Consider the following 57671-nt stretch of genomic DNA (forward strand, 5'->3'; position numbering starts at 1 on the left):
CCCGCGCCGTGGAGCTGCTTCAGGGCGCCAAGGGTGTTGCCGAGGCTCAGGCTGCAATCGATCGCCTGCGCGAACTCAAACTTATTGACTGATCTAATCACAGTGTGTGAAAATTAATATTTGTTTAATCACTTTTTATAATTAATTGCAATGAAAAAAATTAACTTTCTTTTCGGAGCACTTGCCGCCTTGGCAATGGGCGGCGCTGTAACAGCATGTTCCGACGATGACCTTGACAAAGGTATCGACAATGGCGTGGCAGAGGTTGACCAAACCCGCTATCTTTCTGTCGCAATCAGCACTCCTTCAGTTGCAGGTAGCCGTGCAGCTGGTGATGCTCCTACAGACAATTTTGATGACGGCTCTAAGAATGAGAGCGAAGTAGATGAAATTATCTTTGTATTCTATGATGGTGCAGGCAATCCCACTGCTACAATGAAAACCATTACAGATGAAAAATTGGCAAATGGATGGACTGACAGCTATACCGATGCAAATGTAACTCGCTTCTGGAGTTCGGTAATCCCCGTTGAGCTTACTCAGGGACAAACAATTCCTTCTTATGTAATGTGCTATGTCAATCCTATTGACAAAACAGGCATTGACCGTATGACTTTAGCTGAAGTTGAAGCCGATACTCGTGTTCGCATAAAAGGAGCCGGAACAAACGGAAAATTTGCAATGAGCAACTCCGTTTATTATGGCAACAATCCTATTTCAGGAGCAAAAAATGTTCGCATGATGGCTACCCCCATCATTGAAAGCCAATTGTTCAAAACTCCGGGTGAGGCTGATGACGCAGTAAAAGCTGCTGATCCTGAAGCAGCCGGCGTACTTCAGATTTATGTTGAACGTTATGCTGCAAAAATTGGATTGAATATGCTTCCTGCAGCTATCAAGCCCTATGCTGTAAACGTTAAAGACGGCGATAACTGGGTTCCAAAGAATATCATTTTCACTCCTAAATGCTGGCGCCCGAATGCCATTGACATGAAAACATTCGTCACTAAGGCATTCTCTACCGGAAAACAGCTCCCTCTCGACCCCACAAATACAGCTTCATTCCAGGATATGACAACTGCATTCGCCAATTCAGGTATGCCTGGTGAGGGTTTGACCGGATGGAACGATCCTGACAACTTCCGTAGCTATTGGGCATGCTCTCCCTCTTATTTTGCAAATGCCTATCCCAAAGTTTCTGATAACATCACCGATGTAACTGATAATGGCGGAGCTTATCCTTATGCTCTTAAATATTTTAATTACACCGAATTTGTGAATGGTATAGAATCTAACGAAAATCCTGCCGAAGCCGGTATTACATGGGACCCAACTAATGGTTTCAATGCTAATCCTGGAAGCTATAATGCCGGAGGAACAACAAATGTTCCATCTTCAGGATACTTCTATTCTCGTGAAACAACAGCCTCTATAGATAACATCAAGAATGCTGCTATGAACAGCAAGGCTGTCGTTGCTTCGGCTGTGATAGTAGGTAATTACAAACTTGAAGGAGAAGCAGCAAATGGTGATTTCTACTTATACGGAGTATTTAATGGCCGCCCCAATTACTATACTACATCAGACATCAAAGATGCTATGATTGAAAATCAGTTAGTAATATTTACTGATAATGCGTGTACAAATCCTGCAACAACAGCTAATCTCTTTGTAGTTGAGCATCCCAAAGCATCAGTTCGCCAAGTCACTATTCCGGCAGAAAATGAAGGTGAAGAGGATGAGGTTGTAAAGGAAAATGTTCCCGGACGTTTGGTTACACTGCAACTTAGCGCCGTACCCGAAGGACAATCTTTATTCTTTAACAATAATGGAACAATAGAACTTATAGATGCAGACAATATCGATGAAGCTAACCGTCTTCTTTGGAAGACCGTTTCAACTGCTCAGATGTTCCACAACGGCCTTGCATTCTTCTCAATTCCTATCCGTCACCTTGGATATGGTAAAAATGTAACTGCAGCCAACGGCCCTCTTACCGATATAGAAGGAGCTGAAGCCGGTAGCGCTAATGTTTACAATTGGGGAAATATGCGTCGTGGTGACTTCGGTGTTGTCCGCAACCATGTTTATACTCTTAATGTAACAGAAATCAAGGGTCTTGGCACCGGTCTTCGCAGCGATGATCAGCCCATCGTACCCCCGATGGACCCCGAGAGCTACTGGATCGCCGCTCGTCTTAACATCCTTTCTTGGCGCGTTGTGCCTGCACAAGGCGTTATCCTCTAATCGGCCTATTTCGCGTGACTTGTCACGCAACAAATAAAATGGTAAAATGATTTGATATTCAGCAGAGGGGAGCCTTCAGGAGGCTTCCTCCCGAAGTCCCTCCGGGGCTCCCCTCCGCTTTTTCTCTCTCAGCGCAAGCAACCTCTCCCCGAAACCCGGAAGCAACTCGCAGCCCTCACCAAGGCCGCAAACGAAGCCGAAGCACAAGCATCGACTCCACCCAACAACGACAACAACGAGGCCCCGCTCAACCGAGGCCCACAACAATATAAAGGCGGAAACGCCCCACAACAACGACAAAACAAAAACAACAACGATATAACATTGACCAACCGTTATGAAACTTACTTGCATCCGACACCTGACGGGCATCATCACCTTGCTATGGGGCGTTATCGCCTTCGGGTCGCTGTCGTCGTGTGACAGCGCCATATATGACGACGAGGGCGACTGCTCGGTACACTACCGAGTCACCTTCACCTACGACATGAACATGAAGTGGGCCAACGCATTTCCCCACGAAGTAAAATCGGTGACCCTCTACATCTACGACCGCAACGGCCAACTCGTCATGAGCAAGACCGACAACAGCGCCGCACTCGCCTCGCCCGACTACTTCATGGATGTGGAAGTGCTCCCCGGCAAGTACGATCTCCTCGTGTGGGCCACCGGCAAGTCACCCATGGACAATCCCACCGCATTTGAAGTAGCATCGTCCGCCCCCGGAAGCGCCATGAGCACCCTCGGAGCCAAGATGCCCCTCGACGGCACCGCCGATGCAGGCCTCTATGTCGACCGTGACATCGTGCCCCTCTACCACGGCATCATGCGCGGAGTCGACTTCCCCGACACCTACGGCAACGTGACGCTCGGCCCCGTAAGCCTCACCAAGGACACCAACGTGATGCAGGTGCTCCTCCAGAACACCGACGGCACCACAATGAAAGCCGACGACTTCAGCTTCTACATCACGGCAGCCAACAACGAGCTCGACTACCTCAACAAGGTAGTGTCGACAACGCAGTTCAGCTACCGCCCATGGGCCATGACACTCACCTCGGCATCGCTCGACAAGCCCGAAGCCCAGGCCGCCTCATCGACACCCGCACGCGCCCTGACCGAGGCCAACGGCATCCTCGCCGAGCTGTCGACAGGCCGCCTCATCGACACCCGCACCCAGCGACTCGTAGTGCGCCGCAACTCCGACGGCGAGGACATCATAAACATCAACCTCATCCAGTATCTGCTCATGGTCAAGGGCGAATACAACCGGCAGATGAGCAATCAGGAATACCTCGACCGCAACGACAACTACTCGCTCATGTTTTTCGTCGACGACAACCGCAACTGGTACATAGCCGGCGGAGTCTACATCAACGGATGGCGCATCGTGCCCCCTCAGGACACCGAGCTATAATCGACAACGTGACACAGCTAAAATCAACTCCCAAAAAATTTTACTTGAATCAATGACCCGATTTTACAATAAATTCCTCGCCGCAGCCTCGGCAATGATGCTGACGCTGACGGGCTGTGTCAACGAGGACTCACCATGTCCCGGCGACGGCGACGATGGCACAAAGGTGACGCTGCAGTTTACAGTGATGACCTACAACCCCGCCGCCTCGCGCGAAGCGCAGCAGTCGCGTGCCGACGGCGACACGACCGAAGGCTCACTGCTGTCGCGCGCCGGCGATGACTGCTATGACGACCTCCAAGGCTCACCCGCCGAAAACTACATTAACACGGCCGACTGCCAGTTTCTGCTCTTCGATGCCGACCGCAAGCTCCTGCGACCCATCTTTCCCGAAATAACCGGCAAAGACGATGTTCAGTACACTTATTACACAATCAAGGCATCAATCACCGAACCCTACTTTGACGAAGCCGTAAAGGCCGACCGCGACCAAATCGACTTCTACATCATGGTCATCGCCAACAGCCACTCAACCGGCCTCGACGGCCAATACCCCGGCTTCACCCCCGGCGTGACCACCATCGACGACATCGCCGCACAACGTGTAACGTTCAATCAGCCTGTAGGCTATTATCTCGGAGGCCCCGGAGGTGAATATCGCCCCTGGACTCCCTCCATCGATGAAAATCGCCTTATCCCCATGGCCGGACTACAGAAATTCACCGTATCGGCCACGCAGCTTAAGGAGTCGACCTACGATGTTCCTGTCTACCTCTCCGACGAAAATGCCAATGGCAAAACCATAGATATGCTCCGCGCAATGGCTAAAATCGAGGTGATCGACCGAATCGATGTCACGGGGACATTTGACCCCGCATCCAATGCCAACCGGTTCCATGTCGACAAAGTCGAGCTCTTCGGATGGTACAACAGCGGAACAATAATGCCCTATATCAACAACGGGAACTGGAGCACCGCAGCAGGCGAATGGAGCATGGATTCATCGGGCGATGTCAGCCTCCCCACAATCTCGCCAAAATCGGGATACAATTTCCCGGTGACAGGAGCGCAACAAAAAACCGATAATTTCGGTAGGCCCATATACAACGATGACGGAACCCCGCTCATGGATGATGTTAAAGGACCCGAAATCACCTTTTCCGAAGATGACGATGCCACAGCCCTGCGCGCCGACAAGTGCATCGTGTGGTCGGGATATGTGGTAGAGTACTCAAAAGCATTGGTAGGAGTAATGGACCATGAATATGAACGCTACCCCTTTATCGAGGTGACGGTCAGCAACCCCAATTCCGGAGGAATGGACGACTCACCGATATTCAAAATGAAACTTGCAGACTATAGCAACGGACAAGTCGTAGGCGATGGAATCGACTTCCTGCTGCGCAACCACATCTACCGCTACGAGATTACCGGCGTTAACAGCGAAGCCAATATAATCGAGGTGGGCTACACTGTGTGTGACTGGGACAATCGCACGGTCGACATCCCTACATTTAATTAATCTACAAATACATACTGATTATAAGACATGAACTACTATATAAAATATCTTAAGATAATCCCTGCATTTATCGCCATTTTTATAGGTTTGACATCATGTGAGGATGATATAAAGTTTGAATGTGAGAATCAGATTGAAGGTGAAGACACGACAATATCTTTAAATCTCAATACTCCATCATTCACACAAATATCTTCGCGTGCCGATATGTCCACAGAAGATGCCTATAAGGTGAACACCTTATGGATAGGAATTTATAATTCCCGTTCAGGGGAAAGCACTCTTACCGATAATGGTAAAAACGGTTTATTTCTTGAGGCCCAAAATGACCATGGTTTTGTAGCAGGAAGTCAAGATCATAACAGACATGCACTCACAAATATAAAAACGAAATCAGGAAGTAGCTATATAGTTGCTGTGGCCAATCCTGACCGCAACTTTGGATTTACAATTAAAGACGAAAAAAGGACAAGTACTTCACTTAAGGAGTTACTTGAAAATGCATCAACATGGGATGATTTCCGATCAATCATAATTGAACGCGAACTATTTCGAGGCAGTGCTGATATTAATATTCCTAATGCAACACAGAATCCGCTTCCCATGAGTGGAATATATCTTGAAGAATCGCATACTGCCGACTTTGACTGGAATACGGTAAAACCTTATGCCATCCCTCTGCCAAAGACAAACGGCGGAAATGTGTCAATGCCTGGAAGCATACACCTGCGTCGCCCGTTCACACAAGTTAAAGTAAATCTACAGGCTGCAACCGAGGAAAACAACGACATAAAGATTTTAAAAATCGAGCCCGAATCGTTTGTCATACACAATGTGCCCATTTACAGTTGGTTGTATGAACGACCACAGCTACCGGTTGGAACTCCACCTGAAAAAAATACAGATTATGCCAATGCCGGTGATGCGTTGGAAAAAGATGCTGAAAAAAACACTAACTATAAGTCATCATTGATTTATCCGTCTACTAATATCAACGAAAAAGACGGAGTATATTCGTTTGACTTCTGGATGATGGAGAACAAGCGCACGGGACTTGACTTCTGCACCGACTATCAAAAGCGCGAAATAGAGTGGAAAAACGACGCAACAGGTGCCAACACAGGCGTTTACAGAAGCTTGTGCCCATCCGAAACCCCTACGCTCAACAACTTCGCCACCTATATGGAAATACGCGCAAAACTCACTTATATAGAAAAAGATCCGATTGTAAACCCCGATGGGGTCACCGGATTACCCAATAAAGTAGACAGCCGTACAGTAGATGCCGTGTACACAATCCATCTTGGCTACGTGGGCCAAGATCCCGACCCTAAAGATTTCAACAGTTTACGCAATTCAATCTACACATATAATGTAGAGGTATTGACTGCCAATTCAATCATTGTTGAAGCATTCCGCAATAACGGAGAACCCGACCCCGAACCCCAGCCCGGAGCCGAAGGTATAGTGTCGGATGTGACAAATAAAATGTTTGACCTTGATTCGCATTACAATGCATTCAACATTCAGCTCACAGAAACAGAACTCCAAAACTTCAGTTTCTCCATGCGTTCCTACTATGGAGAAAATACCTATAACTATTCTATTGACAAAGACGGAAATCCCACAGGCGATGCTATTCCCGACAGGAATGACAATAATTACCGTTATTTTTCGTGGGTGGAGATTGTTCCAACTAAAGGAGAGGATGTACTCGCTCCTTATCCGGGAGTAACTGTAGGCCCTGATGGAACTCCGTTTATGAAATGCAATCTCAATGAAATTCGTGCAAATGCGCAAAATTTATATGATCAATCAACCGATGGATGGTTTACTGTATTTGTAAATGAATACACTTATGAAGATGAAACAACAACTCCGGGAGTTGAAACCGGAAGAAATTGGCGCAATTACGTGATGAAGCCCAACCGTGTGGCTTATCTCAATGTGGCGCAATCTGTTTCGACCGACAAAGAAAGCAGCTACTATCAGTCGAAGTATGGTATATCACAGAAGTCGATACAGACTTACTATGATTATACCGAAAACATACAGACGGCCATCGGTGTGGAATATGACAATGAAACTTTCGGCATGAATCTTCGTTGGCCGTCAGGAACAGTTAATACTGTCGCGGGAGATACCTATCCTGCAGTAACAACTTCAAATGGCGTGAATGGCACTCTTTCAGTAAATAACGGGCGCTACAACGTTTGGATTGGTAGTGGAGGCAGCGGAGGAGGAGACCAAGCCGGTAACTGGAATACGTATGTCAATTCGGGAAATGCGAATAACGGAACTTATGGCAAGGTCAATTATGTAAACAGAATCACAAATACAAATCAAACCCAATACGTTAAAAATTTTAGTGCCGCCCCTAAAACATGGCCGGTTCCACAACCAGTGCTGCTATCTCCTAATGGTTTTTCAGGAGATGATAATGGCGGAAATAAAGGAATGAGTGAATATGACCCTCAATACAACATTAATGACATTAATGACATTCAAGTTATCCATGCCATGCACGCATGCATGAACCGAAACCGGGATAACAATGGTGATGGAGTCATCGATGCCGATGAACTTCGTTGGTATCTTCCCGCCTCAGGAAAATATATGCGTGTCATAATGGGACGAAATTCTTTGAGGGAACCTATCTTAAATTATGATAACAATCCACAATTGCCCTTCCCTGCATCAGGTAATGGCGATGGAAATAATTCTCGTTTATTTCTTGCATCAAGCGATTATCGCACAATATGGACAACTCAGGGAATGTCAATAAGCAACTTTTCTACTTATTGTCAGTCACCATGGGCGGTACGTTGTATTCGCAATCTTGGTGTAGATTTAAGCACTGTTACAGCAACAGCCGAAGATGACCCTGTTGACCCCGCCTATGAGGTAGAATTGGGAAAAGGTGACTATTCTACCGGAGGTGTTGTAAGAGTTAAGCATTACTATGGAAGCTCTCTTCGCAATTATACAGTCAATCCTATAGCTATTCATAAAGTAAATTCCGAGGGCAACATGCTCGGTCAATATGGATTTGAAATAGCGTTCCGTGGTAATCAAGCAACCCCACAATCAGCAGAAGCTGATGTTAACTTTACCAATAACGCTCAAGGTGCTATAGATTACCAAGATGATGTGAACGATGCAACTCCATGTGAAGAATTGAACAAATTAAATCGCAAAGGTTGGCGTGTGCCCAATCAAAAGGAGCTTATAATTATGATGCGTAGTGGAGCAATTCCAGATTTTGGCTCCGGCAATTATTGGTATTTTATGAGTTCGACTATTCCTGCATGGAATAAAAGTACCCCCGCAAATACTAATAGCGAATTGACACATGAAAGCTCTACAATTTGCTCAATTACACAGAACCTTAGTACTCTCAATTTTGAAGCAACAGCAAAATCATACAATGAAATAAATAAGGTGCGTTGTGTCCGCGACCTCACCCCTGAGGAAGAGGGTATGTCCTACGATCAAATCCGAGCACAACAATAGCAACAAAGGAAACAACAAACCACACATAAAAAATAGTTATACACACATCCCCACACATCGGAGGCAGCGACAGGTTCTCTCGCTGCCTCCTCTTTTTTTACCATCCCCTCTCCACCATCAATTATTTCAAAAACACAAAATGGCTATAGTTTCCAACCATCAAACACCTACAAATCAGCCCATTGCAAAACTACACTCCACACCTCAAAAACTCAATGCAAAACGGAACAAAAACGCACAAACTTACGGATTATCCAGAATTTATCCGTAAGTTTGTAGCCCCCTTCTACACCCTCCACAAATCATGGCCGATATATCGCAAATAAGAGAAGGAGCCCCGATGAGCTTCGGCCAACAGCTGAAGCTCACCGTGATGCTGTCGCTCCCGGCAATGCTCGCGCAATTGTCGAGCATTCTCATGCAATATATCGACGCGTCGATGGTGGGACGGCTCGGAGCCGACGACTCGGCTGCGATAGGACTCGTGTCGACAACCCTTTGGCTCTTCTGGGGCATCTGTTCGGCCGTCACTACGGGATTCTCGGTACAGGCCGCCCACAAGGTCGGAGCCAAGGACGATGCAGCCGCACGCAACGTGCTGCGACAGGCCATAACCGCGTGCCTCATATTCAGCCTCGCCGTGACAGCCATAGGCATTGCCATCGCACCCTCGCTGCCCCGCTGGCTCGGTGGCAACGACGACATCAACCCCCAGGCATCGCTCTACTTCCTCGTGTTTGTGTCGGCATTGCCCCTGCTCACGCTCAACTACCTGGCGGGAGGAATGTTGCGATGCGTAGGCAACATGAAGGTGCCGAGCGCCCTCAACATTCTCATGTGTATCATGGACTGCCTATTCAACTTCCTGCTGATATTCCCGTCACATCACCTCAACCTGCACGGCATCGACATAACCATTCCCGGTGCCGGACTCGGAGTGCTCGGTGCCGCACTGGGAACCGTGCTCGCCGAAGCCGTCACTGCCTCCCTCATGCTCTACTACCTCTGTTACCGGCAGCCCGAACTGCGTCTGCGCGGCCGCCACGGCAGCTATCGTCCCCGGAAATCGATCATACGCAAGGCGGTGACAATATCGGTTCCCATGACCGTTGAACACGCCGTAATATGCGGCGCACAGATAGCCGTGACAATGATTGTGGCACCCCTCGGAGTCTTTTCCATAGCCGCCAACGCATTTGCCGTGACAGCCGAAAGCTTGTGCTACATGCCCGGCTACGGAATAGGCGATGCCGCCACCACCCTTGTAGGCCAAAGCTACGGAGCAGGGCGGCGCGAGCTCGTCAAGCGGTTCAGCTACATCACCGTGGGCCTCGGCATGGCGGTGATGTCGGTCATGGGAGTGCTCATGTGGATAGCCGCGCCGTGGATAATGGAGCTGATGACACCCGTAGCCGAGATTCAGAGCCTCGGCGTGGAGTCGCTGCGCATCGAAGCCTGGGCCGAGCCCATGTTTGCCGCCTCGATAGTCGCCTACGGAGTCTTTGTAGGGGTCGGCCACACCACCGTTCCCGCCATCATGAACTTCGGCAGCATCTGGGCCGTAAGGCTCCCGCTGGCGTGGATTCTCGCACGCTCCATGGGGCTGAAGGGAGTGTGGATAGCCATGTGCGCCGAGCTCACCTTCCGCGGTGCCATATTCCTGTTCAGGCTTCTCCGGGGCCGGTGGATTCCGCAAATCGGCATCCGACATGACGCCGACACCCTCCAGGCGTAAATTTATTTGTGGTGGAATCAAAGATTTACATTAACTTTGCATTCACGAAAAAGAGTTTTGCTATATGACTTACGAATATGATTATCTGGTAATCGGATCAGGCATCGCGGGCATGAGTTTCGCCCTCAAGGTAGCCGGTACGGGAAAGGTGGCATTAATCTGCAAGACAAAGCTTGAAGAGGCCAACACATTCTTTGCTCAGGGAGGCGTGGCTTCGGTCACCAACCTTGCAGTCGACAACTTCGACAAGCACATCGAGGACACGATGATAGCCGGCGACTGGCTGAGCGACCCCGAGGCTGTGAAGAAGGTCGTGACAAATGCGCCGTCACAGATAAACGAACTCATAAAGTGGGGCGTCGACTTCGACAAGAACGAAAACGGCGACTTTGACCTGCACCGCGAAGGCGGACACTCCGAATTCCGCATCCTGCACCACAAGGACAACACGGGAGCCGAAATTCAGGAAAGCCTTATCGAGGCCGTGCGCAACAACCCCCACATCGACATATTCGAGGACCACTTCGCCATCGAGATAATAACGCAGCACCACCTCGGCAAAATCGTTACGCGCCGCACCCCCGACATAACCTGCTACGGAGCTTACGTGCTAAATCCCGCCACAGGCAAGGTCGACACATTCCTCGCCCGCGTAACACTCATGGCCACCGGAGGCGTTGGAGCCGTCTATACCACGACAACCAATCCCCTTGTGGCAACAGGCGACGGCATAGCCATGGTGTACCGAGCCAAGGGCACGGTAAAGGACATGGAGTTCATCCAGTTCCACCCCACGGCGCTCTATCACCCCGGCGACCGCCCCTCATTCCTAATCACCGAGGCCATGCGCGGCTACGGAGCCGTGTTGCGCAACAAGCGCGGCGAGGAGTTCATGCACAAGTATGACCCAAGACTCTCGCTCGCCCCGCGTGACATTGTGGCACGAGCCATCGACTCCGAGATGAAGCAATACGGCGACGAACACGTATACCTCGATGTCACGCACAAGGACCCCGAGGAAACCAAGAAACACTTCCCCAACATATACCAGAAGTGCCTCTCGCTCGGCATCGACATCACCAAGGACTACATACCCGTGGCTCCCGCCGCCCACTATCTGTGCGGAGGCATAAAGGTGGACTCCAACGGCGAGTCGTCGATCAAGCGACTCTATGCCGTGGGCGAGTGCTCGTGCACTGGATTGCACGGCGGCAACCGACTGGCCTCCAACTCGCTTATCGAGGCCGTTGTATATGCCGACGCAGCCGCGCGTCACGCAATGGAGGTGAAAGACCACTACCCCTACCGTCACGATGTGCCCGAATGGGACGATGAAGGCACCCGCCACCCCGAGGAGATGGTGCTCATTACCCAGAGCATAAAGGAAGTGGGACAGATAATGACAACCTATGTGGGCATTGTGCGCAGCGACCTGCGGCTGAAGCGCGCATGGAACCGTCTTGACATCCTCTATGAGGAAACCGAGAAGCTGTTCAAGTGCTCCAAGGCAAGTCGCGAGATATGCGAATTGCGCAACATCATCAACGTGGGTTACCTCATAATGCGCCAGGCAATGGAGCGCAAGGAATCGCGCGGACTGCACTACACGGTCGACTATCCCCACACCGAGCACTAATTACGCCGTTGCAGCATAATCTTTTAGCCACATTGCACGTTATATGATTATGAGAGTTTTTATAACCATTCTTATGATGATATTAAGTGTAACGTCGATGTGTGCCCAGAAGCTCGACACCGACGGTGTGCCCGTGCCGCGCAATCCGCAGCAGGCAGCCGTGAAGGGACGCTATCACTTCATCACCGAGGAGGGCGACACCGCCCTGATGGTTGTGCTCAACAACATCACCTACTATCCGCCCCTGAAGTTCAAGAACAAGAAGCAGGAGCAGTTCTATTGGCGCACGGTGCGTGACGTGAAGCGCACTCTCCCCTACGCCAAGCTCATAGCCGAAACCCTTCTTGAAACCTACGAATACATCGAAACATTCCCCACCCAGAAGGAGCGTGAGGATCACCTTACGCGCATGGAAAAGGAGGTATTCAACCAATACAAGCCCGTGCTGAAGAAATTCACGCGCTCCCAGGGTAAGATGCTCGTAAAACTGATAAACCGCGAAACCAACCAGAGCAGCTACTCTATTTTGAAAGCGTTTCTCGGCACATTCCGTGCCGGATTTTGGCAAACGTTCGGCAAGTTCTTCGGTGTCAACCTAAAGGCGGGCTACAACCCCGACAAGGATTCCGACGATGCGATAATCGAGCGTGTGTGCGTACTCGTCGAGCAGGGAATGTTGTGATGCGTCACCTGCGGTTGCGCGGATGGTGGGCGAGTATCTCGTCACGCAGCATCGAGCGGTCGAGATGCAGGTATATTTCTGTCGTAGCAATCGATTCATGTCCGAGCATCTGCTGAATCGCCCTGAGATTTGCCCCGCCCTCAAGCAGGTGTGTGGCAAATGAGTGACGCAGCGTGTGGGGGCTTATCTCCTTCCTTATTCCGGCCAGCTCACACAGCCTCTTGACAATGTAGAATATCATTACACGCGTGAGCCTGCGCCCCCGTCGGTTCAGAAACACGATGTTCTCCTCGCCCGGCTTTATATCCATGTCGGCGCGCTGCTCAAGATAGAGGCGTATATGGTGCATGGCGACATCCGATATGGGAACCATGCGCTCCTTGCTGCCCTTTCCGCGCACAACGATGTAACCCTCGTCGAGAAACAGATGCGAGAGGTCGAGATTGACCAATTCGCTCACGCGCAATCCACAGCCGTAGAGAGTTTCCATAATGGCAAGGTTACGCTGCCCCTCGGGGGAGCGAAGGTCGATGCACGACTCCATTGCGTCGATCTCGTCGACGGTCAGCACCTCGGGCAGGTGACGCCCCAGCCGCGGACTCTCAAGCAGCAGAGCCGGATTTTCGTCAATGTATCCTTCAAGCTTAAGGTAGCGGAAAAACGACTTTATCCCCGATATAATACGTGCTTGCGATGCCGGAGCGATACCGAGGTCGTGCAGGTCGGCAATAAAAGCCTGCAGATCGTCAAGCGTCACGCCGCTCAACCGCTTTCCCTCCTCGGCAAGATATTTCACAAGCTTGTCTATGTCGTCACGGTAGGAGCTGCGGGTGTTTTCGCTCAATCCGCGTTCAAGCATCATGTAGGCATCATAGGATGCAAGTACAGCCTCTATGTCATTTATCGAGCGGACAGCCATGTCACATCATTCTTAAAACCATAACGAGAAACTCTGTCGGGGCAGATGCCTGTAGCCTACTATAACGGCTATGCGCCCGTTGGTGAATGTCATGCCGTGGGCAAGCGACGAGTCCACGTCATTGAACAGTGTCGCCATCCGCTCGTCACGCGACAGATTTCGCATAGCCACCACACCCTCGCCGTCGAGCACCTCACCGGCATATCGCAGCACGCTTTCACGCGTCATGTCGCTGTCGACCGAGTTCACCACCATGAACCTGACACCGTCACCTTGGCTCACGGCCCTGTAGTGCGAAATGGCCTCATCGGCCGTCGCCGCCTCCCGGATGCGCTTCTTATAGTCGGCCGTCACCTTGTCATATATGTCACGGTGCGGGTTGTCACCGGTGTATATGACGAGCTTCGACCGGCTGTCGACATCGAGCATGGCCGTTGTCGACACACCGTAGGATGTGCCTATCTGCAGCATGACACGCGGATTGAAGTAACACACTATGCGAAACAGCATTTTCGCATTCTTGAGCGATATTATGCGCGGATGTCGCGCGACATCCGCAGCAAGCGACAATGCAAGCTTGCGCCGCGACGAAATGTCGTCGTAGGCATAGTAAGGGCACCGCTCCCTGAGCACCTGAAGCACGAAGGAGAAAGCAAACGGCGAGTGGATTCCGAATCCCTTGCTGCGCTTGTAGCGGTTAAATGCCGTGTAGTATCGCTTAAGATTCATCGTCCTCCTTACGACGCGACAATCCAATTATACCGAGCAGGGCTGCCGCCACCACAGCTATATAGATTATGATTATTGACACGTAGGCGAGCGACGATGTCACATGAAGCGACTCGGGGTCAAACTCCATCTTGATTTCATGGGTTCCCGCCGGTATTCTCATGGCTCGCAACAGGTAGTCGACACGCGCTATGTCGGCGGGCTCACCGTCAATCCACGCTTTCCATCCCCACGGGAAATAGACCTCCGAGAACACTGCGACACCGCCCTTGCCCGACTGTGCATGATAGGTGAGTCGATTGGGAGCGTAGGTGGTTTCAAATATGGTATCGCCCGGTTGCTTTACTGGGACATTCGCACCCAGTATGTCACGGAACTTTGCGTCGGACACTGCCGTAACGGCGGGATTTATGGTGTCGAGAGCGGCCATCTCGGCATCGGCACCATCGACATACATAACCTTGTCGACAAACCATGCGTTACCGAGAGCATCGGGATTGACATATACCTCATCGTCACTCATCACGAGGTAACGCGCATTGAGCATATTGAGGACATTCATGTCGGCCTCGCTCACATCACCGCCCTGGAACTTTATCAGGTGACGGTCGATCATGTCCTGATAGCGCGTAAGCTTGGCGGCATGATAACCGCCTATCATCTTATGGTGGTAGGAGGGCGCGGCCTCGCCGAATTGCGGAATGTTCATCACGCGGTAGTTCATTGTCGTGTCGGCGAGAATCTGTCGGTCGGCCTGTGTGAGGGGAAACGGATCGCCCTGAGCAAGCTGACGGGGCAGGAAGCTGTCGCTATTGATGTAACGCTTGTCGACCATGTAGAGGTCGCCCACAATCACTACGGTGAGCACAATGCACAGCACCTTCGCACTGATTTTATCCTTGAAGAACAACAGCAGCAACGATGCGCCTATGCCGATGACGATAAACGAGCGTAACGCATCTGACGACACCATCGACATTCTCACCTTCTCTATCGCGGCAAAAAGCTGAGGATACTGCATCGCCATGCCCGATGCCACATAGTAGTCATGCTCCTGTGCGCTCAGGTAGGAGCCGAATGTGCCCGGAGCGATTATGCCTATCGCACACACAAGCAGGCACAATCCGAACGATACAAGCAACGGTATCCTGTATTCGCGCCACTTGTCACGGTTGGCTATCACTTGCTGCAGAGCCAGCACGGCAAGCAGCGGTATGGTAAATTCGGCTATGACAAGAATACTTGCCACCGTGCGGAATTTGTTATACATCGGGAAGTGGTCGATCATCAGGTCGGTAAGCCACATCATATTGTGTCCCCACGACAAGGCGATTGATATGATCGTGACAATCACCAGCATCCATTTTATGGGGCCTTTCACGATTATGCATCCGAGCAGGAATAAGGCCATAAGCAGCGCACCCACATAGACTGGGCCGTTGGTCATGGGCTGGTCACCGAAATATTGCGGCATCTGCTGAAGCGCCGAGGCCATTTCGCCGGGAAGCTGTCCCGACCTTACCAGGTCCTGAGTGGCATCCACATCGTAAAGCGACAGCAGTTTGTTGCCTCCCTTTTCGGGCTTTATCGTGGCACCGCCCTTGACATTGGGTATGAGCAGAGTGAACGTTTCGCTCTTTCCATAGCTCCACGCCGTTATGTAGTCCTTGTTAAGTCCACCTCCGGCATTCACGGCCGAAGCGTTACCTTCGCCCGACAACTCGCTGTGGTTGCCGCGCATGGTTTCCTTCGAGTATTCATAGGTGTTGTATAGGCTCGGACTGTTTGCAGCAACAGCAAGCACAGCCGCGATTGCAAGAGCGCCCGTAGCCTTGACCCATTGCGAAATATTGTGACGGCGATACAGTATAACGGCGTAGGCCACCACAAATCCCACGACAACGAACATGAAGTAATAGGACATCTGGATGTGGTTGCCGGCAATCTGGAGCATTGCAAACAACGCCGCCAACGCGCCGCCCGCGAGATAACGCCCCCTGTAACACAGCACTATACCCGCGATTGTGGGAGGTATATAGGAGAGCGTTATGAATTTCCATATATGACCCGCACCGATTATGATGAAGAAATAGGACGAGAATCCGTAAGCTATGGCACCGGGCAAGGCAAGATACCACTTAACCTTCATGGCCAGAAGCAGGATGAAAAATCCCATCATCATGGCGAATATAAGATTGGCCGGCGAAGGTAGCCATAGTGTGTAGAGGTCGCCAATCCATGACATCAGATCGTTGGACGGATACGATGGCGCAATCTGGAAGTTGGGCATACCCGAAAATATGGAGTTGGTCCATCGCGAAGCCTCACCGGTAGCCTCGGTATAGGCCTGCACCTCATGGCCTATTGCAGCACCCTGCTGCATGTCATGCTGACGCAGCTCGTTGCCTTGCATTGCATCGGGATAGAAATAAACCAACGAAAGCACTGCGAGTACGGCAACCGAAATGACGAAACCTATAAACGACTTGCTCTTGATGAATGTGCTTAATCCCTTTGACAGCGAAGTGTCAGGGCGCTTGGGGGTTGTGTTGTTGTCCGTTTGGGTCATAACCATTTAAATTATTATGACAAAGTTACAAAAAATTACGTGTTCTACTCCCCACCGCCCCACCAAAAACATCTTATCACGCAAATACGTATCCTTAACCAACATTGGCATCCGATCGACTACGACCTCTGAATGTTATGCGCTAAATGCGGATGGAAAGTATCGGTGTGTCGCAAAATATCCGGGATTTATCGCATTTTTGACTAAAAAAGGCCGGTATCGCCCCACTTTCCTGCATTTTTCATCCGATATAGAAATTTTATCGCTATATTTGGCAGATTTCAAAACCAATTCGTTGTCAATGATAGTAACTCCCGAATCCTTCAATCTGTTTCTTATCGCCATGGCCGTCACAGCCGTAGTGGTGTTCATCGCGCTTCACTTTGTGGAGGCGGGTTACGGCATGATGTACAATCGCCGCTGGGGAGCGACTGTCGACAACCGCATAGGCTGGGTGGCAATGGAGGCTCCCGTGTTCATCGCTATGCTACTGCTGTGGTGGTATTCGTCACGCCGGTTTGACACGGCACCGTTGGTAATGTTTCTCCTCTTTGAGCTTCATTACTTTCAGCGGTCATTCATTTTCCCGTTGCTGATAAACGGCAAGGGGCGTATGCCGCTTTCAATCATCGCCATGGGAATAACATTCAATGTGCTTAACGCATTGATGCAGGGCGGCTGGATATTCTACATCTCCCCGACCGACCGCTATCCCGACTCATGGCTTCTCACGCCTCAATTCATCACAGGCACGATAATATTCTTTGCCGGAATGGCTATAAACATCCACAGTGACTACATAATACGACATCTGCGCTCACCCGGCGACACGGCCCACTACATACCTCGCGGAGGAATGTTCCGTTACGTGTCATCGGCCAACTATTTCGGCGAAGTCGTGGAATGGACCGGATTTGCCATACTCACCTGGTCATGGGCCGGAGCCGTATTCGCATTGTGGACATTTGCCAACCTTGCACCTCGCGCGGGAAAAATCAACCGCCGTTATGCCTCGGAATTCGGCACCCGGTTCACCTCGCTGAAACTTAAACGCATCATCCCCTTCATATACTAATCCACCACCTGAACATGGAAACGAAAAAGGAATCAATACTATTCACTCCGGCCAATATAGGCCCCGTCACATTGCGCAACCGCACCATACGCTCGGCTGCATTCGAGGGCATGTGCCCCGGAAACAGTCCGTCGCAGCAACTCAAGGACTATCACCTTTCGGTGGCCGAAGGCGGAGTAGGCATGACCACCCTGGCCTACGCCTCGGTGACACGTAACGGGCTCTCGTTTCCGCGCCAACTGTGGATGCGTCCCGAAATAGTGCCTGCCTTGCGCGACATAACCGATGCAATCCATGCCACGGGAGCAAAAGCATCGATACAACTCGGCCATTGCGGAAACATGTCACACAAGTCGACAGCCGGAGAAACGCCCATATCAGCCTCGGGACGATTCAACATATACTCACCCACCCCTGTGCGCAAGATGCGCGAGGACGAAATTATAGCCATGAGCCGGTCATTCGGCGACGCAGTGCGCCTGGCACGTGACAGCGGCATGGACTGCGTGGAAATTCACGCCGGACACGGTTATCTCATCAGCCAGTTTCTGTCGCCCTACACCAATCACCGACGCGATCGCTGGGGCGGTTCGCTCGACAACCGCATGAGATTTATGCGCATGTGCCTCGAAGAGGTCATGAAAGCCGCAGGAAGCGACATGGGCGTAGTGGTTAAGACCAATATGCGTGACGGATTCAAAGGCGGCATGGAGATTGACGACGCTCTCACCGTGGCTCGCGAAATTGAACGCGCCGGCGTTCATGCCATAGTGCTTAGCGGTGGATTTGTCAGCAAAGCCCCCATGTATGTGATGAGAGGCGAGATGCCAATAAAGGCACTCACACATTACATGGACTGCTGGTGGCTGAAGTATGGCGTAAGGGCTTTCGGAAAAATGATGATACCCACAGTGCCCTATCGCGAAACCTATTTCCTCGATGATGCAAAGCTGTTCCGAAAGGAGCTTAAACTTCCGCTCATATATGTAGGCGGTTGCTCGACACGCACAGGCATCGAGCGAGTGCTTGACGAAGGCTTTGAGTTTGTACAAATGGCAAGGGCCCTCCTCACCATGCCCGACTTCGTAAATCGAATGCGTGACGAAGGCATTGAATCGTCGGGATGCGAGCACACCAACTACTGCATAGGACGAATGTACACGCTTGAGATGGCATGTCACAAGTGCGTGAAGGACCTTCCCCGCTCTCTGTGCCGTGAAATCGAGCAGATTAAAGCCCGCCAGAAGCAATGAACCGCGAAAAACGACTTATAGGGTGCTGGGCCATTGTCACCGGCGCATCGTCGGGCATAGGATTGGAATTTTCGCGACGACTCGCCTCCTTAGGGTGCAATGTCGTCATGATAAGCAATCAGGACACCCTTGAAAAGTGTGCCACCGATTTAGGTGTACTCTATAATGTCAAGGCTCTCCCTTTATATCTCGACCTCACCGACAGCAATGCAGTAGCCTCAATCACGGAGTTCCTTGACAGGCGTGACATCACCCCTCGGCTGCTGATCAACAATGCCGGAATATTTGATTTCAAGGCGGTGAACGACCTCTTGGAAAGCCGCATCAACCTCTATGTCGACCTGCACGTGCGCTCGCTCACGCATCTCAGCCGCACCATAGCACAACGCATGAGCCGTAACGGAGTGAAAGGCTACATCCTCAACATGTCGTCGATGTCGTGCTGGATGCCGATGCCCGGCATAGCCATGTATTCAGCCACAAAGGCATATATACGCGCATTCTCCCGGGCACTGCGCATCGAGGTTAAGGAGCTCGGCGTATCGGTAACGGTAGCCTGCCCCGGAGGCATCGCCACCAATCTGTTCGGACTGCCGCCCAAACTTCAGCGCCTCGGAGTGAAACTGCATGCGCTCGACACCCCGCAACGATTTGTAAAAAAGGCATTGCGACGCACCCTGCAGGGCCGTGCCCAATACATAAACGGAGGCCTCAACCGCATGGCTATCGTAGCAGTAGCCTCGCTACCCGAATGGGCGCGATTAATCATAAAAACACGTTTACTCGACCGCATCAACCAATGAACAACAATCCTGTACACATCGTAACGGGAGCCACAGGCGGCATAGGAAGCGCAATTGTCGACCGGCTTATAGAATCGGGAGTGTCGCACATTGTCCTCGCTTGTCGCAATCAAGACCGCGCCAAGGCGATGATTGACCGCCTGTCGCCTTGCAACGTGACGCTCACGGCAATGCAGCTCGACCTCGAGTCATTTGACTCGGTAATCAATTTCGTCATGTCGATAAGGGAGCGTGACATGGCCGTCGACACCATTTTCAACAATGCCGGAACAATGCCCGGAACAATGAAGCTCACCGCCGACGGATATGAATCGGCCACCCAGACCAACTTCCTATCCACGGCACTGCTGACACAAATGTTGCTGCCGCGAATAATCAACGGTGGCGCCATAGTGTTTACTACATCCATGACACGACACATTGCGAAACTCCGAACCGACTGGAAACAACATGCCATAACCCATCACAACCGATTCACAACCTACGGGCGCAGCAAACTCATGCTCACGCACTATGCGCTCGACCTCGCGCATGAACTTGCACCACGCGGCATCCGCGTAAACTGCTCAGACCCGGGAATCGTCGATTCAGGCATAATAACGCTCGGCAACCGTGTAATCGACATGTTGAGCGACAAGTTTTTCCGTCCCTTGATATCGACTCCCGCCCAGGGAGCCGCACCGGCTCTTAATGCGGCCGGCACCCAATTGACAGGACAAATATTTACGCTCAATCACTGCACCCCGATACCCGAAAGCTATCTCCGCAATCCGCTTCACTCAATTGCTTCGGAAGCCGTCAACGACGCTCTTGCCATATCGACTTCAGAGGCCATGCCGTAATGGATGGGCAGCCGAACACATAAACACGGAAGCACACGCGATTGATGCTCCTATTAAGTCATGTGAAAACACAGAAATAAAAAGGGAAGTGCGGCTATCGACAGAATCAATCCACAATAGCTCACACTTCCTCCCAAAACCTTTTTAACCTTAAAAACTAATGGCCTTTAGAAACTCGGATAACCGGGATTCTGAGTATATTTACCTAATGAAAAATTATATTGTGCAACGGGAATGGGATAGTACTCCTCGCCATCATCAAACTTGGCATCCTGATAGTAGATGCGGTTGTCCTTCTCGGCATTGAAGTAAGCAGTCATCACCTGCTTGGCAACACCCCATCTCACGAGGTCGAAGTAACGCTCGCCCTCAAGAGCCTTTTCAAGACGCATCTCGGTGCGTAGAGCCTTGCGTGCATAGTCCTGATTCCATCCAGTAGCGGGGTAAAGTCCTATCTTATAGTTGGCGGCATCCTTCGACGGGTCGTTGAAGTCCTTGACATAGGCACTGCTCTTGGCGCGCTGACGGATGCGGTTGATTATGTTGCGTGCCTGCTCAAGGTCCTCGCCTATCTCTATCAAGGCTTCAGCCTTATAAAGAAGCATGTCGGCGTAACGAATTATCTGCCAGTTGAGCTGCGAAGCTCCCCAAGGCCAACCCTGATACATGTCGGATGACTCGGGCGATACCCAGAAACGTTTTGCACAATTATGTCCGTAGACTCCGCGGTCACGCACCCATGACTGGCAGGGAGTGTTGCGATAGGTCTTGTAGGTGATTGTCGGACGACCGGTCACAAAGTCAAGACGGGGATCGACATTGGGCTCGGTGTTGCCGAGTGTCTGATGCTCATCGTCGATGAATGTCACGACACCGTAGTCGGGACGCGACTGGTAGTCAAACACGGGAAGCCCGGCATCATCGGTCTGATAAGCATTAATCAGGTCCTGTGAGGGGAGGAAGAATCCGTCACCGTGATAAGGGCTGTTGCCGCCGGGTGAGTTAAGCAGGTTGCTCCAGTTGACGCGTCCGGCATCGCCTGAACCGTCATTCATCGAATACTGCACGGCAAACACCGATTCAACTCCATTTTCGTTGGCAACCAGGTCAAGACCCTGGAAATCGGGAAGCAGGTCGTAGCCCGACAAGCGGTCGACAAGTTCAACCACCTCCTTGAGAAGGCCCTTATTGATGTTGACTACGGCATGAGTCTGTGCATCCTGCTCATAAGCCTGATAGAGTTTTACCTTGGCGGCGTAGGCGAGCGCGATGTTGCGGTTGATGCGGCCCACCTCATCCTGGCGTTCAGGAAGGTCATTGGCTGCTTCAAGGAGCTCCTTGGCTATTCGGTCGAGGTGCTGTTCGCGTGTGAACTCGTCATTGCGTACATTGACATACTCGGTTTCAGGAAGGTTCTCATCCATGTAAGGAATCTTGTTGAAGAGGCGCACAAGTTCAAAGTAGAAGTGTGAACGCAGCACCTTCATCTCGGCTATGCGTGATTTCTTGACAGGCACATCATTTTCATCGGCTTTGTTGAGAACTCTTAGAGCCGCGTTACATCGTGATATCTGGCTGTAGAGGTTAAACCACTTTCCGTCAAGATTACCATTGTTGCTCTGTACCTGGAATGTTTCCATAGCATGGATATCCCACAGGTCACCTTCACCGCCACCGCCTTTATAGGCATTGTCGGCGCGAACTTCACCGAAGCTCCAGTTGGTGGTAGGTCTTACCCAGGGATCGCCCTGCTCATTGGTAAAACCCGATAGTGAGGCATAGGCTGAGTTTACCAGCAAATCTATGGCGTCGGTCGAATTCATCACACCGTCCGAAAGGCTGCCCTGAGGCTTGTTTTCAAGGAAGTCATCGCTACAGCCCACGAGCATTGCGGCACATCCGAGAGTAAGTAATATATTTTGTATTTTCATTTTATTAAAAATTTAATGGTGTTGTTGTTTTGTTATCAGAAACCGAATTGTATACCCACAGTGTATTGACGGGGCAATGCGTAGGGATAACCGAGTCCTTCGGGATCGGCTCCCGAGTAGTTGGTGATGGTGAACAGATTCTGTGCCTGAAGATATATTCGTGCATTTGACAGCTTAAGCTTGCTGCGCAACGAGGCGGGCAGCGAATAACCTACGGTAAGTGTCTTCATGCGCAGGAACGAACCGTTTTCGATGTGAAATTCCGAAACCTCATGCTCATTGTTGTTATTGTCGGTCGTAGGAGCCGGAGTGTCACAATTATAGTAGCCGGTCAAGAGATAGTTGTCGTAAGCCTTGGCGGCATCAAGCAGGCGGGTGCCGTGGTTACCGTTCCAGCACTGGAACAAATCGGTATAGTACTTCGAGTTGTTGAATGCGTCACGTATGATTGAAGTAAAGAACATGCTCAAATCAAAGCCTTTCCAGTTGGCGGCGAGATTAAGTCCGAACTGAGCCTTGGGAAGGTCACATCCGAGCCATGTGCGGTCATTGTAGTTTATCTTGCCGTCACCGTCGGCATCGACATATTTCACACGACCCACTGCCGGGTGTCCGAACTCTACCTGATAACGATTGCAATATTCATCAACCTCTTCCTGAGAGCGGAAAACACCGTCGGTCTTGAATCCCATCCATGAACCGAGCGACTGTCCCACAAGTGAGTGTCCGGCATAACCTCCGCCGTAGGAATAGTAGATGTCGTCGAGCAGGTCGGTCACTTCATTCTTCTGAAGCGTGAAATTGAATCCTACCTCGTAGCTGAAGTCACGATTCACATTAGTGCGCCAGGTGATTTGTCCCTCGAAGCCTCGATTAACCATCTCACCGCCGTTATACCAGCAGTAACCGCCTTCACCTATGGTCGCTATATATGGTTTCTCAACAAGCATGTCCTTGGTTTCCTTGTGGAAATAATCGATTGAAACGGTGAGTCGGTTGTTAAGGAATCCGGCATCGATACCGAAATTGGTCTGATAGGTCTTTTCCCATTTAAGATCGGGATTGGTGGTGCGGATACGGAAGGCTCCGGGTGACAGTGTAGTGCCGTCGCCGTTCATGTTATAGGAACCACGGTCAAGGCTCATGAGATATTTGGCATAGAACGCTTCATTGTCGATGAGGTCGTTACCGTTGATACCCCATGATCCGCGAATCTTCAGGTCGGAAAGCCAGCTGCTTGTCGATTCCATGAAACTCTCCTGCGATATGCGCCATCCTGCCGAGAACGAGGGGAACCAGTCGTAGTTGTGATCCTTGGAGAGGCGTGACGATGCGTCACGGCGTATAGTGAACGATGCAAGGTACTTGTTGTCGTAGGTATAGTTCAACTTTCCGAATCCCGAGAACATCGAGTAGTTGGAAGCACCGGCGCCCACATTCTTGTTGGCCGTCACGTTGCCGAGATATATGTAGTTGGGATCCTCTATCTCCAGTCCCGTACCGTAACCGAAGAAACTTTCGTTGTGATACTTCTTCGACTCCACACCGGCAAGAGCCATGATTGAGTTCTTGCCCAAGTCGATGTTGTACTGAGCGGTGTTGGTCCACACCCAGTCGACATTCTTTGCGGTTGACTGAGTAAGCTTGTTGACATCGTCACGAAGCCACTTGGGCTCAAAAGTCTTGTTGGTTTCGTTATAGTAGTTGACACCGAAGTTGGTCTTTACTATAAGGTTCTTTATAGGCTCAATCTGAAGATATGCGTTACCGAACACTCGCCAGTATTCATGATTGTTGGACTTGTTATTGTTAATAAGACGCATCATGTTGGGTGCATCACCCAATATATCGTTAATCTGGTCAACATACACGCCGTCGGCATCATAGACAGCCTTGGCGGGATGCTGCTTAACGGCATTCTCCTCGGCGCCGTCGGGCATATAGTGGGCCTTCCACCAGTTCACGGCTATATTACCTCCCGCCTTCAGGCGATTGCCAAGGAATCCGTAATCGGAGCTGAATCGGGTGTTGATGCGCTGAAAGTCGGAACCCTTCACGATGCCGTCATGATTGAGCCAGCTTAGCGAGAGTGACGACGAACCGTTTTCAGCACCCTTTGAAAGACCTACGCTGTAGGTTTGCATCAGGGCAGTGCGGTGAATCTCCTTCTCCCAGTCGGTCGATTGGGGAAGCACGTCGACACCGTTGAGATTCTTGTAGGTCTGCAATACGGGGGTGGCTCCGTTGCCGTATACGGCCGATGACGGAGTAGCTCCGTTATGTGCATATTTATAAGCCGACCAATATACTTCGCCCCACTGATAGGAGTCGAGCAAGTCAAGACCGCTGTTGTAGGTCTGCATTGTCAACGTAGCATCGAATGTCACGCGCGCCTCGCCCGACTTTGCCCGCTTGGTGGTTATGATGATAACACCGTTGGCAGCCTGGGCTCCGTAGATTGAAGCCGAAGCGGCGTCCTTCAACACCTGTATCGACTCGACATCGTTGCTGCTGAGTATTGTTCCGGGATTTTCACGCGTCATCACGCCGTCGATTACATACAACGGGCCGTTGGCATCGCCTCGGAATGATGAAGCTCCACGTATTGATGTTCCTGTGCTGAGTCCGCCGGGCGTTCCATCGGTAGTGATGGTCATACCTGCCACACGGCCTTGGAGCGACTGAATGACATTGCCGGTTGGCGTGTCGGCGACATCCTTCATCTTGACAACCGACACCGAACCGGTGAGGTCGGATTTCTTTTCCGAAGAGTAACCTACCACAACCACCTCATCAAGAGTTTCAGTATCCTCTTCAAGAATGATAGTCATTTCAGGTTGGGCTTTCACGGTCTTGGGCTTAAACCCGATATAAGAAACGGTAAGGTTGGAACCCTCGGGAACAGTCATGATGAAGTTACCGTCAATGTCGGTTGCAGCACCATTAGCACCCTTTACATCTGAAATCACGCTTGCACCTATAAGAGGTTCGGAATCGGTTGCCGAAACCACCGTTCCATGCACTGTGATGCTCTGTGCTTGTACTGCGATTGCTACTATGAGCAAAAATGTACTTAGAATTATTCTTTTCATGTTATATTTAGATTGGTTTGTTATTTCCGACACAAAGTTATGTCCAATAGGCTGCAAAGGCATATAATCGATGTTGCACAAGCTATGAATTTTGATTCATTGCACGATTATTGATAGATAAAGCATCATTTTTCACATCGCTCATCCCTTTTTGCACAAAACACACCCTTCAACAGTAGTGAAAGGCGTGTTTTATGTTATGTGTCGGTTGTAAACTCTATTTTTTAAATGCTATGCGTTCTCTAAGTTCGGTCGGTGTTTCATCGAATGCTTCCCTGTAGCATCTCGTGAAATAGGCCGGGGAGGAGAATCCCACTTCGTAGGCAATCTCGCCTATAGTCTTTTCGGTCGTGGTGAGCATCTCACGTGCCTGTTTCAAGCGCAGGTTACGCAACAGCTCCACGGGCGAATAGTTGGTAAGTGCCTTTATCTTGCGATAGAACTGCGACCGTCCCAGCCCCATCATCGAAGCCAGACTGTCGACATTCAAGTCGGGATTTCCCATCTCCTTTTTCATTATGTCGAGAACCTTGGAATAGAACTCGCTGTCGACATCGTTTACCGGCACTGACGCATTGCGCTCCTTTGCCTTTACATCACCGCCGCCATTGGACGACCACAGATTCTTGATGCGCTTGCGGTTATCTATAAGGTTACGACATCGCGACTTCAGCACCGCGCTGTTGAACGGCTTCGACAGGTATCCGTCGGCACCGCTGTCGTAGCCTCGCGCCCTCTGTTCATCCATCGAGCATGCCGTGAGCATCAACACCGGAATGTGGGATGTCGACACCTCATCCTTTATGATACGACAACATTCGAGTCCGTCCATGACAGGCATCATGACATCGCATATTATCAAATCGGGCACATATTTTGCGGCTAACCTCACTCCTTCACGACCGTCGGGAGCCGTGACAATGTTATATTCATCCTTCAACAACTCGACTATCATGCGGCGTATGTCGGCATTGTCGTCAATAACAAGAAGCAACGGAAGCTCAGTGCCGGCGGTGGTTGTCCTGTCGACCTCTTCCAGCCTGTCAAGCTCGGCATTGACATCGGCTTTGGTTATGAGATTGTCGGTATCGGCCGGCATGCACTCCTCAACATGAACCACAGGTAATGTCACGGTAAATTTCGAGCCCACCCCAAGAATGCTTTCAACCGCTATTGAACCTCCGTGAAGCTCTACAAAGGCCTTGGCCAACGACAATCCTATGCCCGATCCGTTGGGATGTATCTTGTCGACCTGATAGAAGCGGTCGAATATATTGTTAATGTCATCGGATCCTATACCGTGCCCTGTATCCTCGATTGAGAAGCGGAGGTTGTCGCCATCCAATCCGCAACTGAATTTTATCGAACCGTTGTCGGGCGTGTACTTGAAAGCATTCGACATGAGGTTGAAGAACACTCTCTCGATCTTTTCGGCATCGACGGCCAACGTAAAGTCCTTGTCAAGCGTCACATCGACGGTAAGAGTTATGTCACGCTTGCGTGCTATGGAGTTGAACGACTCGGCCCACTCCTTGACAAGGGTGCCAAACTTCGATTCAACAAGATTAAGGTTGAGCTTACCGTTTTCATACTTACGGAAATCCAGAATCTGATTGATCAACCGCCTCAGAATCTTCACATTCTTATTGGCTATCTTCATCAACATGCTCTGTTGCGGAGTAAGGTTGTCGGCAACTGCAAGTTGCTCCACCGGCTCGGCAATAAGCGTGAGCGGGGTTCTCAAGTCGTGTGACACATTGGTAAAAAACACCAGTTTTGATTGTGTCGCGGCATTAAGCTGCTCATTAAGTTCGCGCTGAGTGTCACGCTGCTCCTCAAGTATCTTGTTTTGACTCATCAGCACATTCTGATGCTTTTTACGCTGCCAGAAAGCCCTAAGAACCAGAAACAACACTCCGAATAGGAGCAACAATATTATTATCATTGCATAGAACAGCGATGTCTGTGCCGAATGACGGTTCCAATAATCGTCGACCTGCGACTTCAGATACTTTATCTTGGATGTTTCTTCCTCAAGCGACTCATTCTGCAACAACAGGATGTCGGCATTTGACAAGTCGACAGCCGACGACAACGGCAGAATCTTTTCCCTTTCGTAGGGACGGCCGCTCAATATGTTCAATGCCGTGCGTATAAGCCTGTAGCCTTCGGTGGGATATAGAAACGTTGCATCGATCACCGAATCGGCAACAGCCTTTATGCCTATTTCGGGAGCTGCATCTATACCTATTATTCTTATATCCTTGCCATGCTTACGCGCAACATCCGATGCAGCTATGGCCATGCGGTCATTGTGAGCATAAATCAGGTCTACATCCTCATATATATTAAGAAGTGAATCAACCTTTATGGCTGCATCCTCATAATTCCAGTTACCGTAGGCCGAAGCGATGATGTCAATTCCCTTCAGCTCAGCCTCCTTGGCAAATCCTTCATGACGCCCCACCGCCGGAGTGGAACCGGCAAGACCGTGTATCTCAATTACATTTCCACCGTCGGGGAGCAGATGACGGGCATAATCGGCCGCCGACTTTCCTATCCCTACATTGTCGACACCCTGATAGGCGGTATAGCTGTCGCCGTTTATATTACGGTCAAATACAATGACGGGTATTCCCGCATCATACACCTCCTCGATGACCGGCGTTATGGCATCGGCCTCATTTGGAGCGGCGATTATGATATCGAAACCGTTATCGGCAAAATAGCGTATGTCGGCAATCTGCTTTTCATTGCTGTCATCGGCCGAGCGTATTTCAACCGTAGCCTCGGGATGAAACATAATCTCGCGTTGAATCTCCTCGTTCATCTTGGTGCGCCAGTCATCATTGCTGCACTGCGAAACACCTATGCGATATTTGGTTTCCTCCTTACATGATTGAAACGCCGACAACATTATCACAATAAATATAATGTGACAAATTTTTCTATGCATATTATTTTACAGGTTTAACTATGGTATCTTTTTTCTATTCGCTGCAAAAATAAATATAATATTATGAAAAACAGTGCTTTTGATTATAAATATCGAGCAATGCAACATTTGTACAATATTATGGGTAATTTTTAATAACGCGTGACATTCTTATATATTAGTTTTGCATTGTGAAATCCAATCAAACAAAACAACCTCAAAAAAAGATAACATGAAAATAATCGCAAAAGCAGTCATGTCATTAGTTGCAATGTCACTCTCAGCTGCAACGATCACGGTCCTTGCATCGGAGCCGGGCATTAAAATCGAACATCTCGGAACCAACAACACGATTGTTCGCGTCGACAGCGACAGCAAATATCTGCTGCTTCCCGTGCAGGAGTCAATCGACGATGCTACAGTGAAGATAATAGTTGACGGAAAGCTTGAACGCACACTGGCCGTGCGCATGGCAAAATCCAAAGTGGACTATACCGTGCCTCTCGACCTTACCCCTTATAAAGGACACGACCTCATCCTTGATGTGGTCACCTCACAAAGCCGCTCATCGGTAAGAGAGGCAAAAGACGACGCCTGCTGGAACAACCTTGCATTTGCCGACACCATCGACACAACAAACCGTGAGAAATATCGCCCGATATATCATCACACACCCCTCTACGGATGGATGAACGACCCCAACGGAATGGTCTACAAGGACGGTGTGTGGCACTTGTGCTATCAGTGGAATCCTTACGGCTCGAAATGGCAGAATCTCTCATGGGGACAATCGACAAGCCGTGACCTCATTCACTGGGACCATCAGTTAAACCCCGTAGTGGAACCCGACGGACTCGGCATGATATTCAGCGGAAGCTCGGCAATAGACACAGCCAACAGCGCCGGATTCGGAAAAGACGCAATAGTGTCGATGTACACTTCGGCCGGCACAAGCCAGATACAAAGCCTGGCATGGAGCGATGACAATGGCACAACCTATCATAAATATCCCGGCAATCCCGTGATCACCCTTGAAAGCGAAGCCCGCGACCCCAATATGTTCTGGAACGACGAAACCAAACTGTGGACATTGGTACTCGCCCATGCGCTCGACCACGAAATGCTCATATTCACTTCACCCGACATGAAGGAGTGGACCCTGAAGAGTGCCTTCGGTAAAGGACTCGGCTCACAGGACGGTGTGTGGGAGTGTCCCGACCTTTTTAAACTTCCCGTTGAAGGAAGCGACGAGAGCAAGTGGGTTCTCCTGTGCAACATCAATCCAGGCGGCCCCTTTGGTGGAAGCGCGACACAGTACTTCATAGGCGACTTTGACGGAACCACATTCACCCCCGACCGTGACGCATCGGGTAACGTGCCTACAAAGTGGATGGACTACGGTAAGGATCACTACGCAACCGTAAGCTTCAGCAACGCTCCCGACAACCGACGCACTGTCATAGGATGGATGAGCAACTGGCAATATGCGGCCGAAGTGCCCACTATGCAGTTCCGCAGCGCCAACACACTTCCCCGTGAGGTGGGACTGTTCAAAGGAAATGACGGACAGATCTACGCCTCGTCGGCACCCTCGCCCGAACTGCTGTCGCTTCGCGGAAAAGCCGTAACCGATGTCAAGAGCATCAAGGCCGGCGCCAAGGCTCGCAACTACAACCTGCCTTCGGTCAACGACGGAGCATGTGAAATAGTAATGGACATTGAACCGGGACGCACATCCGATGTAACCCTGACGCTATCCAACCACAAAGGCGAAAAAGTTGTGATGACCTACAATCCGGCCGAAGAAACAATGTCGTTTGACCGTCGCGAAAGCGGAGTCACCGATTTCAGTCAGGATTTCCCCGCCGTCACCGTATCACCCACATTCGGCAAGGACTCTCGATTGAGCCTGCGCATATTCATCGATCGCTCAAGCATCGAGGTTTTCGGAAACGACGGACGATTTGTAATGACCAATCTCGTATTCCCAACAACTTCCTACACTACTCTCTCACTGTCGGCCGCCAACGGCAAAGCCAAAATAAATAATCTAAAAATTTACACAATAAAATAACCCATGGACACGACCCAATCACTATCAACAGCTAAACGCAGCTCATTGATGCAGATAGCACCCGTAATGCTCTGCTTCTTTGCAATGGGCTTCGTAGACCTCGTGGGAACTGCATCAAACTACGTGCAAAAGGATCTCGGACTCACCGACTCGCAAGCCAATCTGTTTCCGTCGCTCGTATTCTTCTGGTTCCTCATATTCTCGGTGCCTACAGGCATGCTCATGAACCGTATAGGCCGAAAGAAGACTGTGCTCATCTCCCTTGCCGTAACAGCCTGCTCGCTCATATTGCCGCTTACAGGCGACGGTTACATGACAATGCTCGCCGCTTTTTCACTGCTCGGAATAGGCAATGCCATTATGCAGACATCGCTGAACCCGCTCGTAACCAACCTCATCAGCAGCGACAAACTGGCTTCAACCCTTACATTCGGACAATTTGTAAAGGCCATCGCCTCGTTTCTCGCTCCAATACTTGCCGCCTGGGGGGCAACAACCTATCTGCCTACATTCGGGCTGGGATGGCGTGCACTGTTTGCAATCTATGCAGTAATAAGCTTCCTGTCCATCTCGGTACTCGGTGCGACTCCCATTGAGGAGGAGCGCCCCGACAAGGCATCGGGCATAGGTGCCTGCCTTAAGCTTCTGGGCCGTCCCTTCATCCTGCTATGCTTCCTCGGCATAATGTGTCACGTGGGAATCGATGTGGGCACCAACACCACCGCTCCCAAAATAATCATGGAGCGACTCGGACTTCCGCTCGAAGAAGCCGGATTTGCAACAAGCATCTACTTCATATTCCGTACTGCAGGTTGCTTCCTCGGAGCATTCATACTCCGCTCGGTTCCGGCAAAACGCTTCTTCGCGCTAAGCGTGATCATGATGATAGTAGCAATGGGAATACTGGTGAGCTGCGACACGCTATATACCATATACGCAGGCATAGCCATGATAGGTTTCGGCAACTCCAACGTGTTCTCAATAATCTTCGCACAGGCTCTGAACTCATCGCCCGACGAGAAAAACGAAGTGTCGGGACTCATGATTATGGGACTATTCGGAGGCACGGTATTCCCCCTCGCAATGGGATATGCAGCCGACACTGCCGGACAGAACGGCGCCGTGGCCGTAATGGCCGCAGGTGTAATATATCTGCTCTATTACACCCTTAAAATCAAAAAATAATACATTTATAAAAACTTAAACAATAACAATCATGAATGACATAGTAGTGGGAATGGGAGAAGCCCTGTGGGATGTACTCCCCGAAGGTAAGAAAATAGGCGGCGCTCCCGCAAACTTCGCCTATCACGTATCGCAATTCGGCCTTGAAAGCTGTGCAATAAGCGCAGTGGGAAACGATGCTCTCGGCACCGAACTGCTCGAGAACTTCAACCGAAAAGGCGTGAACTACCTTATAGAAAATGTGCCTTATCCCACAGGAACGGTACAGGTCGAAATCGACCAGGCCGGCATTCCGCAATATGAGATAAAGGAGAATGTGGCTTGGGACAACATTCCCTATACGGCAAGGCTTGAAGCTCTCGCCGAACGCACACGCGCCGTATGCTTCGGTTCATTGGCCCAGCGAAACGTAGTGTCACGCAACACTATCAATCGATTTCTCGATGCAATGCCTCAGGACGACAACAGGCTAATCGTGTTTGATGTAAATCTGCGCCAGGGATTCTACAACAAGGAAATCCTGTGCAACTCAATGAAGCGCTGCAACATTCTAAAGATTAACGACGAGGAACTTGTGACAGTGAGCCGGATGTTTGGATATCCCGGCATCGACCTTCAGGACAAGTGCTGGATACTTCTTGGCAAATACAACCTGAAAATGCTTATTCTCACCTGCGGCATAAACGGAAGTTATGTTTTCACACCCGGAAATGTATCGTTCCAGCCAACTCCCAAGGTAGAAGTAGCCGACACTGTAGGAGCCGGTGACTCTTTCACAGCCGCTTTCATTGCCAACATCCTTAAGGGAAAATCGGTAATCGAAGCTCACAAGAAAGCAGTCGACACATCGGCCTATGTCTGCACTCAACAGGGTGCCATGCCGGTGCTTCCCTCCTACATAACCGAATAAATCCATTGCAATTAACTCTACTCTTTTACGGGGTTGTGTCAACCATTACACAGCCCCTTGCCTGTTTAATTCATAAAAATTTAATAAACCGTTGAGGGAGGCTCTATGTTTAAAGATAGACGGGTTACGTTAAATTAGTTAAACAGTAATCGCGTGTATTTTGGATTTTTATGAAAGAATTATTGATTATAGTAGGTCTTATTCTGCTCAATGGATTATTTTCGATGTCGGAAACCGCTCTTATTTCAGCGCGTAAATCACGACTGTCACAGGAGAGCAAGCGTGGCAACCGTGCCGCACGCACGGCTCTCGAGATAGCCAACGACCCCGACTGTTTCCTGTCGACAATTCAGATAGGCATAACACTTATAGGCATCCTCACCGGTCTATACTCAGGCGCTACATTCGCAAATACATTTGCCGACATCCTCGTCAAGTGGGGAGTGGCTCCGGCTTACTCCGATGAAATAGCACAGGTGACGATAGTCATTGTTGTAACCTACCTATCAATCGTTGTGGGCGAACTCGTGCCTAAGCGCATCGCGCTTAATTCAGCCGACACTGTGGCAAAGATTGTGGCCCGACCAATGAAGCTGCTTTCAAAAATTACAATGCCTATAGTGTGGCTGCTTTCGGTGTCGACCAACCTTATAGTGAGGCTGCTTAACCTGCGAGGCGATGAAAACAAGACCACCGAGGGCGATGTGAAACAGATAATCGAAAACGGAGCCGCATCGGGCGAAGTCAAGGAGGTTGAAAAGGACATCATGACGCGTGCCCTCGTGCTTGGCGACCAGCGCGTGGCATCGATCATGACATGCCGCAAGGACATCGTAACGCTCGAAATCGACATGTCGACCGACGACATAAAGCGCAGCATAGCCTCAGAACTTCACGACACCTACCCCGTTCTCGACGAAAATCACGAGGAGATAAAGGGCACCGTGTCGCTGAAGGATCTCATACTCACCCTCGACAGCCATGACTTCGAGCTTAACAAGGTGTTGTCGCCCGGCACGTTCATTCCCGAAAGCATGAATGTATATGACGCTCTTGAGCGACTTAAAAACGAGCATGTCCACTGCCTGATTGTGTGCGACGAGTTTGGCACAATGCAAGGTGTGGTGACATTGAACGACATCCTCGACGGACTGGTGGGATGCTGTGACACTCCGGCATCGGGGCCCTATATATTGCCGATGGACGACGGCAAGAGCTATCTTGTCGACGCACGCTGCCCGGTTTATGACTTCCTCAACTATTTTGACCGAGGCGACCTCTACCAACCTGCCAATTATGCGTCGATAGGCGGACTTATCCTTGAAAACACACGCAAAATACCCGTTGAGGGCGAAAACATAAAGTGGAACGACTTCCTGTTTAAAGTCGTCGACATGGACAAGGCACATATCGACAAACTACTTGTGACAATAACGAAGGACGCACAATAACGCCCCGTCAAGAGAGGCATCATTGTGCGTCGACTCAAAAGAGTTTATCATTAAGAGCCGGTACGACAATAAATGTTAACGGCAGGGCGGTCAATTGTTGAGTGATTTTCTTTAGCTCTTTCGGGAGCGATGGGGTTCCATCGCTCCCGAAAGAGATGAAGAAAAGCGCCAACGAGTGGCCGAGGCGAAGGTAACTTTCGTCCCATCAAATAAATATTATGGGTATAATGTAATCGTCAGTCAGCAGTACCGGAGCATGAAAAGTATCGCGGCAAGATATGTCATTGCCCGAGCTGAAGACAGGTATCGCTCATAGTTCCGGCATAGTCGCCGATAGTTTTCGAGCCAATAATTTGTGCGTTCCACCACCCAACGGCCTGAAAGCGGGCGAAATTCAGCTGTACCGAAATTCGATTTCACACATTCGATAATGCAGTCCTCAAGCCTGGAATCAACGCCACAGTATCCTTTATCAGCCTTGACCATTCCATGGAAGCCTGACAAAAACTTACGGATGCGCTTCCGTCGGCAATGCTTAAACTTTATTTTCATGGAACCAATGATTTATGTTACTGAGGTATAACACAAATCAAACCTTTTTCCATTTTGGTTGAACCGAAATTACCATCGCCTCGCATATTGCGGGCGCTTTTCCGTCTGTTTGTCAGTCGTGTACATCCGGTACACTCCTTCCTCGCAGACCAAAAATCGCTCCGCACTATGCAACCCTGCCGTTAATATTTATTGTCGAACCGGCTCTAATATCACTGAGCGCGATTCAATTTCAGCGCAATTGTGAAACTTTCGGTGTCATTGATCCAAAGCGAACCGAGGTCGACCAACTTGTTTATGCCCAATTCAGGCATTATCTCGGTCATCAGCAACTTAACAACCGGGTCATTGGGATCGGCGGCTATCATCTCGGCAAGCTTCTCGTCGAGCTTGTCAAGTGCGGGAATAAACGCCTTGACCACCGAATCTATCATTTTTTCATCCAATACAAGGCTCATGCTGTTGTAATCGCTACGCACTATCTGCAACGGAATTCCATTCTTATTCCAATATTCAAAATTCTCCATCAGCACGCTCACATCCACTCCGAGTTGAGCAAGCTTTTCAAGCAGCTGCTTCTCCATTTCAGGTAACGCGCCGTTGTTCAAGTCAGGATCTTCGCCGTTGTCTATGGCTATCTGTGCCATAATGTTTGGCATATAAGGTATGACACACAGATAATTGCCGGGTGAATACCAGAAAGCAAGATTGCGAGGCGACTCTTTCCAGTCATTGTTTACATGGATGTAACGCCCCTGCTGCTTGTCGACACCGGCTTCCATGAATGTCACCAGGTCAAAGCCGCTGCTATATAGAGCCGTTACGTTTCCATCGGGGGAAAATGTTACCGATTTCAGCATCTGATACACAATGTTGCCGGCAAGAAGACTTGCCATAGCCGACAATCGGGCATCCATTTCAACGCCACCGCTCTTAGTAACCCAGCTAACCTGTACGGGAGCATTGGCCATTCCTTCGGGTGTCAACGGCAGATATTCGGCCAACACCCATGTTCCGGTAACATGGTTTTGAACATTGTCGGCCAACACCGCTTTAAAATTCATGTCAGCTTTTCCCTGTGTCGTGACATTTCCTTCAACCGACAGATTATAGATGACAAGCTTTTCGTCAGATTTCGATGACGGAAGCATACAAGGAGGAGTGTCAAGTGTAGTGGCTCCCGTGACATTAAACGAGCCGTCGGGCTGTTGAGCCATGTCAACAGCCATCGTTACTTCAGGATAGCCCGGAAGTACATTCACAACATTAATCACACCCTTGGATGAGTTATCGGCCTTAATCTGAACCGAACCGTAGGAACGATCGCCGTTGAACGTTATCATTGCATCGGCACCGGTTATAGGTCCCGAAGGCAGCTCCTCCCACGGAGCTTTATTGTCATCATCGCTACAGCCGAATGTCGCCAGCATGGCCATCGACATTATAAACAAGAGAGATTTTTTCATAATTTGATAATACATTATAAAGGGTTGTTACTTTTCTTTTAACAAATACTCCCGCCCTATTGATGGTTTAACTCATGTTAAATAGCACGTAACTTAAAAAAGAGTGACCGGTAAACGAGTTACCGGTCACTTTTCATCAGGGATTGTATGGAATGTCAGTAAGAGTATGCTACAATGTAATTAGCGATAGTCATGAAATTGCTGCTGAAGTTTTTGACGGGCAAAGAATATGCGGCTCTTCACTGTTCCGAGAGGCAGATTCATCTTTTCGGCAATTTCATTATACTTGTATCCTGCAACATGCATTGAGAAGGGAACACGGTATTCGTCGCTGAATGAGTTGATGGCCTTGGTTATCTCCATGGCGGCAAATGATCCTTCGGGAGTCTGGAAACCTGAATCTTGGGGCAAGTTGATATGATATAAATCTTCTGTCTTATCAACAACTGTTGATGAACGCACTACTTTGCGGTAGTTGTTGATAAAAATGTTACGCATAATAGTAAATACCCAACCTTTGAAATTAACATTGTCAACATACTTGTCTTCATTGTCGAGAGCCTTCAATGTAGTGTCCTGAAGCAGATCGTAGGCATCGTCGTAGTTGGATGTTAACATGTAAGCAAAATTCAATAGATTACTCTGAAGGCTTAAAAGTTTGCCTTGAAATGTAGTAGAAGTTCCCATGATGAATTGTTTTTGTTAGTTTGATTGCTTTATGTTTTAGTTTGATGTTGCAAATATACAAATAATTTTAATAGACAAAACATTTTTGTCTATTTTTTTCAAATATTTTGCAAAATAATTTTAAATAAATATCTAATTTATTATTAATCAATTAATTAAATATAATATTATATTATTACAATATTATTACATAGTTTACATTATATATTACATCATTGCAACAATAGTGTTACTACTACACTTATTTTATAATGTAGTGAACTTTTTTAGGCCTTTTTTATTGTCACCCTTAATGTAGTTTAGCGTAATTTTTGAAGTGTAAAAATTACACTTCAAAAATTACGCTGTTCACAAATGTACATTGTGATGTAGATAAAGCTTGATAAATTAATAAGAGATTTTTACAACTAAATTTGCATCGTATTCACCCCTGATTGTATAACCGGATAATCGTAATTACAAAATAAGTTATAATAATGATTTAATAGTATTATACACCTGTTTCAACATAGTTATCAAGAGTAATGGCGTAACGTTTTTATTAACATTGAATGTTATAAACCGTATGTTAATAACATTGTGATATCATTGGAAGATTGCAATATAGCAGTATTTTATATGTAGATTATTTGTAGATTGTAGTTTCATAAGTTAATATGCAAGCATATACCGAAAAAGTTATCACACTTATCAACATGCTTATATAATCTTACTTTGAAAGTTTTTTGAAAAAATTTTTCGAAACAAAATAGAATAATAATGTTGACAAGAAAGTCGAGGGAGTGGATCGAATTCCAATTTAGTACATTGACTATGTTGTCATGATGTGTTGATCCATTTTTATTGCCTATATATAATAAACCTATATATATAGATGTACGTGTATAAAGTTATGTCCTAATCTTGCCTAATAATTAATAAGTTGTTACCTTTGCAAGCCATTCACATGGTGCTTATTCACATCTTACTATAATATTACTTATTTAGTATAGATTTATACTTATAATATATCAATCTATGACAATGAATGTCGATAAAGGCTATGTCGACTCTCCGGTTGACAAAGACATTGACTTGAAAGCTGAGATTCTTCGATTGAAGAAGGAGAAAGGTGCGGTCATTCTTGCCCACTATTATCAGAAAGGTGAAATACAGGATATCGCCGATTATATAGGCGACAGTCTTGCGCTTGCTCAGATAGCTTCGCGACTAACCGAACCGATTATCGTACTGTGCGGAGTCAACTTCATGGGTGAAACCGCCAAGATACTCTGTCCCGACAAGAAGGTGCTTATTCCCGACCTTAGTGCCGGCTGTTCGCTTGCCGACAGTTGCAAAGCCGATGAGTTTAAGAAATTCATAGATGATAATCCCGGACACACTGTAATAAGTTATGTGAATACATCGGCCGATGTAAAGGCTCTTACCGATGTACTCGTGACATCAACCAATGCACGGCAGATAGTGGAGAGTTTTCCTGAGGATACTCCAATCATATTCGGTCCCGACCGTAACCTCGGAAACTATATAAATTCAGTAACGGGACGCAACATGAAGTTGTGGAACGGTGCTTGTCACGTTCATGAACAGTTCTCGGTTGAGAAACTTGCAGAATTGAAGCGTCAGTATCCCGATGCCAAGGTATTGGCTCACCCCGAATGTCCCGCTCCACTGCTCATTCTTGCCGATAAGGTGGGTTCTACAGCCGCTTTGCTCAATTATGCAGTAAAGAGCGACAACAAGGAGTTTATTGTGGCCACTGAAAGCGGCATACTTCATGAAATGAGGAAGCGTTGTCCCGACAAGATATTCATTCCCGCTCCTCCGGCTGATTCCACTTGTGCATGCAACGACTGTTCGTTCATGAAGCTCAACACAATGGAGAAGCTCTATAATTGTCTTAAATATGAGCAACCTCAGGTTGAGGTCGACAGTGAAATAGCCGATAAGGCTCGTCGTCCAATAGAGCGTATGCTTGAAATAAGCGAGAAACTGGGACTATAACACCATTAACCGAATAAAATAAAAAATCATTATATGGAATATAATCATAGAGATATAGAGAGCCGCTGGCAGCAGTATTGGAAAGAAAACAAGACTTATAAGACGGAGATTGACAATTCGCGTCCCAAGTTCTATGTGCTCGACATGTTTCCTTATCCTTCGGGAGCGGGATTGCACGTAGGTCATCCACTTGGTTACATAGCAAGTGACATCTTCTCGCGTTACAAGCGCCTGCAGGGTTACAATGTGCTTCATCCCATGGGATATGACGCTTACGGTCTTCCGGCTGAACAGTATGCCATACAGACTGGTCAGCATCCCGAGATAACCACTGTCAACAACATAGCACGCTATCGCAATCAGCTTGATAAGATAGGTTTCTGCTACGACTGGGATCGAGAAATCAAGACTTGCGACCCCGAGTACTATAAATGGACACAGTGGGCGTTCATGAAAATGTTTAACAGCTACTATGACACAAAGCTGGATAAGGCAATGCCCCTAGCCGACCTTATAGCTCACTTTGAGAAGGAGGGAAGCAAGGGTGTGAATGCAGCCTGCGGCAAGGAACTTGAGTTTACTGCCGAAGAGTGGAATGGCTACAATGAAAAGCAGAAGAGCGACACTCTCATGAACTATCGCATAGCTTATCTTGGAAACACTATGGTCAACTGGTGTCCCAAACTTGGTACAGTGTTGGCTAATGACGAGGTGAGCGAAGGTCTTTCAATACGTGGAGGCTACCCTGTTGAACAAAAACTGATGTATCAATGGTGTCTTAGAGTGTCGGCTTATGCTCAGCGTCTTCTTGACGGTCTTGAAAGAATAGACTGGACCGACTCCTTGAAGGAAACACAACGTAACTGGATAGGTCGTTCCGAGGGTGCCGAAATGCGTTTCCCCATTGCAGGAAGCGATGTTGAACTTGAGATATTCACCACTCGTGCCGATACCGTGTTTGGCGTTACATTCATGGTTATGGCCCCTGAAAGCGCCTATGTCGACATGATAACTACTCCCGAGCAGCGCGCTGCCGTGGATGCCTATATCGATGAGGTAAAGCACAAGACCGAGCGTGAGCGAATGATTGAGAAGAATGTATCGGGAGTATTTACCGGTGCTTATGCCGTTAATCCGCTTACGGGTAAGGAAATTCCCGTGTGGGTGAGCGATTATGTGCTCGCCGGTTACGGTACGGGTGCTATTATGGCCGTTCCGGCTCATGACAGTCGTGACTATGCCTTTGCAAAGCATTTCAATCTTCCTATAGTTCCGCTTATTGAAGGATGTGACGTAAGCGAGGAGAGCTTCGATGCAAAGTCGGGTAAGATGATAAATTCATGTGGAGCCGAGCTTGACCTCAACGGTATGGAAGTTAAGGATGCTATTGCAGCAACCAAGCGTTTCATCGAGGAGAAGGGAATAGGAAAGGTAAAGGTCAACTATCGTCTTCGTGACGCTATATTCAGCCGTCAGCGTTACTGGGGTGAACCGTTTCCCGTATATTACAAGGACGGTGTTCCTCACCTGTTGGATGAGTCACAATTGCCTTTGCTGTTGCCCGAAGTTGACAAGTATCTTCCTACCGAATCGGGCGAACCTCCGTTGGGTCGTGCCAAGGATTGGAAGAGTGCCGAAGGCTATCCTCTTGAATTGAATACGATGCCCGGATTTGCCGGATCGTCGGCCTACTATTTGCGTTATATGGATCCCCGCAACAATGAGGCTCTCGTGTCGAAGGAAGCCGATGACTACTGGCAGGATGTCGACCTTTACATAGGCGGTACCGAACATGCTACGGGTCACTTGATATACAGCCGTTTCTGGAACAAGTTCCTCTATGATTTGGGCATTGTGTGTCGTGACGAGCCTTTCCGCAAGCTCATAAACCAGGGTATGATTCAGGGACGCTCCAACTTCGTATACCGCATTAAGGACACCAATACTTTTGTGTCTTATAATCTTAAGAAGGATTATGATGTTACACCTATCCATGTCGATGTAAACATCGTCAGCAACGATATTCTTGACCTTGACAAGTTCCGTGCATGGCGTCCTGAATTTAACGATGCCGAGTTTATTCTTGAGGATGGCAAGTATGTTTGCGGATATGCGGTTGAGAAGATGTCAAAGTCCATGTTCAATGTGGTGAATCCCGATGACATTGTAGAGCGTTACGGTGCTGACACACTTCGATTGTATGAGATGTTCCTCGGTCCGCTTGAGCAGAGCAAGCCTTGGGACACTAACGGCATTGACGGCGTAAACCGCTTTTTAAAGCGTCTGTGGGGACTTTTCTATAAAGGTGACAATCTTGTTGTAGATGACAGCAAACCTTCAAAGGACGAGCTTAAATCGCTCCACAAGCTTATAAAGAAGGTGACATGGGACATTGAGAACTTCTCGTTCAACACTTCGATAGCTGCGTTCATGATATGTGTCAACGAACTCAATTCGATGAAATGTCACAGTCGTGAGGTTCTCGGACAGCTGTTGCTCCTTCTTGCTCCTTTTGCTCCTCACATCACTGAAGAGCTTTGGCATGCCATAGGTAACGACAGCACTATATGTGACGGTTCATGGCCTGTATGCAACGAAGAGTACCTTAAGGAGGATACCGTGACAATGGCCGTGTCGTTCAACGGTAAGGCCCGTTTCAATATTGAAGTTGCTGCCGACACTCCTCGTGAAATTATAGAGAAGACAGCTCTTGAACATGAAGGCGCTGCAAAGTGGCTTGAAGGAAAGAGCGTGAAGAAAATCATCGTAGTTCCCGGTAAGATAGTCAATATTGTCGTGGCTTGACATGTCACGGCAATAAATGACTCGTGTAATGCGTTAATTCATTGAAACATCCATGTCATCAGGTTATGAGAAAAATAGTATTTGCAACCAACAACAAGCATAAGCTCGAAGAGATTAGGGCTATATTGGGTAATGAATTCACTATACTCGGACTTGGTGATATAGGATGCAATGAGGATATACCTGAGATTGCCGACACACTTGAAGGTAACGCTGCTATAAAGGCTAAGTTTGTAAAAGAGCATTACGGTTACGACTGTTTTGCCGATGACACCGGTTTGGAGGTGGATGCCCTTAACGGTGCTCCCGGAGTCTATTCGGCCCGTTATGCGGGTCCGGCTCACGATTCGGCTGCAAATGTGTCTTTATTGATGCGTAACATGGAGGGTGTGACTGACCGTAAGGCCCGTTTCCGCACTGTCATAGCCCTTATAGAAGGTGATGACATAGTTGAGATGGAAGGTACGGTAGAGGGTGTCATAATCGATGAATTGCGCGGTTCCAACGGATTCGGATACGATCCCGTATTCATGCCCGAAGGTTATGATGTGACTTTTGCGGAAATGGATGCAGCGGAGAAGAACAGAATAAGTCATCGCGGTCGTGCCACCGAGAAACTCAGGAAATATCTGACTGAAAAAAATATCTTTTCATAGAGTCACGTTTCCCGGTTTTAAAGCATGATTTACCGAATGTTTCTACTTGTGTTGTCGTCGCTTATGGCGACAACATTGTCTGCGCACATACCTGTAGGAGAATGGTCGGTCTATAACAACTATACTCATCGCACAGGCAAGGTTATAGACACTGCCGACAAAGTTTTCTTCCTGTCGGAGGGTAATCTTTTTCATTACGACAAAAAGTCGGATGAAACATTCGGCTACACCATGTTCAATGGGTTGAGCGGTGTAGACATTGCCGATATTTACCGTAATAACGCAGGCCGTTATCTTCTTGTAGTCTATGGTGACGGTAATATTGATTTGTTGCATGATAACGGTGATATTATCAATCTCGGTGATATAAAGGATGCTCCCCAGGTGACGGGTAAGAATATAAACGATGTAGCTTTTGAGGGTAATCTTGTGCATGTAGCCGCCGGATTCGGCATCGTGACATTCAATACACGTGACTACACCGTAGTTGAATCAGGCATATTTAACCGTGAGGTGACGGCTATTGCTGTCGTAGGTGAAAATATGGTGATATGTTGCGATGACAAGCTCTACACCTCGCCTCTTAAAGAGCGTCACAATACATTTGATGCATTTACCCCTCTGGGTGAATTGGCTTCAATGTCGATGGCCGGAATAAGCGAAAACCGCGCATTGTCGGTTGATGGACGCGACAATGGTAAGGCTTATGTCATTGAATTTGATTTTGAAAAAGGGAGTTTCAAGGCACGTGACATAACGATGGGACGCTCGCGTCACATCATCGATAGCGGTGACTTCCACACGGTGTCGAGCCGCTATGAGCTTGCTATTTTTAATAGTGAAGGACGACAGCTTGAACGCATCGACATCCCTTCGGAATTCAGGTTGCTTGACGATGAACCTTGTGTGTCGACATGCAAGGGCATGGAGAGTGTGTGGCTCATAAACCGTGACGGACTTTGCAATGTAAACATGGGTAACAAGGGTGAGAGCGTGACATTCAATCATGCGTTTTTGCGGCCTATGGGTACTTCGCTTGTGAGTGGTGCCGGTTATCTTGCAAAGGGAGTTTCGGGAAATGTGTATGCGTCAAATAGAGCTGTGGGTCGAAACGGATTTATGGCCGGATATGACGCTGTGATGGGCATAAATATAATCAATCAGGGATTTGTAGAGAATATAACGCCCGAATTGAAGGATGTAACGTTGAATAATCGTGTTTCTCACGGATTGTTGAGAGCGGGAACACGTATATTGGAGGACCCTGAGGAACCTGGCACTCTATTTGTTGGAACCTGGTATGAGGGCATCTATAAATTCCGTGACGGAAAGCAGATAGGAAAGTATGATTGGAACAATTCACCCTTTAAACGTGACTATTCATGCTGTGTCCTTGAACTTGCTTTTGACAGCTACAACAATCTTTGGTGTTACGGCATAAATGCATCTGATTTTGTCATAGCGGTTCTTCCTGCATCCAAGCGCAAGTTTGACAATACAACTGTTGACGACTGGGTAGTAATAGACATCGAGGATTTCGGCACCTACGACACATGGAATGCCGTCATACTTCCGTGTAAGAGCCGTGAATCAAGAAACGTTACATTGATTGCCGAAGGATGGAATGAATTTAAGTTTGCAGTCTACGATACCGGGGGAACAATGGAGAGCATTTCGGATGACAGGTATCGTGTGATAGATGAATTTGTCGACCAGGATGGAAAAGTGTACTCCTCTTTGGCCGTAACGTGCATGGTTGAGAACAGCGACGGCAGTGTGTGGCTTGGAAGTGATGAAGGTGTATTCATAATAAGAAGGCCTGTAGATATGCTTAACTCGGGAACTACAGTCGAGCATGTCAAGGTTTCACGTAACGACGGCAGCGGATATGCCGATTATTTGCTTGACGGTATCAAGATTTCATCCATTTCGATTGATGCTTCAGGGCGCAAATGGATATCGACGACAAGCGACGGCATATATCTTGTAGCACGTGACGGGCGTGAAATAGTAGAGCATTTTACTACCGGCAACAGTGACATCCCCACCGATGAGATAAATGTAGTGTTATGTTCCGATATTGATAACACTGTCTACGCGGGTACCCGTTACGGAGTGTCATGTTATGGAGCCGACTTTGCTCCCGTTGCCGATGATTTTTTCAATGTCACGGTTTATCCCAATCCTGTCAGACCCGATTATTCGGGACCGGTGACCATCGAGGGATTGAGTGAGAGATCACTTGTAAAGATAGGTGACGCTTCGGGCAACATATTTTTTCAAGGCCGTCCTGAAGGCGGAATGTTGACATGGAATTGTTGTGACCGCTCGGGAAAACGTGTGACATCAGGCGTTTACTACGTATTCGCTTCAAGCAGCGACGGCAGTGAAGGAGTGGTGACAAAGATAATGGTGATAAATTAATGACCAAAAAATTCTATAAACCGAATCCAATTGTGTATATTTGGTGTTAATTTAAATATAGACTCATCAGATACGCGACTATGGAATTACGATACATAAATGAAGATGAAAAATGCTACGGTATAACCGGTATGGCCATAGGTATGGTAGTGTGGAACGCTGAGGATGTACTTGCCTCGGTGTCGCTTGACGCTCCGGTTGATGAAGTGGTGGAATTTACCAATGAATACTATTTCAACGGCAATCCCCGATTGTCGGCCAAAGTGGCATGGAATCATATACTCGAACACTATCAGGTGTCAATGGGAATGATGATAGGCAACGTTCTTTGCCGAAGTTATGTGCTGCATGAGTCATCGCTTGACAACAAGATAAAGGACGAGCTTATAAAATATCTTGATGAAGAGGGACGCGAAACCTGTTCGCTTGAGAGTGATGAAGTGAGGAGATTGTTTGACAAAAGTTTCTCCTACCTTAACAAGGTTTTCAATCACTCGGGAGTGCAGTCGATAGCTCACGATTTCGCGCGAGTGCTGAAAAACCGTCGCCGAATGTCGCGCGGTGAAGTCATCGAGCAGCTACAGGCTCTCCATCAACTTTAATATACCTCTTAGTTGCCCGCATGAAGAAATAGAGAAACAGTGCGGCTGCAATGAACAGGCTCACCGAGAAACTCAATATGATGCCGTAGGTACCCATCGATGCCGTGAAGGCAAGCAGATAGGTGGCAGGAATGCCTATGACTACATAGCTCACAAAGGCTATCCATATCATGGGCATTACGTGTGATGTGCCTCGGAGTGCATTTGCGAAGTTTATCTGTGTGGCATCGCCCATCTGATATAGCACGAGCGGCACTATCAGCACTACCGTTGCGGCTATTACTTCGGGATCCTCGGTGAACGCATTAATGAATTCGTGTCCGAATACAATAAATAAGGTTGATGATATGGCGGCAAGAGTGAGCATGATGTGATAGCCGGCAAATGCTATGCGACGCATTCCTATGCGATCGTTCAATCCCGCGGCATTGGCTACGAGAACCGATACTGCCGATCCCATGCTGTAGTAGATACAGAAGCCGAGAGTGCCCGTTATCACGATTATCTGGAACGATGCAAGGCTTATGGCTCCAAGCCATCCGGCCATGACAGCCGCTATTGTAAACGAGCCTGACTCGAATGTCATCTGAAGCGATACCGGCCATGATGTGCGGTTGATTTGTCCTATCATCATCGAATTGATGCGTGATGCTTTAAATCCGTCCCTGTAGGTGCGGAAATCCTTGTAGAGGAAGAATATTACCATTACGACCACAGGACACAGCACGCGGGCAAAAAGAGTGCTGTAGCCGGCTCCTATGAGGCCCAGTTCGGGAAATCCGCATTTACCGTATATGAGAAGCCAGTTTCCGAGAATGTTAAGGGAGTTGGCCGAAAGGAGTATCCACATGGGAAGTTTTGTGCGGTTTATGGCAAACAGCCATTGTGCAAACACATTGAATATCGCTATGGGAAGCATTCCCGCCATCACTATAAGATAGTAGGGCTTGATGAGCGGCATCAGCTCCTCGGGCTGTCCGAGTCGGTCGATGTTAAGCCACAGTATAAACATTATCGTCGTCACGAGTAGCGAGAATATGATGTTTATAAGCAATCCGTTCTTTATCATGCCTCCTATCGTGGTGTCGCGTTTCTGAGTGAATAACGCACCGATAAGAGGAGTAAGACCGTAGGAGAAGCCAAGACATGCAAATGTAGCCACGTTGAATACATTGTTTACAAACGATGCTGATGCGAGTGCTTCGGTAGAGTAGCGACCCACCATTATGTTGTCGGCAAATGCAACCACAATCATTCCCAATTGCGATATGAGAATGGGTATTCCGAGGCTGAATATTGACGCGTAATTTTCCTTGTATTTTTTCCAGATATCTTTCATATTGCAAAGTTACTCATTTATAATCGAATGGGGAAATTAATAAAAACTTGTGAAAATACGAATTTAGGTTTGTTATAAACTATTAGTATTGTCATGAGCAGTCTTTTAAGTGATTCAGTGAGTTTCTTTGTCGAATATTCTTCCTATATTTGCAGCAGTTTAAAAATTAAAACATCTAAAAATGAAATCACTTCTTATTTCTGCAATGGTGATGTTGTCGGCGACGACAGCATCGGCCTTTGACTACGTGGTCACCGGAAATGCAGCTCCTGAAATGGAGGGTAAAATGTTCTATCTACTTGACGACAACAGCAATCTTGTCGATTCGACAAAGGTAACAGCCGGAAAATTCAAGTTTCAGGGAAATGCCGACAAGGCATACTATGGCCGTATAGGATTCAAAGAAAACGTTGAAGGAGGCGTGCGTACCAATTACATCGCCGAACTCATTGTAGAGCCCGGAACAGTTGAAATGGACATGAACAAGCGCATGCCAGCCAAGGGCGGTGAGCTTAACACAAAATTCGCCTCTCTGTGGGGTGGTGTCATGGCTAAGCAGAATGCCGTTATGAAGCAGCTTGAGGCTCTTCAGAAGGATTCGCTTGATCAGGAAACAATGATGCAGAAGCGTAACGAGATAGTGAACGCTTTCTATCAGGACTTCGGCACTACGGTTAAGAATGCAATACTGGAGAACAAGGACAATGCTGTGGGAGTTTCGGCACTGCGTCAATATTCACAGCTGTGTACTCCCGAGGAGTGGCAGGAAGTGTATGCGGTAGTGTCGCCCGACATCAAGAATCTTGACTTTGTAAAGGAGCAAAACAACAAGGTAAATAATATCCTTCGCACTTCGGTTGGAAAGAAATTCATCGATGTGGAGGGAAAGAATATCGACGGCACAGTAGCTCATCTTTCCGATTATGTGGGCAAGGGCAAATATGTTCTTGTTGATTACTGGGCAAGCTGGTGCGGTCCCTGTCGCCGCGAGGCCAAGGAAACTCTGATTCCTCTATACGAGAAATACAAGGATGACGACCGCTTCACAATACTCGGTGTCGCTACATGGGATGAGGCCGATGAAACAAAGAAGGCAATAAACCGTCTTGGCTACAAGTGGCCGCAGATAATCGATGCGGGCACAGCTCCTTCGGATACTTACGGATTCAGCGGTATTCCCATGATCATGCTGTTTGGCCCCGACGGCACTATTCTTGCCCGTGACATACGAGGTGAGGAGATTGTCAACAAAGTGGCCGAATGTCTGAAGTAGAAACGCGAGCGTAGCTCAAAATAAAAGAAGCGCGGCATAATTGTCACGCTTCTTTTATTTTTTAGTGCTATTGCGGCTGTTCATCGGGATGCAGCGCCGAGTATATTATTGAGGCACGTGCAGGGCCTGTTATTTCAGCTATCCGGTCGATTGATGCTTCCTTCAGTCGCTTTACGCTCTTAAAGTGCTGTAAAAGAGCCGTTTGTGTTTTGTCACCGATTCCTTTTATTTCATCTAATTCGCTGATTATCTGACCTTTACTTCGTCTGTTGCGATGATGCGTTATACCAAATCGGTGGGCTTCGTCGCGAAGATGCTGAACTATGCGCAGCGATTCGGAATTTTTGTCGATATAGAGCGGTATGCTGTCGCCCGGGAAGTATATTTCTTCAAGTCGCTTCGCTATTCCCACAACGGCTATTGTGCCTCTCAGTCCCATGTCGTCCAACGCCTCCACGGCAGCGCTGAGCTGTCCTTTTCCGCCATCGACAACTATCAGCTGGGGCAATCCTTCGCCTTCCTCCATCAAGCGTGTATAGCGGCGCGTGAGCACCTCTTTCATTGAAGCGAAATCGTCGGGTCCCTCGACTGTCTTTATGTTGAAGTGACGGTAGTCGCGTTTCGACGGTTTGGCGTTCTTGAACACAACACACGATGCCACGGGATTTGTGCCTTGAATGTTTGAATTGTCGAAGCACTCGATGTGACGGGGAAGCTCGCTTAGCCGGAAATCCGATTTCATGCGTTCGAGCGTGCGTTCCACCCGCTGTTCGGGATTGTGTTTTTCCATCATCTTCAGGGAGTCGACCTTGTTCTGTCGGGCATTGTGGGTCGACACCTGCAGCAGCTTGAGTTTGTCGCCGCGCTGTGGTATAATGAACGAAACTCCGGGCATCTCCATGTCGGGCAGCACGGGCACTATTATTTCATCGTATTCCAGATTGAATTTCTCCTTGGCTTCCACTATGGCATAGCTCAGAATCTGCTCAATCGACTCTTCAAGTCGTCGCTTGTACTGAAGAGTGATGCTGCGCACTATCGCGCCTCGACGCACGTGCATGTAGTTTACGTAGACATCGGTGTTGTCGTCGTCGATTCCGAATACGTCAATGTCGTCAAGTGTCTGACTCACGATGACACTCTTGGATTGATAACGCTCCACAAGCTGATATTTTTCTTTCAGCATCTGTGCCTCCTCAAAGCGCAATTCTTCGCTCAAACGCTCCATTTCAAGCTTCAGATAGTCGAGCAGTTCCTGGGTTTCGCCACGAAGTATCTGCTTCACGTGATCTATCATGTCGGCATACTTTTCGGGGCTTATTTGTCCGGTGCAGCATCCGAGGCAGTTCTTAAGATGATACTCAAGGCATAACCGTCCCTTGCCCTTGTTTATGAAATCGGGGGTAATTGCATGACGGCATGTGCGCACGGGATATAGTTCTCTTATCAGATTAAGAACCGCTTTTGCTATTCCCGTATTTGTATAGGGACCGAAGTATTTTGAGCCGTCCTTTATGCGCGTACGAGTAAGGAATACCCTCGGATAATGCTCCTTGGTGACGACTATCCAGGGGTAGGACTTGTCGTCCTTAAGCAACACATTGTAGCGCGGCTTGTACTCCTTTATGAGCGAATTTTCGAGGTTGAGTGCATCGCCTTCGGTGGGTACGACGATATATTTCATGTCGGCTATTGCACGTACAAGAAGGTTGGTGCGCACCGAGTCATGAGTGCGGTTGAAGTAGGACGACACCCGTCGTTTAAGGTTCTTCGCCTTACCCACATAGATTACAGTCCCGGCTGCATCGTAGTATAGATAGCAGCCGGGCGTATCGGGAAGAATGGAGATTTTCTCCTTCAGTTGTTGTGACTTTTCTACTTTAGCCAAATGGGTTGTCTTTCTGTTTTAGTAAACGATAAGCGATCTTACATCGGCATCGGCGGGGAGGTTTTTGCGACCGTTCAATGCGCTTAGCTCTACGATGAAGTTTATGTAGATCTTGCGCGGATTCATGCTCTTGACGAGTTCGTAGCAGGCGGCCATTGTGCCTCCGGTTGCGAGCAGGTCGTCGTGCAGCACCACTACATCGTCGGGGGTTATAGCGTCACGGTGTATTTCGATTGTATCGGTGCCATACTCCTTCTCAAACGATGCGCTCACGGTGTCGGCGGGAAGCTTTCCGGGCTTTCGTGCAGGCACGAAACCTGCTCCTATTTCGTAAGCGAGAATAGCGCCACCTATGAATCCTCTTGACTCGATGCCTACAACTTTTGTAACGCCTTTGTCGCGATAAAGTTGAGCAAGGTCCCATCCAACAATGTGCATGGCTCTTGGATCCTTGAACATCGTAGTGAGATCTCTGAATATGATTCCGGGTTTCGGGAAGTCATACACATCACGGATTTTTGACTTGATGTATTCCATTGTTTACACGTTTAAATATTTGTATATTAGAAAATTATTAATGTTTCACGTGGAACAATCACCTACCCATAAGCAACAGCAGTATGTTTATGTCGCTTGGTGATATTCCGGGTATTCGGGAAGCCTGTGCCACTGTTTCGGGGCGAATCTTTTCAAGCTTCTGGCGAGCTTCGGTCGAGAGAGCCTTTATCTCGGAGTAGTTGAAGCGGTCGGCTATCTTGAGATCCTCGAGGCGTCGTATTTTGTCGGCCACCATCTTTTCGCGTTCGATGTAGCCTTGGTATTTCAGCATTATCTCGGCGGCTTCGATTATCTCCTCTCTCCGATCCGGTTCGATGCGTTCTATTTGACGGGCGAGTGCGTCGATGTGGGGAGCGAGCATTGCTATTGTCAGCTGCGGGCGAAGTATCAGGTCGTGCAGTTTCACGCCTTGCTTCAGCGGAGTTGTGCCGAGGCTTTCAAGGGCTTCGTTTATGAGTGAGGGCTTCAATGAGTAGTTGCGTATAAACTCTACGAGCTCGTCACGCTGACAGCGTTTTGACTCCATAAGCAGGTATCGCTCCTCCGATGCAAGACCGATTGAGTAGGCTCGCGGAGTGAGTCGCATGTCGGCATCGTCCTGACGCAACAGGATGCGGTATTCGGCGCGTGAGGTGAACATTCGGTAAGGCTCGTCGACACCCTTGGTCACGAGGTCGTCGATGAGTACGCCTATATAGGCTTCGTCGCGTGCGAGCACAAAGGGTTCTCGGTTTTGGACGGCAAGTGCCGCATTGGCTCCGGCAATCAGTCCCTGTCCGGCCGCCTCTTCATATCCGGTTGTTCCGTTGACCTGACCGGCAAAGAATAGTCCCTTGATCAGTTTCGTTTCAAGAGTGTGAAGCAGCTGTGTGGGATCGAAGAAGTCATATTCGATGGCATAGCCCGGTCTATATATCTGCACATCTTTCAGTGCCGGAATCGACTCCAGGGCTTCGACCTGGATGTTGAGCGGTAGCGATGATGAGAATCCGTTAAGATAGAACTCCTGAGTGTCCTCGCCTTCGGGTTCAAGAAACAGCTGATGCTCCTCCTTGTCGGCAAATGTCACTATCTTGGTTTCGATGCTCGGGCAGTAGCGCGGCCCTATGCTTTGTATCTGTCCGTTGTAAAGCGGTGAGTCGGGAAGCCCGCGACGCAGTATCTCATGTGTCGTGGTGTTGGTGTAGACGGTGTAGCAGTCGCGCTGTTGCAGCCGGCGATGTACATTGGGGAGATAGCTGAATTTATGGAAGTCGTCGTCGCCGTGCTGAGGTGTGGTGAGCGCCCAGTTGACGCTGCGTCCGTCGATGCGCACGGGTGTTCCGGTTTTCATTCGTGCGGTTGTGAATCCGGCATCGCGCAGCTGCTCGGTGATGCCGTGTGACGCCGGTTCCGACACTCGTCCTCCCTTGACCTGCGCACGGCCTACGTGCATCAGTCCGTTCAGGAATGTGCCGGCTGTAAGCACTACTGCTTTCGATGTAAACTTCACTCCGAGCGCGGTTACCACGCCCTTTACTTTTCCCTCTTCTATAATCATTGACACTACCGCATCCTGCCATAGCGACAGATTGGGCGTGTTCTCAAGAACGTGACGCCAGGCGGCACTGAATTTCATGCGGTCGCTTTGGGCTCGCGGACTCCACATAGCAGGCCCTTTGGAGCGGTTGAGCATGCGGAATTGTATTGCCGTTTGGTCGGTGACGATTCCCATCATTCCGCCAAGGGCATCGATTTCACGCACGATCTGTCCTTTTGCAATGCCTCCTACGGCGGGATTGCAGCTCATCTGTGCGATTTTGTTCATGTCCATCGTTATGAGCAGGGTGCGTGAACCGAGGCGTGCGGAGGCCGATGCCGCTTCACATCCGGCATGTCCCGCGCCTACCACTATCACATCGTAGTCAAAATTCATAGGTCAAAAAAATGGATATGTGTGATTAATTATTGTCATCGCAACGGAGCATAGCGAGGGCTTCGTTCTCGTTCTGTTCCATGATTTCACGTTCTCCGGGGCCCTTGTCGTTTATGCCGCACAGGTGGAGCACTCCGTGAATTATCACGCGCAGCAGCTCGTTGTCGTAGCTTGCATTTACAAGCTCGGCGTTGGTGGCTACGGTGTCGAGCGATATGAACATGTCGCCGCTCACCATTCGTCCGCGTGAGTAGTCAAATGTTATTATGTCGGTATAATAGTCGTGGTTTAGAAATTGTCGATTGACTTCGATTATGCGGTTGTCGTCGCAGAATATGTAGACCAGCGGTCCCAATATACGGTCGTGCGACTTTACCACTCGGCCAATCCATTCGGCCAATGCTTCAGTGTCGATTTTCGGCATCTCCACATTTTCGCATATCCAGTCAATCTTATTCATTTTACAGTGTTTTTGTTACTACAAAAGTAAGCAAAATTCACTATATGGCAAAGTGAAAAAGCTTATTGTCGCACCGGCTCTTAACTGAAAAATATGTAGGCTGCGATGATTCCGGCCACCGACCCTACGGCATCGGCAAGGAGTGCGTAGGGCACGGCGTAACGTGTCTTCACCACGCCCACGCTTCCGAAGTACACGGCGAGGATGTAGAATGTGGTGTCGGTGCTTCCCTGTATAGCCGCTGACACACGTGAAACAAATGCATCGGCTCCGTAGGTGCTCATCAAGTCAACCATCATGCCGCGGCTTCCCGATCCGCTCAGCGGTTTCATCAACGCCGTAGGCAACGCTCCCACCCATTCGGCGTCGAGGCCGATGGCGTTAACGGCAAGCTCCATCCAACGTGTTATCACATCCATTGCTCCCGAGGCGCGGAACACCGCTATAGCCACGAGTATTGCCACGAGATAAGGAATAATCATTACTGCGGTCTTGAAGCCTTCCTTGGCTCCTTCTATGAATGCATCATACATGTTGATGCGTTTTCTCAATCCGGCAAGCAGAAACATTACGATGACCGAAAACAACAGTGCGTTGGCAACAAAGCCTGAGTAAAGCTCGACCTCCTCTTTGGGAAGCCGTGCGAAAAACCACACCACGCCGGCCACTATCAGTGCAAGTCCGCCAAGCCATGCAAGCATTACTTTGTCGAGAAGATTGATGCGTTGTTTTATGCACAAAGCCACGATGCCCACAAATGTGGCGATGAATGTAGCGAGCAATATAGGCAGAAACACATCGGTGGGATTGGACGCTCCGGCCTGTGCGCGATACATCATTATGCTTATGGGGATGAAGCATAGTCCCGATGCGTTCAGGATAAGAAACATCAACATGGCATCGGTGGCGGTGTCCTTCTTGTCGTTAAGCGACTGCATTTCCTGCATGGCTTTAAGTCCGAGCGGAGTGGCTGCGTTGTCGAGGCCGAGCATGTTGGCCGACACGTTCATGAATATGGAGCCCATAGCTGGATGTCCCTTGGGTATTCCGGGAAACAGGCGGGTGAACAGCGGACTTATCAAACGCCCGAAGAACTGGATGACTCCTCCGTGCTCTCCGATTTTCATCAGTCCCATCCACAGCGAAAGGATGCCGGTCAATCCGAGTGATATTTCAAATGCCGTCGCAGCGGATGAAAACGATGCGCTCATTATAGTACTCCAGATGTCGAGGTCGCCGAGAAAGATCGTTTTACCCACAGCCACGACAAATGCGATTAGGAAGAATGCTATCCAGATGTAGTTAAGTGCCATTGCAAGATTTTTTACAAACTTAGCTATTTTTTGTCACATCACTTTTCAATCGGGCGTATATTTGTGATTTTAACAAATATTAAATATATGAAAGGTTTATAAGTATTACCGAGATTTTTCACGATATTTTTGTATGAGTGAATATTTAAATATAAGCGATTGAATTATAGTGATTTATTGGACATTGTAAGCCTCTTAGATTTTGATATTTAAATTTATCCCGTATAGATTGCCGAATTTTTTAATTCTCGCAGGGAAAAATTTGTAACTTTGCGAAGGACATAGTCTTTACACATGATCAAGCATTGGCAAAAGGAACTTAACGAAGCTGCGCGTCCTGAAAAGATTAAAATACTTTCATCTTTCTTCAAGACGGGTCCCGGAGAGTATGGCGAGGGTGATGTTTTCATCGGACTTGCCGTGCCCGACAATCGTACCGTATCCAAGCGTTACCTTATTGCCGATTTTCCCGACCTTGCCGTTATGCTCGACTCGCCCATACATGAGTATCGCCTGTCGGCTCTGCTTGTCATGGTGGAGCAGTACAAGAGAGCCCGCCGCAATCCTGCGTTCAGGGAATCGTTGGTTAAGTTCTATATCGACAATGCCGTCAAGGCCAACAACTGGGACCTCGTTGATTTGTCGGCACCTTATATTTTGGGCGAGCATGTATATGAGAGTTCCGACGATGAAGTGCTTTACCGGTTCAGCGAGAGTGACAACTTGTGGGAGCAGCGCATTGCTATAGTGTCTACGTTGGCATTGATTCGTCACGGACGCTTCGATGTCACGATTAAACTGGCCGAGCGTTATATGTCGCATACCCATCAGCTCATACACAAGGCTGCCGGATGGATGTTGCGTGAGATGGGCAAGCGCGGAGGCGATGTGGAGCTGCACGATTTCCTCGACACCCATGCCTCGGTTATGCCGCGCACCATGCTCCGTTATGCTATAGAGCGGCTCGACCCTGATGAACGAAAACATTATATGAACCTAAAATAACCCCTCCCCTACCCTGCCATGGCACATATTTCAGTTACGATTATCACCTATAATGAAGAGCATCGAATTGAAGCATGTTTAAAATCGCTTCAGGATATAGCCGACGAAATTATTGTCGTGGACTCCTTCTCGACCGACCGAACGGTAGAGATATGCAACGCCTATGGGTGCAAGGTGACGCAGCGTCGTTTCCCCGGTTACGGTGCGCAACGGCAGTATGCCACTTCGCTTACGAGCTACAGTTATGTGCTGTCGATTGATGCCGATGAGGTTCTTTCGCCCGCTCTGCGCTCGTCGCTGATCAAGCTCAAGGAGGAGGGATTTGCTCATCGTGTGTATGAGATGTCGCGTCTTAACTTCTATTGCGGACAGCCGGTGAAGCACTGTGGGTGGTATCCCGATATTCAGATAAGATTGTTTGACAAGCGTTACGCCAACTGGAATCTGCGCGACCTCTCGGAGCGCGTCATATTTCCCGACTCTCTTAAGCCTGTTCTTCTCGACGGCGACATTCTGCATTACCGCTGCTCCACCCCCGATGAATATCGTAAGGTGCAGAATCGACATGCCGCACTGTCGAGCGGCATTATAAAAGCGCGTCGCAGTGCGGTGCCTTTTTTCACTCCCTACATTAAAGGGGTTAAGGCATTTCTAGAATGTTATATTTCAAAGGGTGCCATTCTCGACGGTCCCGAAGGGAGGGCGATAAGCCGCGAGAGCTATCGCACGGCCTACATGGCCTATGACCTCGCACGTCGTTCGTTGCGCAAGAAGCAGCAGTAATCCTATTTCAGGTATTTGTCAACTCCGTTGGCGCAGCGTGCGGGCTTGTCGTCGTCAAGGCATGAGCTGTAGGCAAAGTTTTTCTCACGGTTGTACATGAATTTGTCCTCATGCCACAGGTGGTACACTATTCCCGCAAATTTCAGGTAACGTTTTCCGAATCCCATTTTCTGCATTCTGACGCCGAAGTCGACATCTTCCCCACCCCATCCTTCAAAGAATTCATCGTAGCCGTTGATCTTGATGTAGTCGTCCTTGAAAAACGACATGTTGCATCCGAGTGCCGACGAGTGGTGCTTGCGGTATCTTGGCGCAAGATAGTGGGCGAGAGTCTTCAGATGCAGGGCATTCTCGGGCTTGCTTTCAATGCCCTTGGTGAGCCAGCTTATGCGTCGTGACATACCCTGCCGGCATATCTCCTCGGTGAGTTCCTTGCCGAGATTGGTGCGTCCTCCCTTTACATAGATTCCCGGTGCGGCTTCCCTAAGGTGGTCTTCGATGAATTTGGGATGCAGAAACACATCGCCGTCAACCTCGATTATGTAGTCGCCCGATGAAGCCGCCACCGACTTGTTGCGCATCATGGCGAGCCGGAATCCGTTGTCCTCGTGCCACACGTGCTTTATCGGCACGGGAAAGTTGCGACTTATCTCCTTTATGGTGTCGGCTGTTTCGTTGCGTGAACCGTCGTCGCCTATTATGACTTCGTAAGGCAATGTCGTCTGATGCTTAACGCTGTCAAGACACACCCTCAGGGCATCGGGACGGTTGTAAGTCGATACGATAAGCGAAACACGGTGTTGTTTTATCTCTTCGGGGCTCATATTGGGTTACGGTTGGAGAATTATTTCAGATATTTTTGCTTTAGTCGATACTTCACTTCACGGCGGTGCTCGAAGTTGTCAAGACCCTCGATTACGCGTCGCACAGTGTCGTCGACATCCCATTTGCGGTATTCGGCGTATCGGCTTATCAGGTATTCAAGGAGGTCACGCCTGTGGGTCAGGCGCACGAGGTTGCTGATGCAGCTCGACTTTGACAGGTTGCTCTTGAATGTCGACCTGTTGGTGTCGATAAGAGTGAACCTGATAGTTCCGTCGGCTTCGCGGTGATATAGGATGTTGTTGAGGTTGGGGTCGCCGTGCATCACTCCGTCGATGTGCATCTGTGCCACATACTGTGCCAGCTTGGCGGCAAGCTCGCGGTCGAAGTCGGGCGTTTCCACCAGGGCGTCATATAGAGGCGTGTCGGTTGTCACTGTCGATATGAAGTAGCACTCGTTTATCAGTCCGCCTTTCTTTATCTCGATGTAGGCTATTGGCGTGGGTGTGGCATATCCCCGGTCGAGAAGTATGTTGGCGTAGCTATAGGCCCTGGCGGCTTTGCTCGGGCGGAATAGAGTGTAGACTACTCGCTGCACG

The 57671-nt window shown here is 48.9% G+C and carries 42 protein-coding genes (2 of these 42 running past the window's edge); 25 read left to right on the forward strand and 17 right to left on the reverse strand.

Annotated elements, in window-relative coordinates:
* The 9 genes from E5354_RS07215 to E5354_RS07255 all read left to right on the forward strand — a co-directional run.
* Positions 1 to 92: the 3' end of a hypothetical protein gene (locus E5354_RS07215; RefSeq protein WP_246863761.1), read on the forward strand. 1306 nt of this gene lie to the left of the window's left edge; the window shows 92 of its 1398 coding nt (coding positions 1307–1398); its start codon lies beyond the left edge, outside the window; its stop codon occupies positions 90 to 92.
* A gap of 58 nt (positions 93 to 150) precedes the next feature.
* Positions 151 to 2247 carry a fimbria major subunit gene (locus E5354_RS07220; protein WP_135946937.1) on the forward strand — a complete coding sequence of 699 codons (2097 nt, stop codon included), beginning with the start codon at positions 151 to 153 and terminating at the stop codon, positions 2245 to 2247.
* Between the two features lie 51 nt (positions 2248 to 2298).
* Positions 2299 to 2670 carry a hypothetical protein gene (locus tag E5354_RS07225; protein ID WP_135946939.1) on the forward strand — a complete coding sequence of 124 codons (372 nt, stop codon included), beginning with the start codon at positions 2299 to 2301 and terminating at the stop codon, positions 2668 to 2670.
* On the forward strand, positions 2585 to 3664 hold the full coding sequence (locus E5354_RS07230; RefSeq protein ID WP_135946941.1) for a FimB/Mfa2 family fimbrial subunit: 1080 nt from the start codon (positions 2585 to 2587) through the stop codon (positions 3662 to 3664). The genes E5354_RS07225 and E5354_RS07230 overlap by 86 nt, the downstream gene beginning before the upstream one ends.
* 52 nt (positions 3665 to 3716) lie before the next feature.
* On the forward strand, positions 3717 to 5186 hold the full coding sequence (locus tag E5354_RS07235; RefSeq protein ID WP_135946943.1) for a hypothetical protein: 1470 nt from the start codon (positions 3717 to 3719) through the stop codon (positions 5184 to 5186).
* A gap of 27 nt (positions 5187 to 5213) precedes the next feature.
* Positions 5214 to 8699, forward strand: coding sequence for a hypothetical protein (locus tag E5354_RS07240; protein WP_135946945.1), 3486 nt, complete (start codon positions 5214 to 5216; stop codon positions 8697 to 8699).
* Between the two features lie 304 nt (positions 8700 to 9003).
* Positions 9004 to 10434 carry an MATE family efflux transporter gene (locus E5354_RS07245; protein WP_135946946.1) on the forward strand — a complete coding sequence of 477 codons (1431 nt, stop codon included), beginning with the start codon at positions 9004 to 9006 and terminating at the stop codon, positions 10432 to 10434.
* A 64-nt stretch (positions 10435 to 10498) separates the two neighbouring features.
* The gene (gene nadB / locus E5354_RS07250) at positions 10499 to 12070 is read left to right on the forward strand and encodes an L-aspartate oxidase (protein WP_135946948.1); all 1572 of its coding nucleotides are present in this window, start codon (positions 10499 to 10501) and stop codon (positions 12068 to 12070) included.
* Positions 12071 to 12143: 73 nt separating this feature from the next.
* Complete coding sequence (locus E5354_RS07255; RefSeq protein WP_246863762.1) at positions 12144 to 12752, forward strand: DUF4294 domain-containing protein; 609 nt, start codon at positions 12144 to 12146, stop codon at positions 12750 to 12752.
* Between the two features lie 4 nt (positions 12753 to 12756).
* Here E5354_RS07255 and xerD read toward each other — a convergent pair whose 3' ends face one another.
* From xerD to E5354_RS07270, 3 genes are read right to left on the reverse strand one after another with little or no spacing between them, the layout of a single operon-like run.
* A complete protein-coding gene (gene xerD / locus E5354_RS07260) occupies positions 12757 to 13671 on the reverse strand; it encodes a site-specific tyrosine recombinase XerD (protein ID WP_135946949.1) in 915 nt (304 codons plus the stop codon).
* 12 nt (positions 13672 to 13683) lie between these two features.
* Positions 13684 to 14400, reverse strand: a complete 717-nt coding sequence (locus E5354_RS07265) for a hypothetical protein (RefSeq protein WP_135946951.1) — start codon at positions 14398 to 14400, stop codon at positions 13684 to 13686.
* Complete coding sequence (locus E5354_RS07270) at positions 14390 to 16969, reverse strand: YfhO family protein (protein ID WP_246863763.1); 2580 nt, start codon at positions 16967 to 16969, stop codon at positions 14390 to 14392. Before E5354_RS07270 ends, E5354_RS07265 begins: the two co-directional genes overlap by 11 nt.
* A 301-nt stretch (positions 16970 to 17270) precedes the next feature.
* Between E5354_RS07270 and E5354_RS07275 the strand changes: the two genes are divergently transcribed.
* From E5354_RS07275 to E5354_RS07290, 4 genes are read left to right on the forward strand one after another with little or no spacing between them, the layout of a single operon-like run.
* The gene (locus tag E5354_RS07275) at positions 17271 to 18044 is read left to right on the forward strand and encodes a DUF1295 domain-containing protein (protein ID WP_123395396.1); all 774 of its coding nucleotides are present in this window, start codon (positions 17271 to 17273) and stop codon (positions 18042 to 18044) included.
* A 14-nt stretch (positions 18045 to 18058) separates the two neighbouring features.
* A complete protein-coding gene (locus tag E5354_RS07280) occupies positions 18059 to 19297 on the forward strand; it encodes an NADH:flavin oxidoreductase (RefSeq protein ID WP_123394810.1) in 1239 nt (412 codons plus the stop codon).
* Positions 19294 to 20100: an SDR family NAD(P)-dependent oxidoreductase gene (locus tag E5354_RS07285; RefSeq protein ID WP_135946953.1), complete on the forward strand. Its 807-nt coding sequence runs from the start codon at positions 19294 to 19296 to the stop codon at positions 20098 to 20100. Before E5354_RS07280 ends, E5354_RS07285 begins: the two co-directional genes overlap by 4 nt.
* Positions 20097 to 20942, forward strand: a complete 846-nt coding sequence (locus E5354_RS07290) for an SDR family NAD(P)-dependent oxidoreductase (RefSeq protein ID WP_168353844.1) — start codon at positions 20097 to 20099, stop codon at positions 20940 to 20942. The genes E5354_RS07285 and E5354_RS07290 overlap by 4 nt, the downstream gene beginning before the upstream one ends.
* A gap of 167 nt (positions 20943 to 21109) precedes the next feature.
* Here E5354_RS07290 and E5354_RS07295 read toward each other — a convergent pair whose 3' ends face one another.
* The 3 genes from E5354_RS07295 to E5354_RS07305 form a co-directional block, all read right to left on the reverse strand.
* On the reverse strand, positions 21110 to 22873 hold the full coding sequence (locus tag E5354_RS07295; RefSeq protein ID WP_135946956.1) for a RagB/SusD family nutrient uptake outer membrane protein: 1764 nt from the start codon (positions 22871 to 22873) through the stop codon (positions 21110 to 21112).
* Between the two features lie 35 nt (positions 22874 to 22908).
* Positions 22909 to 25965, reverse strand: coding sequence for a SusC/RagA family TonB-linked outer membrane protein (locus E5354_RS07300; RefSeq protein ID WP_135946959.1), 3057 nt, complete (start codon positions 25963 to 25965; stop codon positions 22909 to 22911).
* 217 nt (positions 25966 to 26182) lie between these two features.
* On the reverse strand, positions 26183 to 28882 hold the full coding sequence (locus E5354_RS07305) for a substrate-binding domain-containing protein (RefSeq protein WP_246863764.1): 2700 nt from the start codon (positions 28880 to 28882) through the stop codon (positions 26183 to 26185).
* Between the two features lie 274 nt (positions 28883 to 29156).
* On the opposite strand from E5354_RS07305, the gene E5354_RS07310 reads away from it, so the two are divergent.
* The 4 genes from E5354_RS07310 to E5354_RS07325 all read left to right on the forward strand — a co-directional run bounded on the left by E5354_RS07310 (position 29157) and on the right by E5354_RS07325 (position 34520).
* A complete protein-coding gene (locus E5354_RS07310; protein ID WP_246863765.1) occupies positions 29157 to 30974 on the forward strand; it encodes a GH32 C-terminal domain-containing protein in 1818 nt (605 codons plus the stop codon).
* Between the two features lie 3 nt (positions 30975 to 30977).
* Entirely contained in the window at positions 30978 to 32159 is a 1182-nt protein-coding gene (locus E5354_RS07315) for an MFS transporter (RefSeq protein ID WP_246863766.1), read from the forward strand.
* Positions 32160 to 32190: 31 nt separating this feature from the next.
* Positions 32191 to 33069: a carbohydrate kinase family protein gene (locus E5354_RS07320; RefSeq protein WP_123394818.1), complete on the forward strand. Its 879-nt coding sequence runs from the start codon at positions 32191 to 32193 to the stop codon at positions 33067 to 33069.
* 170 nt (positions 33070 to 33239) lie between these two features.
* Positions 33240 to 34520 (forward strand): hemolysin family protein, encoded by a 1281-nt coding sequence (locus E5354_RS07325; RefSeq protein WP_135946962.1) that lies wholly within the window; start codon positions 33240 to 33242, stop codon positions 34518 to 34520.
* A gap of 240 nt (positions 34521 to 34760) precedes the next feature.
* Here the strand turns inward: E5354_RS07325 and E5354_RS07330 are convergent, their stop codons facing one another.
* The 3 genes from E5354_RS07330 to E5354_RS07340 all read right to left on the reverse strand — a co-directional run bounded on the left by E5354_RS07330 (position 34761) and on the right by E5354_RS07340 (position 37225).
* Entirely contained in the window at positions 34761 to 35072 is a 312-nt protein-coding gene (locus tag E5354_RS07330) for a transposase (RefSeq protein ID WP_135946963.1), read from the reverse strand.
* Between the two features lie 212 nt (positions 35073 to 35284).
* Complete coding sequence (locus E5354_RS07335; protein ID WP_168353845.1) at positions 35285 to 36538, reverse strand: DUF4925 domain-containing protein; 1254 nt, start codon at positions 36536 to 36538, stop codon at positions 35285 to 35287.
* A gap of 180 nt (positions 36539 to 36718) precedes the next feature.
* The gene (locus E5354_RS07340) at positions 36719 to 37225 is read right to left on the reverse strand and encodes an RNA polymerase sigma factor (protein ID WP_135946967.1); all 507 of its coding nucleotides are present in this window, start codon (positions 37223 to 37225) and stop codon (positions 36719 to 36721) included.
* Between the two features lie 1017 nt (positions 37226 to 38242).
* Between E5354_RS07340 and nadA the strand changes: the two genes are divergently transcribed.
* From nadA to E5354_RS07365, 5 genes are all read left to right on the forward strand, one after another.
* A complete protein-coding gene (nadA, locus tag E5354_RS07345) occupies positions 38243 to 39229 on the forward strand; it encodes a quinolinate synthase NadA (RefSeq protein ID WP_369699069.1) in 987 nt (328 codons plus the stop codon).
* A gap of 33 nt (positions 39230 to 39262) precedes the next feature.
* Positions 39263 to 42034, forward strand: coding sequence for a leucine--tRNA ligase (gene leuS / locus E5354_RS07350; protein WP_135946971.1), 2772 nt, complete (start codon positions 39263 to 39265; stop codon positions 42032 to 42034).
* 65 nt (positions 42035 to 42099) lie between these two features.
* Entirely contained in the window at positions 42100 to 42690 is a 591-nt protein-coding gene (locus E5354_RS07355) for a non-canonical purine NTP diphosphatase (protein WP_135946972.1), read from the forward strand.
* A gap of 24 nt (positions 42691 to 42714) precedes the next feature.
* The gene (locus E5354_RS07360) at positions 42715 to 45114 is read left to right on the forward strand and encodes a hypothetical protein (RefSeq protein ID WP_135946973.1); all 2400 of its coding nucleotides are present in this window, start codon (positions 42715 to 42717) and stop codon (positions 45112 to 45114) included.
* A gap of 80 nt (positions 45115 to 45194) precedes the next feature.
* A complete protein-coding gene (locus E5354_RS07365; RefSeq protein ID WP_123394826.1) occupies positions 45195 to 45716 on the forward strand; it encodes a hypothetical protein in 522 nt (173 codons plus the stop codon).
* Here the strand turns inward: E5354_RS07365 and E5354_RS07370 are convergent.
* On the reverse strand, positions 45682 to 47055 hold the full coding sequence (locus E5354_RS07370) for an MATE family efflux transporter (RefSeq protein ID WP_135946975.1): 1374 nt from the start codon (positions 47053 to 47055) through the stop codon (positions 45682 to 45684). The genes E5354_RS07365 and E5354_RS07370 overlap by 35 nt on opposite strands.
* Positions 47056 to 47236: 181 nt before the next feature.
* On the opposite strand from E5354_RS07370, the gene E5354_RS07375 reads away from it, so the two are divergent.
* Positions 47237 to 48328 (forward strand): TlpA disulfide reductase family protein, encoded by a 1092-nt coding sequence (locus E5354_RS07375; RefSeq protein WP_135946977.1) that lies wholly within the window; start codon positions 47237 to 47239, stop codon positions 48326 to 48328.
* 67 nt (positions 48329 to 48395) lie between these two features.
* On the opposite strand, the gene uvrC is transcribed toward E5354_RS07375, so the two are convergent.
* The 5 genes from uvrC to E5354_RS07400 all read right to left on the reverse strand — a co-directional run bounded on the left by uvrC (position 48396) and on the right by E5354_RS07400 (position 54462).
* Positions 48396 to 50216, reverse strand: coding sequence for an excinuclease ABC subunit UvrC (uvrC, locus tag E5354_RS07380; protein ID WP_135946979.1), 1821 nt, complete (start codon positions 50214 to 50216; stop codon positions 48396 to 48398).
* A gap of 18 nt (positions 50217 to 50234) precedes the next feature.
* Positions 50235 to 50753 carry an adenine phosphoribosyltransferase gene (locus tag E5354_RS07385; protein WP_123394830.1) on the reverse strand — a complete coding sequence of 173 codons (519 nt, stop codon included), beginning with the start codon at positions 50751 to 50753 and terminating at the stop codon, positions 50235 to 50237.
* A 58-nt stretch (positions 50754 to 50811) separates the two neighbouring features.
* Positions 50812 to 52689, reverse strand: a complete 1878-nt coding sequence (mnmG, locus tag E5354_RS07390; RefSeq protein ID WP_135946981.1) for a tRNA uridine-5-carboxymethylaminomethyl(34) synthesis enzyme MnmG — start codon at positions 52687 to 52689, stop codon at positions 50812 to 50814.
* 25 nt (positions 52690 to 52714) lie between these two features.
* Positions 52715 to 53149: an rRNA maturation RNase YbeY gene (gene ybeY / locus E5354_RS07395; RefSeq protein ID WP_135946983.1), complete on the reverse strand. Its 435-nt coding sequence runs from the start codon at positions 53147 to 53149 to the stop codon at positions 52715 to 52717.
* A gap of 80 nt (positions 53150 to 53229) precedes the next feature.
* Positions 53230 to 54462 carry a nucleoside recognition domain-containing protein gene (locus E5354_RS07400; RefSeq protein ID WP_135946984.1) on the reverse strand — a complete coding sequence of 411 codons (1233 nt, stop codon included), beginning with the start codon at positions 54460 to 54462 and terminating at the stop codon, positions 53230 to 53232.
* Positions 54463 to 54756: 294 nt separating this feature from the next.
* Here E5354_RS07400 and E5354_RS07405 point away from each other — a divergent pair, with 294 nt between their 5' ends.
* Both E5354_RS07405 and E5354_RS07410 read left to right on the forward strand, forming a co-directional pair.
* Complete coding sequence (locus E5354_RS07405; RefSeq protein ID WP_135946986.1) at positions 54757 to 55467, forward strand: DNA alkylation repair protein; 711 nt, start codon at positions 54757 to 54759, stop codon at positions 55465 to 55467.
* An 18-nt stretch (positions 55468 to 55485) separates the two neighbouring features.
* Positions 55486 to 56250: a glycosyltransferase family 2 protein gene (locus E5354_RS07410; protein WP_135946989.1), complete on the forward strand. Its 765-nt coding sequence runs from the start codon at positions 55486 to 55488 to the stop codon at positions 56248 to 56250.
* Between the two features lie 2 nt (positions 56251 to 56252).
* On the opposite strand, the gene E5354_RS07415 is transcribed toward E5354_RS07410, so the two are convergent.
* Entirely contained in the window at positions 56253 to 57074 is an 822-nt protein-coding gene (locus E5354_RS07415) for a glycosyltransferase family 2 protein (RefSeq protein WP_135946991.1), read from the reverse strand.
* A 20-nt stretch (positions 57075 to 57094) separates the two neighbouring features.
* Positions 57095 to 57671 carry the 3' portion of a lipopolysaccharide kinase InaA family protein gene (locus E5354_RS07420; protein ID WP_135946993.1) on the reverse strand. It continues 170 nt past the right edge of the window, so the window shows 577 of its 747 coding nt (coding positions 171–747); the start codon falls outside the window, past its right edge; the stop codon is at positions 57095 to 57097.

It is taken from the genome of Muribaculum sp. NM65_B17 (assembly GCF_004793735.1).
GTDB classification, from domain to species: Bacteria; Bacteroidota; Bacteroidia; order Bacteroidales; family Muribaculaceae; genus Muribaculum; species Muribaculum gordoncarteri.

Excerpts from the sequence above, each read along its gene's own strand:
- E5354_RS07410 (WP_135946989.1), top strand. The coding sequence starts at position 55,486 with ATGGCACATATTTCAGTTACGATTATCACCTATAATGAAGAGCATCGA.
- E5354_RS07340 (WP_135946967.1), bottom strand. The coding sequence starts at position 37,225 with ATGGGAACTTCTACTACATTTCAAGGCAAACTTTTAAGCCTTCAGAGT.
- E5354_RS07220 (WP_135946937.1), top strand. The coding sequence starts at position 151 with ATGAAAAAAATTAACTTTCTTTTCGGAGCACTTGCCGCCTTGGCAATG.
- mnmG (WP_135946981.1), bottom strand. The coding sequence starts at position 52,689 with ATGAATTTTGACTACGATGTGATAGTGGTAGGCGCGGGACATGCCGGA.
- E5354_RS07235 (WP_135946943.1), top strand. The coding sequence starts at position 3,717 with ATGACCCGATTTTACAATAAATTCCTCGCCGCAGCCTCGGCAATGATG.
- E5354_RS07290 (WP_168353844.1), top strand. The coding sequence starts at position 20,097 with ATGAACAACAATCCTGTACACATCGTAACGGGAGCCACAGGCGGCATA.
- E5354_RS07315 (WP_246863766.1), top strand. The coding sequence starts at position 30,978 with ATGGACACGACCCAATCACTATCAACAGCTAAACGCAGCTCATTGATG.
- E5354_RS07245 (WP_135946946.1), top strand. The coding sequence starts at position 9,004 with ATGGCCGATATATCGCAAATAAGAGAAGGAGCCCCGATGAGCTTCGGC.
- E5354_RS07405 (WP_135946986.1), top strand. The coding sequence starts at position 54,757 with ATGATCAAGCATTGGCAAAAGGAACTTAACGAAGCTGCGCGTCCTGAA.
- E5354_RS07325 (WP_135946962.1), top strand. The coding sequence starts at position 33,240 with ATGAAAGAATTATTGATTATAGTAGGTCTTATTCTGCTCAATGGATTA.
- E5354_RS07355 (WP_135946972.1), top strand. The coding sequence starts at position 42,100 with ATGAGAAAAATAGTATTTGCAACCAACAACAAGCATAAGCTCGAAGAG.
- E5354_RS07375 (WP_135946977.1), top strand. The coding sequence starts at position 47,237 with ATGAAATCACTTCTTATTTCTGCAATGGTGATGTTGTCGGCGACGACA.
- E5354_RS07365 (WP_123394826.1), top strand. The coding sequence starts at position 45,195 with ATGGAATTACGATACATAAATGAAGATGAAAAATGCTACGGTATAACC.
- nadA (WP_369699069.1), top strand. The coding sequence starts at position 38,243 with ATGACAATGAATGTCGATAAAGGCTATGTCGACTCTCCGGTTGACAAA.
- E5354_RS07255 (WP_246863762.1), top strand. The coding sequence starts at position 12,144 with ATGATGATATTAAGTGTAACGTCGATGTGTGCCCAGAAGCTCGACACC.
- E5354_RS07310 (WP_246863765.1), top strand. The coding sequence starts at position 29,157 with ATGTCATTAGTTGCAATGTCACTCTCAGCTGCAACGATCACGGTCCTT.
- ybeY (WP_135946983.1), bottom strand. The coding sequence starts at position 53,149 with ATGAATAAGATTGACTGGATATGCGAAAATGTGGAGATGCCGAAAATC.
- nadB (WP_135946948.1), top strand. The coding sequence starts at position 10,499 with ATGACTTACGAATATGATTATCTGGTAATCGGATCAGGCATCGCGGGC.
- E5354_RS07280 (WP_123394810.1), top strand. The coding sequence starts at position 18,059 with ATGGAAACGAAAAAGGAATCAATACTATTCACTCCGGCCAATATAGGC.
- E5354_RS07305 (WP_246863764.1), bottom strand. The coding sequence starts at position 28,882 with ATGTTGTCGGCGTTTCAATCATGTAAGGAGGAAACCAAATATCGCATA.
- leuS (WP_135946971.1), top strand. The coding sequence starts at position 39,263 with ATGGAATATAATCATAGAGATATAGAGAGCCGCTGGCAGCAGTATTGG.
- E5354_RS07265 (WP_135946951.1), bottom strand. The coding sequence starts at position 14,400 with ATGAATCTTAAGCGATACTACACGGCATTTAACCGCTACAAGCGCAGC.
- E5354_RS07295 (WP_135946956.1), bottom strand. The coding sequence starts at position 22,873 with ATGAAAATACAAAATATATTACTTACTCTCGGATGTGCCGCAATGCTC.
- E5354_RS07320 (WP_123394818.1), top strand. The coding sequence starts at position 32,191 with ATGAATGACATAGTAGTGGGAATGGGAGAAGCCCTGTGGGATGTACTC.
- xerD (WP_135946949.1), bottom strand. The coding sequence starts at position 13,671 with ATGGCTGTCCGCTCGATAAATGACATAGAGGCTGTACTTGCATCCTAT.
- E5354_RS07300 (WP_135946959.1), bottom strand. The coding sequence starts at position 25,965 with ATGAAAAGAATAATTCTAAGTACATTTTTGCTCATAGTAGCAATCGCA.
- E5354_RS07330 (WP_135946963.1), bottom strand. The coding sequence starts at position 35,072 with ATGAAAATAAAGTTTAAGCATTGCCGACGGAAGCGCATCCGTAAGTTT.
- E5354_RS07285 (WP_135946953.1), top strand. The coding sequence starts at position 19,294 with ATGAACCGCGAAAAACGACTTATAGGGTGCTGGGCCATTGTCACCGGC.
- E5354_RS07240 (WP_135946945.1), top strand. The coding sequence starts at position 5,214 with ATGAACTACTATATAAAATATCTTAAGATAATCCCTGCATTTATCGCC.
- E5354_RS07360 (WP_135946973.1), top strand. The coding sequence starts at position 42,715 with ATGATTTACCGAATGTTTCTACTTGTGTTGTCGTCGCTTATGGCGACA.
- E5354_RS07370 (WP_135946975.1), bottom strand. The coding sequence starts at position 47,055 with ATGAAAGATATCTGGAAAAAATACAAGGAAAATTACGCGTCAATATTC.
- E5354_RS07415 (WP_135946991.1), bottom strand. The coding sequence starts at position 57,074 with ATGAGCCCCGAAGAGATAAAACAACACCGTGTTTCGCTTATCGTATCG.
- E5354_RS07275 (WP_123395396.1), top strand. The coding sequence starts at position 17,271 with ATGATAGTAACTCCCGAATCCTTCAATCTGTTTCTTATCGCCATGGCC.
- E5354_RS07335 (WP_168353845.1), bottom strand. The coding sequence starts at position 36,538 with ATGAAAAAATCTCTCTTGTTTATAATGTCGATGGCCATGCTGGCGACA.
- E5354_RS07385 (WP_123394830.1), bottom strand. The coding sequence starts at position 50,753 with ATGGAATACATCAAGTCAAAAATCCGTGATGTGTATGACTTCCCGAAA.
- E5354_RS07230 (WP_135946941.1), top strand. The coding sequence starts at position 2,585 with ATGAAACTTACTTGCATCCGACACCTGACGGGCATCATCACCTTGCTA.
- E5354_RS07270 (WP_246863763.1), bottom strand. The coding sequence starts at position 16,969 with ATGACCCAAACGGACAACAACACAACCCCCAAGCGCCCTGACACTTCG.
- E5354_RS07400 (WP_135946984.1), bottom strand. The coding sequence starts at position 54,462 with ATGGCACTTAACTACATCTGGATAGCATTCTTCCTAATCGCATTTGTC.